The sequence below is a fragment of the Prevotella sp. khp1 genome, from assembly GCF_900102205.1.
GTDB lineage: Bacteria > Bacteroidota > Bacteroidia > Bacteroidales > Bacteroidaceae > Prevotella > Prevotella ruminicola.
Map to the genome: position 1 here is coordinate 1 of NZ_FNJZ01000005.1, position 57,671 is coordinate 57,671.

The 57,671-nt window shown below is 46.2% G+C and carries 54 protein-coding genes (1 of these 54 running past the window's edge); 14 read left to right on the forward strand and 40 right to left on the reverse strand.

What is annotated here, in order from left to right; translation table 11 throughout:
* Positions 1–291 precede the first annotated feature (291 nt).
* Positions 292–1,011 carry a Bax inhibitor-1/YccA family protein gene (locus tag BLR73_RS12405; protein ID WP_013063460.1) on the reverse strand — a complete coding sequence of 240 codons (720 nt, stop codon included), beginning with the start codon at positions 1,009–1,011 and terminating at the stop codon, positions 292–294.
* A gap of 185 nt (positions 1,012–1,196) precedes the next feature.
* On the opposite strand from BLR73_RS12405, the gene BLR73_RS12410 reads away from it, so the two are divergent.
* Genes BLR73_RS12410 through BLR73_RS12420 form a run of 3 tightly spaced genes read left to right on the forward strand, consistent with a single transcriptional unit; the run spans position 1,197 to position 3,969 of the window.
* Entirely contained in the window at positions 1,197–1,934 is a 738-nt protein-coding gene (locus tag BLR73_RS12410) for a (Fe-S)-binding protein (protein ID WP_091862478.1), read from the forward strand.
* Positions 1,935–1,967: 33 nt separating this feature from the next.
* The gene (locus tag BLR73_RS12415) at positions 1,968–3,338 is read left to right on the forward strand and encodes a lactate utilization protein B (protein ID WP_091862481.1); all 1,371 of its coding nucleotides are present in this window, start codon (positions 1,968–1,970) and stop codon (positions 3,336–3,338) included.
* 37 nt (positions 3,339–3,375) lie between these two features.
* Positions 3,376–3,969, forward strand: a complete 594-nt coding sequence (locus tag BLR73_RS12420) for a LutC/YkgG family protein (protein WP_013064176.1) — start codon at positions 3,376–3,378, stop codon at positions 3,967–3,969.
* Positions 3,970–4,029: 60 nt separating this feature from the next.
* On the opposite strand, the gene BLR73_RS12425 is transcribed toward BLR73_RS12420, so the two are convergent.
* Genes BLR73_RS12425 through BLR73_RS12460 form a run of 8 tightly spaced genes read right to left on the reverse strand, consistent with a single transcriptional unit; the run spans position 4,030 to position 10,501 of the window.
* Positions 4,030–4,965: a GNAT family N-acetyltransferase gene (locus tag BLR73_RS12425; RefSeq protein ID WP_091862484.1), complete on the reverse strand. Its 936-nt coding sequence runs from the start codon at positions 4,963–4,965 to the stop codon at positions 4,030–4,032.
* Entirely contained in the window at positions 4,953–5,366 is a 414-nt protein-coding gene (locus tag BLR73_RS12430; RefSeq protein WP_091862487.1) for a sugar 3,4-ketoisomerase, read from the reverse strand. The genes BLR73_RS12425 and BLR73_RS12430 overlap by 13 nt, the downstream gene beginning before the upstream one ends.
* Positions 5,367–5,383: 17 nt before the next feature.
* Entirely contained in the window at positions 5,384–6,589 is a 1,206-nt protein-coding gene (gene purT, locus BLR73_RS12435) for a formate-dependent phosphoribosylglycinamide formyltransferase (protein WP_033149412.1), read from the reverse strand.
* Complete coding sequence (locus BLR73_RS12440) at positions 6,586–6,891, reverse strand: sigma factor-like helix-turn-helix DNA-binding protein (protein WP_013064158.1); 306 nt, start codon at positions 6,889–6,891, stop codon at positions 6,586–6,588. The genes purT and BLR73_RS12440 overlap by 4 nt, the downstream gene beginning before the upstream one ends.
* Positions 6,878–8,014 carry a dTDP-glucose 4,6-dehydratase gene (locus tag BLR73_RS12445; RefSeq protein WP_033149413.1) on the reverse strand — a complete coding sequence of 379 codons (1,137 nt, stop codon included), beginning with the start codon at positions 8,012–8,014 and terminating at the stop codon, positions 6,878–6,880. The genes BLR73_RS12440 and BLR73_RS12445 overlap by 14 nt, the downstream gene beginning before the upstream one ends.
* A gap of 13 nt (positions 8,015–8,027) precedes the next feature.
* Positions 8,028–8,519 carry a metallophosphoesterase family protein gene (locus tag BLR73_RS12450; RefSeq protein ID WP_013063538.1) on the reverse strand — a complete coding sequence of 164 codons (492 nt, stop codon included), beginning with the start codon at positions 8,517–8,519 and terminating at the stop codon, positions 8,028–8,030.
* Positions 8,516–9,133, reverse strand: coding sequence for a cytidylate kinase-like family protein (locus BLR73_RS12455; RefSeq protein ID WP_013064578.1), 618 nt, complete (start codon positions 9,131–9,133; stop codon positions 8,516–8,518). Before BLR73_RS12455 ends, BLR73_RS12450 begins: the two co-directional genes overlap by 4 nt.
* Before the next feature lie 6 nt (positions 9,134–9,139).
* Complete coding sequence (locus tag BLR73_RS12460; RefSeq protein WP_074833858.1) at positions 9,140–10,501, reverse strand: MATE family efflux transporter; 1,362 nt, start codon at positions 10,499–10,501, stop codon at positions 9,140–9,142.
* 229 nt (positions 10,502–10,730) lie between these two features.
* Here BLR73_RS12460 and BLR73_RS12465 point away from each other — a divergent pair, with 229 nt between their 5' ends.
* The 4 genes from BLR73_RS12465 (at position 10,731) to BLR73_RS12480 (ending at position 14,605) form a co-directional block, all read left to right on the forward strand.
* Positions 10,731–12,050: a S8 family peptidase gene (locus BLR73_RS12465; protein ID WP_091862850.1), complete on the forward strand. Its 1,320-nt coding sequence runs from the start codon at positions 10,731–10,733 to the stop codon at positions 12,048–12,050.
* 18 nt (positions 12,051–12,068) lie between these two features.
* Positions 12,069–13,304 (forward strand): exodeoxyribonuclease VII large subunit, encoded by a 1,236-nt coding sequence (gene xseA, locus BLR73_RS12470; RefSeq protein WP_091862490.1) that lies wholly within the window; start codon positions 12,069–12,071, stop codon positions 13,302–13,304.
* 6 nt (positions 13,305–13,310) lie between these two features.
* Positions 13,311–13,499 carry an exodeoxyribonuclease VII small subunit gene (gene xseB, locus BLR73_RS12475; protein ID WP_013065600.1) on the forward strand — a complete coding sequence of 63 codons (189 nt, stop codon included), beginning with the start codon at positions 13,311–13,313 and terminating at the stop codon, positions 13,497–13,499.
* A 74-nt stretch (positions 13,500–13,573) separates the two neighbouring features.
* Positions 13,574–14,605: a branched-chain amino acid aminotransferase gene (locus BLR73_RS12480; protein ID WP_255397381.1), complete on the forward strand. Its 1,032-nt coding sequence runs from the start codon at positions 13,574–13,576 to the stop codon at positions 14,603–14,605.
* 37 nt (positions 14,606–14,642) lie between these two features.
* On the opposite strand, the gene BLR73_RS12485 is transcribed toward BLR73_RS12480, so the two are convergent.
* From BLR73_RS12485 to BLR73_RS12515, 7 genes are all read right to left on the reverse strand, one after another.
* Positions 14,643–15,770, reverse strand: coding sequence for an Mrp/NBP35 family ATP-binding protein (locus BLR73_RS12485; RefSeq protein WP_028908157.1), 1,128 nt, complete (start codon positions 15,768–15,770; stop codon positions 14,643–14,645).
* The gene (trmB, locus tag BLR73_RS12490) at positions 15,770–16,540 is read right to left on the reverse strand and encodes a tRNA (guanosine(46)-N7)-methyltransferase TrmB (protein ID WP_091862496.1); all 771 of its coding nucleotides are present in this window, start codon (positions 16,538–16,540) and stop codon (positions 15,770–15,772) included. Before trmB ends, BLR73_RS12485 begins: the two co-directional genes overlap by 1 nt.
* 673 nt (positions 16,541–17,213) lie before the next feature.
* Positions 17,214–17,879 carry a B3/B4 domain-containing protein gene (locus BLR73_RS12495; RefSeq protein WP_073046758.1) on the reverse strand — a complete coding sequence of 222 codons (666 nt, stop codon included), beginning with the start codon at positions 17,877–17,879 and terminating at the stop codon, positions 17,214–17,216.
* Positions 17,879–18,754 carry a 4-hydroxy-3-methylbut-2-enyl diphosphate reductase gene (locus BLR73_RS12500; protein ID WP_013063493.1) on the reverse strand — a complete coding sequence of 292 codons (876 nt, stop codon included), beginning with the start codon at positions 18,752–18,754 and terminating at the stop codon, positions 17,879–17,881. Before BLR73_RS12500 ends, BLR73_RS12495 begins: the two co-directional genes overlap by 1 nt.
* Positions 18,755–18,809: 55 nt before the next feature.
* The gene (gene meaB, locus BLR73_RS12505; RefSeq protein ID WP_033149423.1) at positions 18,810–19,910 is read right to left on the reverse strand and encodes a methylmalonyl Co-A mutase-associated GTPase MeaB; all 1,101 of its coding nucleotides are present in this window, start codon (positions 19,908–19,910) and stop codon (positions 18,810–18,812) included.
* A 42-nt stretch (positions 19,911–19,952) separates the two neighbouring features.
* Complete coding sequence (locus BLR73_RS12510) at positions 19,953–21,023, reverse strand: DUF1573 domain-containing protein (protein ID WP_013065746.1); 1,071 nt, start codon at positions 21,021–21,023, stop codon at positions 19,953–19,955.
* A gap of 14 nt (positions 21,024–21,037) precedes the next feature.
* On the reverse strand, positions 21,038–26,308 hold the full coding sequence (locus tag BLR73_RS12515) for an alpha-2-macroglobulin family protein (protein WP_091862499.1): 5,271 nt from the start codon (positions 26,306–26,308) through the stop codon (positions 21,038–21,040).
* Positions 26,309–26,422: 114 nt separating this feature from the next.
* Between BLR73_RS12515 and BLR73_RS12520 the strand changes: the two genes are divergently transcribed.
* A complete protein-coding gene (locus BLR73_RS12520; protein WP_033149425.1) occupies positions 26,423–28,483 on the forward strand; it encodes an acetate--CoA ligase family protein in 2,061 nt (686 codons plus the stop codon).
* Positions 28,484–28,511: 28 nt separating this feature from the next.
* Positions 28,512–29,699: a BaiN/RdsA family NAD(P)/FAD-dependent oxidoreductase gene (locus BLR73_RS12525; protein WP_091862502.1), complete on the forward strand. Its 1,188-nt coding sequence runs from the start codon at positions 28,512–28,514 to the stop codon at positions 29,697–29,699.
* Here the strand turns inward: BLR73_RS12525 and BLR73_RS12530 are convergent.
* Together BLR73_RS12530 and BLR73_RS12535 are read right to left on the reverse strand one after the other, a co-directional pair.
* Positions 29,656–31,200 carry a RagB/SusD family nutrient uptake outer membrane protein gene (locus tag BLR73_RS12530; protein WP_091862853.1) on the reverse strand — a complete coding sequence of 515 codons (1,545 nt, stop codon included), beginning with the start codon at positions 31,198–31,200 and terminating at the stop codon, positions 29,656–29,658. The two genes, BLR73_RS12525 and BLR73_RS12530, sit on opposite strands and share 44 nt — an antisense overlap.
* Positions 31,201–31,235: 35 nt before the next feature.
* Positions 31,236–34,508 carry a SusC/RagA family TonB-linked outer membrane protein gene (locus BLR73_RS12535; RefSeq protein WP_091862505.1) on the reverse strand — a complete coding sequence of 1,091 codons (3,273 nt, stop codon included), beginning with the start codon at positions 34,506–34,508 and terminating at the stop codon, positions 31,236–31,238.
* 286 nt (positions 34,509–34,794) lie between these two features.
* Here BLR73_RS12535 and BLR73_RS12540 point away from each other — a divergent pair, with 286 nt between their 5' ends.
* On the forward strand, positions 34,795–37,236 hold the full coding sequence (locus BLR73_RS12540) for a glycoside hydrolase family 94 protein (RefSeq protein WP_091862507.1): 2,442 nt from the start codon (positions 34,795–34,797) through the stop codon (positions 37,234–37,236).
* A 61-nt stretch (positions 37,237–37,297) separates the two neighbouring features.
* Here BLR73_RS12540 and BLR73_RS12545 read toward each other — a convergent pair whose 3' ends face one another.
* The 8 genes from BLR73_RS12545 to BLR73_RS12580 form a co-directional block, all read right to left on the reverse strand.
* Positions 37,298–37,750, reverse strand: a complete 453-nt coding sequence (locus BLR73_RS12545) for a D-Ala-D-Ala carboxypeptidase family metallohydrolase (protein WP_091862510.1) — start codon at positions 37,748–37,750, stop codon at positions 37,298–37,300.
* Between the two features lie 34 nt (positions 37,751–37,784).
* A complete protein-coding gene (locus BLR73_RS12550; RefSeq protein WP_091862513.1) occupies positions 37,785–40,223 on the reverse strand; it encodes a BT4734/BF3469 family protein in 2,439 nt (812 codons plus the stop codon).
* 37 nt (positions 40,224–40,260) lie between these two features.
* A complete protein-coding gene (locus tag BLR73_RS12555) occupies positions 40,261–40,581 on the reverse strand; it encodes a hypothetical protein (protein WP_013063110.1) in 321 nt (106 codons plus the stop codon).
* Positions 40,582–40,682: 101 nt separating this feature from the next.
* Entirely contained in the window at positions 40,683–40,994 is a 312-nt protein-coding gene (locus BLR73_RS12560; RefSeq protein WP_091862516.1) for a hypothetical protein, read from the reverse strand.
* Positions 40,995–41,028: 34 nt separating this feature from the next.
* Positions 41,029–41,259 carry a hypothetical protein gene (locus BLR73_RS12565; protein ID WP_091862519.1) on the reverse strand — a complete coding sequence of 77 codons (231 nt, stop codon included), beginning with the start codon at positions 41,257–41,259 and terminating at the stop codon, positions 41,029–41,031.
* Between the two features lie 4 nt (positions 41,260–41,263).
* The gene (locus BLR73_RS12570) at positions 41,264–41,578 is read right to left on the reverse strand and encodes a hypothetical protein (RefSeq protein WP_091862522.1); all 315 of its coding nucleotides are present in this window, start codon (positions 41,576–41,578) and stop codon (positions 41,264–41,266) included.
* 191 nt (positions 41,579–41,769) lie between these two features.
* A complete protein-coding gene (locus BLR73_RS12575; protein WP_143010953.1) occupies positions 41,770–42,252 on the reverse strand; it encodes a hypothetical protein in 483 nt (160 codons plus the stop codon).
* Between the two features lie 192 nt (positions 42,253–42,444).
* Entirely contained in the window at positions 42,445–43,332 is an 888-nt protein-coding gene (locus BLR73_RS12580; protein ID WP_143010954.1) for a LexA family protein, read from the reverse strand.
* A 249-nt stretch (positions 43,333–43,581) separates the two neighbouring features.
* Between BLR73_RS12580 and BLR73_RS12585 the strand changes: the two genes are divergently transcribed.
* The 3 genes from BLR73_RS12585 (at position 43,582) to BLR73_RS14410 (ending at position 45,965) form a co-directional block, all read left to right on the forward strand.
* The gene (locus tag BLR73_RS12585; RefSeq protein WP_091862530.1) at positions 43,582–44,754 is read left to right on the forward strand and encodes an ATP-binding protein; all 1,173 of its coding nucleotides are present in this window, start codon (positions 43,582–43,584) and stop codon (positions 44,752–44,754) included.
* A 475-nt stretch (positions 44,755–45,229) separates the two neighbouring features.
* Complete coding sequence (locus tag BLR73_RS12590; RefSeq protein WP_091862533.1) at positions 45,230–45,775, forward strand: HU family DNA-binding protein; 546 nt, start codon at positions 45,230–45,232, stop codon at positions 45,773–45,775.
* Between the two features lie 88 nt (positions 45,776–45,863).
* Positions 45,864–45,965, forward strand: coding sequence for a smalltalk protein (locus tag BLR73_RS14410; RefSeq protein WP_013063239.1), 102 nt, complete (start codon positions 45,864–45,866; stop codon positions 45,963–45,965).
* Positions 45,966–46,317: 352 nt separating this feature from the next.
* On the opposite strand, the gene rhuM is transcribed toward BLR73_RS14410, so the two are convergent.
* The 14 genes from rhuM to BLR73_RS12660 form a co-directional block, all read right to left on the reverse strand.
* Entirely contained in the window at positions 46,318–47,295 is a 978-nt protein-coding gene (rhuM, locus tag BLR73_RS12595) for a RhuM family protein (RefSeq protein ID WP_091862536.1), read from the reverse strand.
* Positions 47,296–47,413: 118 nt separating this feature from the next.
* Positions 47,414–48,043: a hypothetical protein gene (locus BLR73_RS12600; RefSeq protein WP_091862855.1), complete on the reverse strand. Its 630-nt coding sequence runs from the start codon at positions 48,041–48,043 to the stop codon at positions 47,414–47,416.
* A gap of 11 nt (positions 48,044–48,054) precedes the next feature.
* A complete protein-coding gene (locus BLR73_RS12605; protein WP_091862540.1) occupies positions 48,055–48,369 on the reverse strand; it encodes a hypothetical protein in 315 nt (104 codons plus the stop codon).
* A gap of 15 nt (positions 48,370–48,384) precedes the next feature.
* Positions 48,385–48,708, reverse strand: a complete 324-nt coding sequence (locus BLR73_RS12610; protein ID WP_143010955.1) for a hypothetical protein — start codon at positions 48,706–48,708, stop codon at positions 48,385–48,387.
* 59 nt (positions 48,709–48,767) lie between these two features.
* Positions 48,768–50,051, reverse strand: a complete 1,284-nt coding sequence (locus BLR73_RS12615) for a hypothetical protein (protein ID WP_091862546.1) — start codon at positions 50,049–50,051, stop codon at positions 48,768–48,770.
* Complete coding sequence (locus BLR73_RS12620) at positions 50,026–51,081, reverse strand: DUF6557 family protein (RefSeq protein ID WP_143010956.1); 1,056 nt, start codon at positions 51,079–51,081, stop codon at positions 50,026–50,028. The genes BLR73_RS12615 and BLR73_RS12620 overlap by 26 nt, the downstream gene beginning before the upstream one ends.
* Positions 51,082–51,097: 16 nt before the next feature.
* Complete coding sequence (locus tag BLR73_RS12625) at positions 51,098–51,508, reverse strand: hypothetical protein (protein WP_091862553.1); 411 nt, start codon at positions 51,506–51,508, stop codon at positions 51,098–51,100.
* Between the two features lie 120 nt (positions 51,509–51,628).
* Positions 51,629–52,282, reverse strand: a complete 654-nt coding sequence (locus BLR73_RS12630) for an ATP-binding protein (protein WP_091862556.1) — start codon at positions 52,280–52,282, stop codon at positions 51,629–51,631.
* Between the two features lie 86 nt (positions 52,283–52,368).
* Positions 52,369–53,541: a hypothetical protein gene (locus tag BLR73_RS12635; RefSeq protein WP_091862559.1), complete on the reverse strand. Its 1,173-nt coding sequence runs from the start codon at positions 53,539–53,541 to the stop codon at positions 52,369–52,371.
* Positions 53,542–53,561: 20 nt separating this feature from the next.
* A complete protein-coding gene (locus tag BLR73_RS14470; protein ID WP_213605555.1) occupies positions 53,562–54,395 on the reverse strand; it encodes a hypothetical protein in 834 nt (277 codons plus the stop codon).
* Positions 54,396–54,468: 73 nt separating this feature from the next.
* The gene (locus tag BLR73_RS12645; protein ID WP_091862562.1) at positions 54,469–54,867 is read right to left on the reverse strand and encodes a hypothetical protein; all 399 of its coding nucleotides are present in this window, start codon (positions 54,865–54,867) and stop codon (positions 54,469–54,471) included.
* 16 nt (positions 54,868–54,883) lie between these two features.
* Entirely contained in the window at positions 54,884–55,318 is a 435-nt protein-coding gene (locus BLR73_RS12650) for a hypothetical protein (protein ID WP_091862565.1), read from the reverse strand.
* Between the two features lie 135 nt (positions 55,319–55,453).
* On the reverse strand, positions 55,454–55,945 hold the full coding sequence (locus BLR73_RS12655; RefSeq protein WP_091862568.1) for a 3'-5' exonuclease: 492 nt from the start codon (positions 55,943–55,945) through the stop codon (positions 55,454–55,456).
* Complete coding sequence (locus BLR73_RS12660; protein ID WP_233456466.1) at positions 55,942–56,820, reverse strand: helix-turn-helix transcriptional regulator; 879 nt, start codon at positions 56,818–56,820, stop codon at positions 55,942–55,944. Before BLR73_RS12660 ends, BLR73_RS12655 begins: the two co-directional genes overlap by 4 nt.
* 261 nt (positions 56,821–57,081) lie before the next feature.
* On the opposite strand from BLR73_RS12660, the gene BLR73_RS12665 reads away from it, so the two are divergent.
* Positions 57,082–57,671 carry the 5' portion of a hypothetical protein gene (locus tag BLR73_RS12665; RefSeq protein ID WP_091862574.1) on the forward strand. Its footprint extends 4 nt past the window's final position, so only the first 590 of its 594 coding nucleotides appear in the window; the start codon lies at positions 57,082–57,084; its stop codon lies off the right edge, out of view.

Consider the following 57,671-nt stretch of genomic DNA (forward strand, 5'->3'; position numbering starts at 1 on the left):
TATATCTGTCTCAGAACAACTATCCAAATTCAAGAAATTGAAACGGTTTGTTCATTTACCCAAGAGCATTTCTGCTCTTGCTTCTTGTACTACTTCTGTCTATGTAAATCTTTCAAAGAACTCTTTCTTAGTGTGCTATCGTTTTTAAGCGAAAGCGGGTGCAAAGGTACGACATTTTTTAATACCATCCAAATATTTTCGAAAAAAAATTCCCAAAAACATGAAAGTTTTCGGGAATATTTACATATTTGACATTTTTACCTCTTATTATATATAATGTACGCGAAAAGCCTATTCTCGACGTCCAAAAATACGCAGCAGATAAATAAAGAGGTTTATGAAGTCCAAATAGAGGGTCAAAGCACCCAAAAGTGCCATCTTCTGAGCAGCCTCTCCAGCATCGGGTGCCATCAAAAGCATATTTTTGATTTTCTGAGAGTCGTAAGCAGTAAGACCCACGAATATCAAAACGCCCAGATAGCTCACAATCATTTCAAGACCAGAACTCTTCAGGAAGATATTCACAACAGTAGCGATAATAATACCTATCAGCGCCATGAAGAGAATCTTTCCCATCGACGAAAGATCGGTCTTGGTTGTATAACCGATGAGTGCCATTACCGCAAATGTACCAGCAGTGATAAAGAATACGCTGGCGATACTCGACATTGTATAGACAATGAAGATAGACGAGAACAATGCACCATTAATAACCGAATACAGCACAAACAGCAACGTAGCTGTAGTGAGCGACAATCGGTTAATGGCAGCACTTACGCCAAACACGATGGCGAACTCGGCTATTACCAGTCCCCAAAGGAGCACACTGTTAGAGTACAAGGCGGTAAGAATACCAGGACTTGTAGCCACACCATACGCTGTAACACCTGTAAGCACAAGAGCCAGCGTCATCCATACATACACTTTCCGCATCAATGCGGGGAAAGCAGCCGACATAGAGAGCTCTCGCTCACGTGTCAGACCATCAAAGTTAAATTCGTTATAATTCATACTCATTATTTTATTTCGAGATTCATTAATGTTACCGCAAATTTAATGCCACAAAGGTAAGCATTTACTTTTAATAAAACATAAATAAGCAACAAAAATACCGATTTATTAGTATTTTTGGAAATTTTTCACTATATTTGCCCATGAATAACTAAAAAAACAAATATAATAATACACTAACGAAAATGAAGATCGGTTTATTTATTCCCTGCTATGTTGACGTGGTTTATCCTCAGGTAGGAATAGCCACTTACAAACTATTAAAGCATCTAGGGCTGGATGTGGACTACCCGCTAAACCAGACCTGCTGCGGACAACCGATGGCTAATGCCGGATTTGAGGGACAAGCTATCCCACTTGCCGAAAAGTTTGAAGAGAAATTCAAAGGTTTCGACTATGTGGTATCGCCCTCGGTTAGTTGTACTGCGTTTATAAAGTTAAACTATCCTCGCTTATTGAAAGGTAAAACGGAGTGCGAGACAGCCAAGAAAGCGATGGATGTTGTTGAATTCCTGCACGATGTGGTGAAGGTCAACCATCCATTAGGCACCTTCCCGCACAAGGTTAGTTTACACAACTCTTGTCACGGCGTGAGAGAATTGGGGCTGAGCTCGCCTAGCGAGGAGAATATCCCCAAGTTCAATAAAATCAAGGATTTGTTGAACCTTGTAGAGGGCATACAGGTATTAGAGCCTGAGCGCCCTGACGAATGTTGCGGTTTTGGCGGTATGTTCTCGGTTGAGGAAACAGCCATTAGCGAGCAGATGGGTATAGATAAAGTGCAGCGCCATATGAAAACCGGTGCACGATTCATAACCGGTCCCGACTGCTCGTGCCTGATGCACATGGCAGGTATTGCCAAGAAGCAAGGATTGGATGTGGAGTTCAAGCATGTGGTAGAGATCTTAGCAGCAGGACTTTAATAATTGAAAATTGAGAATTGAAAATTTAGAGTTATGAGTACAGCACATAGTAACGCAGCGAAGGAGTTCTTGAAGAACCAAACATACGCAAAATGGCACGACGCCACTTTCTGGGCAGTACGCACCAAACGTGACAATATGGCATACGGACTTGATGAATGGGAGCAACTACGCGAGAAGGCCAGCGCCATCAAGCGCCATACCATCACCCATTTGGACGAGTATCTTGACCAGTTTGCCACAAAGGCTGAAGAAAATGGTTGTATTGTGCATTGGGCCAAAGATGCGCACGAATTCAACGAAATCGTATATGGCATCCTGAAAAACCATAACGTCAAGAAACTCGTTAAATCAAAGTCGATGTTGACAGAGGAGTGCGAGATGAATCCGTACCTGGAGCAGCATGGCATTGAGGTGGTAGAGACCGACCTAGGTGAACGCATCATCCAGCTGAAAGGTCAGGCACCGAGCCATATCGTGATGCCAGCTATCCACCTGAACCACGACGATGTAGGCGAACTATTCGAGGAGAAACTTGGCAGCGAGAAGGGCAACCACGATCCCACGTACCTTACTTATGTAGCCCGATTGAGTCTGCGCAACGAGTTTCTTACCGCAGATGCTGGTATGACGGGCGCCAACTTTGGTATCGCAGAAACAGGCGATATCGTGGTTTGTACAAACGAGGGTAATGCCGACATGTCGACTTCATGTCCCAAACTGCACATTGCTGCTATCGGATTGGAGAAGATTATTCCTAATTACGATTGCTTAGCCGTGTTCCAGCGCATGCTTTGTAGAGCTGGAACGGGCCAGCCTACCACCACGTTCACCTCGCATTTCCGAAAGGCACGTCCTACTGCCAACCCCATGCACATTGTGCTGGTTGATAACGGACGCAGCGAGTGGATTGGTAACCCTGAGCATTGGGAAACACTTAAGTGTATTCGTTGCGGATCGTGTATGAACACCTGTCCTGTTTATCGTCGTAGTGGCGGCTATTCGTACAGCTACTTCATCCCAGGTCCCATCGGCATTAACCTTGGTATGCTTCGCGATCCACAAAAGCATTCCGGTAATGTTAGTGCCTGCACCCTGTGTAACTCATGTCAGACGCTCTGCCCAGCCAAGGTAAACTTAGGCGACCAGATTTACATGTGGCGCCAGCAGTTAGACGAGTTCGGTACTGCTAACCCGCAAAAGAAGATGATGTGTAAAGGCATGAGTATGGTATATGGCAACGAGGGCGTTTACAATCTTGGTACGGCTTTGGCTCATTGGGCCAACCTCATTCCATCGCCACTTATCAACTGCGGCATGAATCCATGGGCCGAGGGGCATAAGATGATGAAATTCCCTAAGGAAACATTCCACTCGCTATGGAAGAAAGGAAAAGTGAAATAACTTTGAACATTGAATATTGAACATTGAACATTAAGTTATGAGTAACAAAGACGATATTCTGAAGAGATACAGGGCGAATGTGAGAGAGAAATACGACATGCCCGATTTGAGTGATATCAAAGCAACCACCTACCCCAACCCACTGGTTCAGTTTGTGAAGATGACAGAGATGGTAGGCGGACAAGTGATAGAAGTTGATCCTGGCCGCGATATCAACGTGCTTATCAAGGAGTTGTTTCCTGACGCCAAGGAGATTGCCTCAAATCTGCCAGAGATAACCATCGCCACTAGAAACCCTGATACTGTTGGCAGAGCCCGCGATCTTAACGGCACAGATGTTGGCATTATCCGAGGTAAATTTGGTGTAGCAGAAAACGCGTGCATCTGGATTCCACAAACCATGAAGGAGAAAGCCGTTTGCTTCATCTCCGAGAATCTGATCATCCTGCTACCTAAGAGTCAGATTGTAAACAACATGCACGAGGCTTACAAGCGCATTGAGTTTGATAACGAATACGATGGATATGGTACGTTTATCAGCGGACCGTCGAAAACGGCTGATATTGCACAAGTACTGGTGATGGGTGCCCAAGCGGCCCGAAGCGCCACCGTATTACTACTGCCAGAATAAAGGTATAAGCATTAAACACATTCAGGAGGTCGATTATCAATCGACCTCTTTTTTGTGATATCAAAGTGACCATTTATACCAATCGTAGCAAATGCCACGCCCTCCAAAACCCTCTTTCTGATAAATCAATTGTTTATTCAAATATGTACCTTGATTTTCGGTTGAGATACCAAAATCAAAAAATCGATGATGACAAAAAGACAGACTGATTACCTGCTCAAACAATCCATCGAGTGCATGCAACTCTCTCCCCCTTGGGTTGGCTGCAATGTATTGCGAATGAACCACCTGATTAGTAAGATAAAGCACACAACCACCAATGGTTTCGCAATCTTCTTTTGCAACAAACAAACGTATTTGCTCAGGAAAACGCTCGTGCAACAACATTATTTCATCGAGTGTATGCACAGGTTTCAGGCTATATCGCTCTTGCAGATTAGCCGACAGAATTTTCCAGAAAGGCTGATAGTCCTCGGTTTCCTCGATCACCACACCTGCCTGCAGGGCCTTTTCTGCCCCACTTTTTCTGATACGATACCACGTATTTGGCTGCTCACGGGAGATGGTTGTAGATAAACTACGTGTAATACGCACATCGAAAACCTCAACGATAGCATAAAGATCTTCTTCCGAAGGTTGCTCGTGATATATCCAAGGCACAGGTTTATACACCACTTTCTTTAAACCCATTGAGCGCCATTTTTCTGCCAATAGTTTAAATATCTCAACAACATCGGCAGCTGTAGCCTTGCCGTTCATGAGCAGTCCGCCGTACGTTAAGCCCTGATGCGAATAAAACGTATCGCCATCCACATTACCGGGCAGCAACGCATAGAGTTTTCCTCGGCGATAAATCATCAGCGAGAAATCTGTGAATCGGTCAGCATGATAGTCCATATAGTTACGATCGAAGAGGAAAGTGCCGTTCTTCGATGTAGCCACGAACTGGTTCCATTCGGTGGCCAAGTCGGGTGTGTATCGTTTTATTTCGAACATCCGATGTATTTCAAGAATTCGCCGTAATCATAGATGTAATCATCCTCGTCGTAATGTTCCGAAGCCAGAACCAGACATACGCCGCCCGAAGAGAAATCATCAAGTGTTCGCCAGATATTGGTATCGATCAGCAAGCCTTGCCAAGGATGATTCAGTAACACAGTCTTGCGTTCGTAACCATTATCCAACGTTACATGAAACGAACCGCTTAGAGCAATCACAAACTGACGGAGCTTTTTATGCGCATGCCCTCCCCTGCTCTCACCACCAGGCACATCATATACCCAATAGGCGCGCTTGATATCGAAGGGAATCATAGCCTGCGCTTCAGCAAACGTCAGATTGCCACGCGGATCAGTGATCCTGGGCAAATCTATGATTTTAACCTCTAAGCGGTTCATTCTATAGTTACACTTGTTTAGTGTTCAAACTTAGTGTATGGATCGGTACCCAGTACGGTCTTAGCCAGACGCTTGGCTTTGTCGCGCAGCGCATTTACATCGTCGCCAACCTCACCGTAACAGAGTACTACACCCATACGACGACCCTTATGGGCCTCGGGTTTACCGAAGATACGGATACGTGTGCGATCCTCCTTCAGTGCCTCGTCGAAGTTGTAGTCGAGTAATGAGCGATCGACAGGTGTAGAAGCCTCCTTTGGTGAGAGAATTACAGCCGATGCACCAGCATGCTCAAGATGAATTGCGGGTATAGGCATTCCCATCACGGCACGGAAATGCAACTCAAACTCACTCAGGTTGGTGGTATGTCCGAGTGTTACCATACCAGTATCATGCGGACGTGGACTCAGCTCGCTAAAGATAACCTCGCCCTGCTTGGTCAGGAAGAACTCAACGCCCCAGATACCAGCACCAGTAAGGGCCTTAGTTACCTTATCGGCCATTATCTGTGCCTGCTTCAAAGCCTCATCGCTTATCTTATATGGCTGCCACGACTCACGGTAGTCGCCTGCCTTCTGTACGTGTCCGATTGGAGGACAGAACAGTGTGGGCCAACCATTCTTCTGTGTAACGGTGAGCAGGGTAAACTCCGAATCAAAGTCGATAAACTCCTCGATGATTACCTCTTTCACATCGCCACGACTACCTTCCATAGCCTCCTTAAAGGCCTGCTCCAGCTCGTCGTCGTTGTGTACATAGCTCTGACCGTGACCAGATGACGACATCAATGGCTTAACAACACATGGGAATCCAATCTCATCGGCTGCAGCCTTGAACTCATCAAAGGTCTTGGCATAGAAATATTTTGCTGTGCGCAGTCCCAGTTCCTTCGATGCCAGATCGCGGATAGCACGACGGTTCATTGTAAAGTTTACGGCGCGGGCAGATGGAACCACCTGGATACCCTGCTCCTCGAACTTAAACAGTCGTTCGGTACGTATAGCCTCAATCTCAGGCACGATGATATCGGGCTTGTGCTTGTTTACCACAGCCTCAAGAGCATCGCCATCGAGCATTGAGAATACTTCGCGCTCATCAGCCACCTGCATGGCTGGCGCATTGTCGTAACGATCGCAGGCAATCACATACTGGCCTGCACGCATGGCGGCTATCACGAACTCCTTACCGAGTTCTCCTGAGCCTAAAAGCAGAATCTTTTTCATTTTTCTATTGTTTGTTTCAACATTTGCCACTCGGGCGTTACAGCCAACTTGCGTACGCACTGGTCGATACGCGCCATAGCATCTTCCTGACTCATCTTCAGCTCCTTGGCTATCTCCTGCAACGATTTGCGTTCGCAGCCAAACAGTCCATAGTAATGCGTCACAGCCTCCTCTTCCTCAGGTGGCAACAAGTAGAGCAGATGCTCCAGATAGTGCTCCATCTGGGGAGTAACGCTGGTGGGATTGATACCAATACGCACCAGATACGAGTGGAGTTCTTTAGTTAAGTTATCTGTTGGCATACATATTATCGTAATACTTCTGATAATCGCCGCTGGTTACATTATCCAGCCACTCCTGATTGTCGAGATACCAGCGAACGGTTTTCTCGATACCCTCTTCGAACTGCAGAGAAGGCTCCCAACCCAGTTCCTTCTGGAGTTTTGAGCTGTCGATAGCATAACGCAAATCGTGTCCGGCACGGTCGGTAACGAAGGTAATCAGGTCCATATCCTCGCCTTCCTTACGACCCAGCAAGCGATCGACGGTCTTAATAACCACCTTGATGATATCAATGTTCTTCCACTCGTTAAAGCCACCGATATTATAGGTATCAGCAATCTTACCCTCGTGGAAAATCACGTCGATAGCACGAGCGTGGTCCTCAACATACAGCCAGTCGCGTACGTTCTCGCCCTTACCATAAACAGGCAGAGGCTTGCGATGACGGATATTGTTGATGAACAAAGGAATCAGCTTTTCGGGGAACTGGTAAGGACCGTAGTTGTTCGAGCAGTTGGTTACTACTACAGGCATGCCATAGGTATCGTGGAATGCACGAACAAAGTGGTCGCTAGAAGCCTTCGAAGCCGAATATGGTGAATGAGGATTGTACTTGGTTGTCTCCAGGAAGAACTTATCGCCGTAAGCCAGATGGTGCTCTGAGCTTGATGCGGTAGTTGTGAATGGAGGCTCGATACCCTCGGGGTGTGTCAGCTCCAATGCGCCATACACCTCATCGGTACTGATGTGATAGAAGCGCTTACCCTCGTACTTCTCGGGCAGACTCTCCCAATACAACTTGGCAGCCTGCAACAGGCTCAAGGTTCCCATCACGTTGGTCTTGGCGAATGTAAATGGATCCTTAATCGAACGGTCAACATGGCTCTCAGCAGCCAGATGGATGATACCGTCAACCTTCTTATCCTGCATCAGTTTGTAGAAGGCATCAAAGTCACAGATATCCATCTTCACAAACTCGTAGTTGGGTTTGTTCTCGATATCTTTCAGGTTAGCCAAGTTACCAGCATAAGTCAACTTGTCGAGGTTGATAATGTGATAATCGGGATACTTGTTAACAAACAGGCGGACTACATGTGAGCCGATAAAGCCTGCACCTCCAGTAATAACGATAGTTCTTTTCATATCTATATATTTTTTAATCTCCTAATGTTATAACTTCTAAATCTTTAAATTCTTTTCCGTCGATGGTAAGGCGGACCAGGGTTCTGTCTTTATGCCATCCCTGTATTCCAGCGGCACCTGGGTTTATGTGCAGCAGATTCAGGGTTTTGTCATATTTCACTTTCAGTATATGCGAGTGTCCTGCCACAAACAACTGTGGCGGCATGGCATAGAGCGTAGAGCGAACACTGGGATCGTAGTTGCCAGGATAACCGCCAATATGCTTAATCAGCACATCTACATCCTCGCACTTAAATCGGTTCAGCTCGCGATACATCAGTCTCAAGTCGCCCCCATCACAGTTACCGCAGACAGCGCGGAAGGGACGGAATGCAGCCAACTTCTCGGCCACCTCTACACTACCGATATCGCCAGCATGCCAAATTTCGTCGCAGGGTTCAAAGTAGTGCAGATACTTATCGTCCCAATAGCTGTGAGTATCGCTCAGTATGCCTATTCTCTTCATAATCCAAAACGCTTGCGAATAAAATCGGCAATCAGTTTCTCGGTTTCTTCAAGTCCCAGCAAACTGGCATCCACGCACAGGTCGTAGCTTTCAGCAGCGCCCCACTTCTTACCAGTATAGTAATTATAGTATTGCGCACGACGGGCCTCAACATGCTCAATCAGTTTACGGGCTTGCTCAGCATCCAACTGCTTAACTTTCGATACGATATCTACGCGGAAGTCCATCGAGGCGGTGATAAACACGTTCACCACATTCTCGAAATCTCGCAGAATGTAGTCGGCACAACGGCCCATAAACACACAACTGCCCTCGCTGGCTGCCTTTTGGATGGCATCGCTCTGAAACTTAAAAAGGCTCTCCTGCGAGAAGTTCGAACCGTACAAGTTGCCACCCATAAAATGTGGTGTTTGCACATTCAGCAATCCACGCAAAAAGCCTTTCTTCTCATCGTTCTGTTTAAAGAACTTCTCTGAGAATCCACTCTCTTTAGCAGCCAGATTCAGCAACTCGCGATCGTAATACTTCGCTTCAAAGTCCTTGGCCAGCATGCGTCCTATTTCCTGTCCGCCAGCACCAACCTGTCTGCCTACGTTAATAATAATATGTTTCATTATTCTTTAGTTATTCGCATTCGCTGCTTTAAATTTCTTCATATACCACATCAGCAAGGGTATTGTCATCGCAAACGACAGGAAGTCGCTAGCTGGCATCGAATACCACACACCGTCGAGCCCCCATATCAGCGGGAACACATACGCCATCGGTAGCAGCAAGAAGAGCTGTCGCGACAGCGAGAGGAATATCGAAACCTTTACTTTCCCGATGCTCTGGAAGAAATGTGTGATGGTAGCCTGCGCACCTACCACGAAGAATACCAGCATATCCAGTTTGATACCCGTGGCCGACAGTTCTATAAGTGTTTCGTCGGTGGTAAAGATGCGAGCAATCTCGCGGGGGAAGAGCATCGACAGTATCCAACCTACCAGCAGGATAGTTGTAGCACATCCGATGGCCATAAACAGGCATCGCAACATGCGGTCGTACTTCTCGGCACCGTAATTATAGCCCACGATAGGCTGCATACCTTGGCACACACCCATTACAAACATAAAGAACATCATCACCACCGAGTTGGCTATCGAGTAGGCACCCACAGCCATATCGCCACCATAGCGAACAAACTGGTTGTTCATAAAAATCACGATTACACACGATGTAACGTTCATCAGGAATGGCGATATACCGATAGCAATGATATTGCTTACCAATCGTTTCTTCAGTTTATAGATGCCGCGTTTCAGGTGCAGTATCTCGTTCTTGTTCGAGAATAGCCACAACTGCCAGCACATAGCAATCGTTTGCGATGTTACGGTAGCCAAAGCTGCACCACGGATGCCCCAACGGAACCACCATACAAACGCCAGCACCAGCAATATGTTCATGCCCACTGTAAACAGCACCGAGTACATGGCATGTTTGGGTTTGCCTGCTGCACGCAGCACAGCGTTCATACCAAAATACATGTGGGTCATTACGTTACCCAGCAGGATAACGGTCATAAACTCGCGTGCATAAGGCAGTGTTACTTCGCTGGCACCGAAGAAATACAGGATGGGATCCAGGAAAAGCAGACAGATAACCATGAACGAGAAACCAATAATCAGGTTCAGCGTCAGGGTATTACCTAACAGATTCTGCGCTGTAGGATAATCCTTCTGTCCCAGCTTTACGCTAATGCTGGCACTCGATCCCACACCTACTGCTGCACCAAAGGCTGCACTCAGGTTCATAAAGGGGAAGGTAATGCCCAAGCCTGCAATAGCCTCGGGGCCTACTATCTGACCAATCATAGCACGGTCGATGATATTATAGAGACTCGAAGCCGACATGGCCACGATTGCAGGCAGGGCATACTGCCACAGCAATTGCCCTACGGGTTTCGTTCCTAATGCCAAAGCGGCTTGTTTGTTATCACTCATTCGCGTACATATTTATTAAAACGCTGCAAAGGTACGAATATTTTCCGAGATAAGATGCACTTTTTAAAATAATCTTTGTATCTTTGCACTCGTAAAATCAAATTGAATGACCAATTTACGTTTGATAAACCTACTGATTGCCGCACTTTTCTGCGCCATAACAGCCAGTGCAGCCACACTTCCCAAGAGGAAATATCCTGGGGGCAAATGCTATATTTGGCGTTATACTTTGCAGGATAAACGCGAATCAAGTTATACGCTCGACCGCCCTCAGCGCTGGCTCTCGCACAAAAGTATTGAGCGCCGCCGCAAGCAGGGATTACCCTTGGATTCTACCGACCTGCCCGTAAGCAGCGGCTACTTGAAAGCCATCGATCGCATGATCAACGATGCCAATCGCAACGTTAAACGCTCACAAACCGAATCGATGGTTATCGGTACCAGCCGATGGAACAACACCGTATTGGTTCGTTCGGCCGACACCACTTTTTTGCGTCGTTTGGGCGAGCAAGCTTACGTAAAGAACTGCGAGATGGTGTGGGAAGCCCCCGATAGCATCGAGCGTCAAATCAAGATAAAGGCCAACGCAGGATTCAACTCATGGGACAGTCTGAAAGGATCTTTCTATGGTCATGGTCGCGAACAGATCGAGATGCTAAACGGTCATCGTTTGCATAATATCGGTTGTCGTGGAAAAGGCATCACCATCGCCGTGCTCGATGGCGGATTCCAGAACTGCAACGTTCTACCCACCTTTCAGCACGCTATCATATCAGGCGTAAAAGACTTTGTTTACCCCAATAGTCCCAACTTTTATCAGGAAACCGATCATGGCACCAAAGTTCTGTCGACTATGGCCGCCAACGAGCCTGAGGTGCTGATAGGTACAGCCCCCGATGCCCATTACTGGCTGCTGCGATGCGAGGATCAGGAAACCGAGCAGCCTGTCGAGGAGGATTATTGGGCGATGGCTGCCGAGTTTGCCGACTCGTTAGGCGCCGACATCATCACATCGAGCTTAGGCTACACCGAATACGATAACCGTCATGGCTATTACCACCAGCACGATCTGGATGGTCGCACAGCCCTCATATCGCGCACAGCGTCGATGGTGGCACAAAAGGGCATGGTACTGGTAAACTCAGCTGGAAATAGCGGCATGGGCCCTTGGAAGAAAATCACTTTCCCTGCCGATGCCGATAACTGCCTGACGGTGGGCGCACTGAATCATCAACGTGTAAACGCCCCCTTTAGCGGCGTTGGACCTACACAGGATATGCGTATCAAACCCGACGTGATGGCCCTGGGCAGTCCTGCCAACCTTATTTCAGGGCGTGGCGGTATTGTTCGCGATATGGGAACCTCGTTCTCAACCCCCATCGTAGCCGGGCTGGTTGCTTGCTTGTGGCAGGCCTTACCCGAGAAAACAGCTCTCGAAATCATTAATCTGGTACGCCAGAACAGCGATAGTTATCAGAAGCCCGATAATATTTACGGCTACGGTACCCCTAATTTCTGGCGGGCGTACATGATTGGAAAGATAGAGTAAAACCGAAGAATTAAAAAGTTGAATACAGAGCGCCATATCACATTATTCGAGCTTAACCGCTTGGTACGCGAGGCTATCGAGGATGCTTTGCCCATGGAATACTGGGTAGAAGCCGAACTCAGCGAGTGCCGCGAATCACGTGGTCATTGTTATATGGAGCTTATTCAGAAGGATGAACAAACCGCCACACCTATCGCCAAAGCCTCAGCCAAATGCTGGGCCAACAAGTGGCTCACCATCCGTCCTTACTTCGAGCGCACTACCGGTCAACAACTGCATGCCGGCATGAAAGTGCTGCTACAGGTTTACCCGCAGTTTCACGAGGCTTACGGTTTCTCGTGGATCGTGACCGACATCGACCCCACCTACACCTTAGGTGATATGGCCCGCAAGCGTCAGGAAATCATCCAGAAGCTTAAGGCCGAGGGCGTGTTCGACCTGCAAAAGGAACTACAGTTACCCGTTTTCTGCCAGCGTATTGCCGTTATCTCATCGCAAACAGCCGCTGGCTACGGCGATTTCTGCAACCAACTGGCTGATAACCCTTACGGCTTTAAATTCGAGACACAGCTCTTTCCTGCTATCATGCAGGGCGAGGGCGTTGAACAGAGCATCATCAGTGCTCTGGAGCAGATTTACGATATGCCATTTGATTGCGTAGTGATTATCCGTGGTGGTGGTGCTACCAGCGATATGAGCGGTTTCGACACCTTGGCTTTGGCCGAAAATGTGGCCAACTTCCCAACACCTATCATAACAGGTATCGGCCATGAGCGCGACGAGAGCATTCTCGATATGATCTCGCACACCCGCGTAAAAACACCCACAGCTGCAGCCGCCTTGCTCATCGACCACCTGAAGGGCGTACTCGAAACCATCGAAGGAGCCCAGAGCATGATTACGCACTACGTTCAGCAAAAATTATCAATTGCCAATTCTCAATTGTCAATTATATCCGAGGCTATCCCCCGATTGTTCTCGATTGTAAAAACCCGACAGGAGGCTAAGATTGATGCCCTCTATACCCGCCTGCCAATGTTGATAGAGCGCCGATTAACATCAGAGAGACATCGTCTGCAACTGATGGACGAGAAACTCAAAGCCCTCGACCCAACCCTGTTGCTGGCTCGCGGCTACAGCATCACTATGCATAACGGCCGGGCCGTAAAAGACGCATCGCAGTTGCCCCCCGGCGCCGAAATCGAGACCCGCCTAGCCAAGGGTACCATTCACTCAGTAATTAAATCCGTATAAAATACAATGGAAAAAGAACTGAAATACGAGGCTGCTATAGCCGAATTACAGTCCATCGTACACAAGATGGAGAACGACGAACTCGACATCGACCAGATGGCCGAGCAGCTTAAACGTGCCCAGCAGTTAATCAAGCTCTGCAAGGACAAACTTACCAAAACCGACGCCGAAATCAAGAAAATACTTACAGAATAAAAGATTTTAGGCCAAAAGTTTTGTTAATTTGATATTAATTATATACTTTTGCATGCAAATTTGAAATTTCAAACATAGAAAAAAGTAATATGAAGAATTTGGATTGGGGTAGTCTGTCATTCGGCTACATGAAGACCGACTACAACGTACGTTGCTATTATCGCGATGGAAAGTGGGGCGAAATCGAGGTTTGCTCCGATGAGTATTTAAATCTGCACATGGCAGCCACCTGCCTGCACTATGGTCAGGAGGCTTTCGAGGGCCTGAAGGCTTACCGTTGCCCCGATGGCAAGGTTCGTGTGTTCCGTGTTGACGAGAATGCCAAGCGCCTGCAGAGCACCTGTCGCGGCATTTTGATGCCAGAGGTTTCAACCGAGTTGTTTACCGAGATGGTTAAGAAGGTGGTTCGCCTGAATCAGGAGTGGATCCCTACTTACGAGAGTGGCGCAACACTCTATATCCGCCCACTGCTTATTGGTACCAGCGCTCAGGTAGGTGTTCACCCCTCTAAGGAGTACTGCTTCCTTATCTTCGTTACACCAGTAGGCCCATACTTCAAGGGTGGTTTCTCAAGCAATCCTTATGTGATTGTTCGCGATTACGACCGTTCAGCCCCTCTCGGCACAGGTAAGTATAAGGTAGGTGGTAACTACGCTGCCAGCCTGTTTGCCAACAACCTGGCTCACGAAAAGGGCTATGCTTGCGAGTTCTATCTCGACGCAAAGGAGAAGAAGTACATCGACGAGTGCGGTGCAGCCAACTTCTTTGGTATCAAGAACAACACCTATATCACACCAGAGTCAACCTCTATCCTGCCCTCTATCACCAACAAGAGCTTGATGCAGGTTGCTGAGGATCTGGGCATGAAGGTTGAGCGCCGCCCTATCCCCGAGGAGGAGCTCGAGACCTTTGAGGAGGCTGGCGCTTGCGGAACAGCCGCTGTTATCAGCCCTATTTCTTATATCGACGACCTCGATACCGGCAAGCGCTACTCATTCGGCGACAAGCCAGGTCCACAGTCAAAGAAGCTCTTCGATACACTCCGTGGTATTCAGTACGGCGAACTCGAAGACAAGCACGGTTGGACAACTGTTGTGATTGAATAAAAAAAAAAGCCTCGCTCGAAATGAGCGAGGCTTTTTTTTATTTGTGCATACCTACAATCTTCGTTGCGGGTTTTTCCTTGTTTCTACGATTCACAACCGTTACTACCGATTGCGCCAGATTGATAAATGCCAATCCTGTAGATGTGTCGCTGCTCAATGCAGCTGGGGTTCCAGCATCACCATTGTCGCAGATGCTCTGTACCAGTGGTATCTGTGCCAGCAAAGGTACCTGCATCTCCTCGGCCAACTGCTTGCAACCCTCCTTACCAAATATATAATACTTGTTCTCGGGCAGCTCTGCGGGTGTAAACCAGGCCATATTCTCAATCAAACCGAGAATGGGCACGTTCACCTTCTCGTTGCGGTACATATCGATACCCTTACGTGCATCAGCCAAAGCCACCTGCTGTGGGGTTGACACAATCACCGCGCCTGTAATAGGCAGTGTTTGCAGCAATGTAAGATGGATATCGCTGGTGCCTGGAGGTGTATCCAGGATAAAATAGTCGAGTTCGCCCCAATCGGCATCAGCAATCAGCTGCTTCAACGCACTTGTAGCCATACCGCCACGCCACAGAGTAGCAGTGTTTGGCGATACAAAGAAACCAATCGACAGCAGTTTAACACCGTACTTCTCGATGGGACAAATCAAATCGCGACCGTCTTTCTTTACAGCGTAAGGCTGTTCATCCTCAACATTAAACATCTTAGGCATTGACGGACCGAAGATATCGGTATCAAGCAATCCCACCTTGTAACCCAAACGGGCCAAAGCGATAGCCAGGTTAGCCGATACGGTGCTTTTACCTACACCACCCTTACCCGAGCTAACGGCAATAATATTCTTGACGCCAGGCAGCATCTCGCCCACCTCTGGACGTGGTTTCGACTTGAATTCTGTTTCAATCTCTACCTCAACCTCCTTGCCGCAGTGGTATTTGATAGCCGCCTCGGCAGCTTTTACAGTTGATTTCAGGAAAGGATCAGTATCGCGTGGGAACTCCAGCACCACCTTTACTTTCCAGTTCTCACCATCCTTCTGTGGAGCAGCCACAGCAGGTGTATCAGCCACCATACCACTCTCCACCACATTCTTCTTGGTGCCTGCATACGTTACCGTAGCCAAGGCATCCATCACCATCTTGGGGTATATTACGTTTTCCATTATTTCGCCTTATCTAATGAACTTCTTTTTGATCTGTGATACGAGCGATAGTCGTCCAGTTCAATCTCCACCTCGGGTTCAACCAGCTCGCCGTTGCGAGGCAGATTCCACTTCATATATTTAATATTCAGTCCGCGGGCAATCCACATGCCCTCATAATAAGTCTGAATAGCCAGAATCTTCTTCGTCCCCTCGTCGATACGCTCATCGTGATACAAATCCTCTGTACGGAAAATTACGGGCAGCGCATTCTTCTCTACCATATAGGTACTATAAGTAAAGAGGAAGTTCGAATCCGTCTTCAGGTGTATCACGCCGCCATCCACCAGAAATTTACGATAGCGATTCATAAAATAGGTGGATGTCAATCGCTTACGAGGATTCTTCATCTGCGGATCGCTGAATGTGAGCCAGATTTCCTGCACCTCGTCCTCAGCAAAAAAACGTTCAATTATTTCAATATTCGTACGCAGAAAAGCCACATTCTTCAGTCCCTCGTTCAGGGCCTGTGTAGCACCAGTCCACATACGTGCACCTTTGATATCCACGCCAATAAAGTTCATGTCGGGATACAGTTTGGCCAGTTCCACTGTGTATTCTCCCTTACCGCAACCAAGTTCCAGCACTATCGGGTTATTATTGTGGAAGTACTGCTCGTGCCAGTGCCCCTTCATCTCGAATGGCACATTCTCAATCACCGAAAACGGATACTGGAATACGTTCTCGTACATTTCCATGTCCGCAAATTTAGCTAACTTTCCTTTTCCCATAATTAAAATTGTGCTGCAAAGGTACGAATAAGTAAGCGAAAAAACAAATTTTTTCGTTTTTTTATTAGCAACACCATACCACCAACTTATCTAAACTGAGCGAGAAAATTCAGAATTCAGTAATTCTGTTTTTTAGGAAGCTATATATCCACTGATAAAGAGGCATCAATGGATACAGAATACAGAATACAGTTTATTTGGAGAGGGATAATCTGTGTGTGACTCAGATATCAGATATCAGTTTTCTTGTGAGCTAATACAACTATCGATTCACTCTCTAATTATCAATCTTATAAATATTATATATTATTATATATATTATAATATATATAATAATATATAATATCCTAATAGAGTATATTTAAAGTTACAAATGCTTAGCCAAATAAACTGAATTCTGAATTACTGAATTTTTGGATTGACAATGCTCACAACAAAACTGTATTCTGTATTTCTGTATCCGCACAAATACAAAGGTAGTTCATAATATTTTACATTATTCGTTACACAAATCGTATACAGTATAACCTTTACAAGCATAAAAAAGTGCGCTCTCGTGTGGAAAAAATATTTCCCACGTGTGGGAGCAAAAATGCCAAGAAATATGCTAATGCCATATTTTTATGAAAAAATTTGGTAATTTCGGCAAGAAATAAAACCACCTGAACTTAAATTATCTATACAGCGTAATAGTTCCGCCATCGCTCTGGGCGTAATCGATAAGGAGTTTCTGAATGTATTCGGCATTGGCACGAACACGTTCTTCGTTACCATCGTAGCCGTTGATGAGCACAACGAGATGGGTAGTTCCAAGCGTCATTTTGGTGCGCTCATGGTCGCTGGTAGGCGTACCTACACCACCTTGGGCATCTCGATAAACGGGCAGTCCGGCAATGTTTAACGGACCGCGACCGATACCCTCGTAGGGCTCACCCTCTTTACCAACACCTAGCACCAGTTCGGGCCCCACAAACTTATCGGCATCAAATCCACCAATGCTGTAACCATAGGCAATCGAAGCCAGGTTTACCAGATCTACCAACGTATCAATCTGGTAAAGCTCCTTTCCCTGCAGCATTCGACGGATAAGCTGCTCAGAGGCAGGACGATAGCGTGAGGGATCCTTGCCACATAACTTATATACCGCACGTGTGGCGGCGATAGATGGCAACGACTTTACGCTTTCGGTAGTAAGCTCTTGGCGCAAACGTGCCTCAACCTCGTGGATAGCCTGCCACAAACGGTCGCTATAAGGCGTATTTACCACCTGAGCCTCAACGCATGCCCCCACAAAATTGGGGCACACGCTGGATATTTCGGAAGACACACTTACCTGTATCATTGCTGCATATTCTGAATAGCGTCGCGGCACTGCTCCATCAACCAACGGGGCGTGCTGGTGGCACCACAAATACCTACACTCTCGATACCCTTCAACCACTCGGGCTCAATCTCCTGTGGGTCCTCAATCAGGTGGGTATTGGGGTTTACACGCAGGCACTCGTTGTAAAGCACCTTGCCGTTTGAACTCTTTCGGCCACACACAAAGAGTACCAGATCGTGCTTGGTGGCAAACTGCGAGATATTGGGCATGCGGTTGGCTACCGAACGACAGATGGTATCGAAACTCTTAAACGTGGCGTTGGGCGAGATATGCGTCTGGATATAATCGATGATGCGACGGAACTCGTCGAGCGATTTCGTGGTCTGCGAATACAGGTAGATATCGCGGGTAAAATCAAGCTTAGTCACCTCGTCGCTACTCTCAATCACAATCGCACTACTATGAGTCTGACCCACCAGACCAAGCACTTCGGCATGACCTTTCTTACCAAAAATCACAATCTGCGCCTCCTCACCTTCGGGAAGATTGGGCGAGGTTTCGTACTGCTCCTTGATACGCTTCTGCAGTTTCAGCACCACAGGGCAGGTAGCATCGATAATCTCAATATTGTTTTTGCGGGCCAGTTCGTAGGTTTCGGGAGGCTCGCCATGGGCACGCAGCAACACTTTAGCGTTGTGCAGTTCGCGCATCTGGTCGTGATTAATGGTAATGAGTCCCATCTCGCGCAGGCGTTCGCACTCCATACCGTTGTGTACAATATCACCTAAACAATAGAGTGTTTCGCCCTGAGCGAGCTCTTCTTCGGCTTTCTTGATAGCGGTGGTAACTCCAAAGCAGAAACCACTGCCGTTATCTATTTCGATAATCATGAATGATTAAATATTAAACATTAAAGATTAAACATTAAAGATTAAAGATTAAACATTATTTTTTGAGCAAAGAGAAATATTCGTCGAGGAGATCCTGAGCAGCTACGAACGATGTTTTCTGACCAGCGAGAACAGCAGTTTCGGCGGTGCCCAACTGAGCCTGTATGGCGGGATTGTTGTAGAAGTTGAGTCGCAGATGCTCGTTGATGCTCTCGTACATCCAGTATTTAGCCTGCTCATTGCGACGATAGGCAAAATAGCCGTTGGCCTTTACAAAATCCATATACTCGTAAATCATGTCGAATATCTCTTTTACGCCTGTACCGTAGAATCCACTGTAGCAAAGCACCTTTGGACTCCAACCGCTATCTGGCATTGGGAAGAAGTGGAGGGCATTACGGAAATTGGTAGCCGCCATCTGGCAACGATCCACATTATCGCCATCGCACTTGTTAATCACGATGCCATCGCTTATCTCCATAATTCCACGCTTAATACCCTGCAGTTCATCGCCTGTACCAGCCACTTGAATGAGCAGGAAGAAATCTACCATCGAGTGGCAGGCTGTTTCGCTCTGACCAACACCCACGGTCTCAACAAATATCTTATCGAAACCAGCGGCTTCGCACAGAATAATCGTCTCGCGAGTCTTGCGGGCCACACCTCCCAACGAGCCAGCTGATGGGCTAGGACGTATGAACGACGACGGATGTTGTGCCAACTTTTCCATACGTGTTTTATCGCCCAGAATCGAGCCCTTGGTGCGCTCACTACTAGGGTCGATGGCCAGCACTGCCAGCTTTCCACCCTTCTCCTTGAGTACGTGCATACCGAACTCGTCGATCGAGGTACTTTTACCTGCGCCTGGTACACCACTGATACCAATGCGGATGGAATTGCCACTATAAGGCAAGCACTTGTTGATCACCTCCTGAGCACGGGCCTGATGGTCGGGATTCACACTCTCAATCAGCGTAACAGCCTGCGAGAGGATGGTGACATCGCCCTTGAGGATGCCTTCTACCATCTCGCCAACAGAGAGTTCGTGACGACGGAAACGACCACGCTTGAGGTAGGGGTTAACGATAGAGGGTTGCTCTACCCCACTGTTTACCTGCAAGCCTGCATATTCTGAGCTATTTTCGGGATGTTCCATGATTCAAATTGAAAATTGACAATTGATAATTGAAAATTAAGATTACTGCAACTTGATGTTGACCACCACTTTGGCGTGGTCGGGATCGTTGGTAATCATCAGGATACGGGGACGTGTACGAAGCTTCTGGAGCTCTTCGGCAATACCCGTAATCTTTAAGTTAGCACTCTGACCTGGGGCAATCTCACTCTTCGAGAGGGTAACCTTCAAGCCAGCCGTAAAGAGCTGGAGCGAGGTAATCTTCAAGGGCGAAACACCTGTATTCTGCAACGTAACAGTAGCCGTTTTCTTGGTTTTGCCGCCAAAGTCGGTAAAATCCACATCGGTAGCCGACATCTGCAACTGTGGTGCCAGTTCCTTATTCTCTTTCTCGAACTGCTTCATATCGGGCAACAATACGGTTGCCACATCGATGGCGAAATCCTGACGAACCTTATCGCCTGGGTTATGAGCCATATAAAGAGTGGTCTTGGTCAAGCCATAATCACGCAGTTTCTCTGAGAGCAACTTCACGCTGATGGTAGCCGCACGACCAGGCAACAGATGATCGGGACTGGTAATAGCGGTGAGATAAGGAGGCAGGTGCATCAGGTTAGGACGCATGGCCTTCTTTCCGTTATTCAGGATGTGAATCTCCTGCTCAGGCACATCGCCTTTGTTCACATCATCGAACTCAAGCACGGCCTTATCCAACAGCAGGTCGCCCATCTCGATAGGATACTCACCCGAATAATCTCTGAAATCACTCTTAACCACACCCGTCATGGTAAGGTAGAACGGCTTTTTTGAAGCATTGCTCTTTACCAGACACATCTTCTGGAAGTGACCTAACATACGGGCATCGTAAGTCATCTTAATAGTGAATCGCTCGCCAATACCCACCTCTTTGGGATATTCTATTTTGGTGCAACCACAATCGGGTTTCACACTCTGAATAACCAATCGGCGCAAACCCTTGTTACGCATCTCGAAGGTGGCTGTAACAGGCTGTTCGTAGCCCGTAGCACCCACATCGATGGTGGTTGTTTTTACGGTAAGACGCTGTGCATTCACCTGGAGAGGCGAAAGCTGAGAAGCGAGAATTGAGAGTAGTATTACTGTTAATTTCTTCATCAATATTATAATATTTAATGTTTAATCTTTAATGTTTCCGAGTGAGTAACGGCGCGGAACTCGGGTGCATAGGCACACTCTACGGTGGCGGTACCTGTTTCGTAGGTTCCGGCTCGATCGATATAATACTCGGTTTCGATCACATGGGTACCCTTCGACAGCATGCCGAAGAAGTAGCATGTGGCATTATCGCGAGGTGTGATATAAGCACCCGCATGATAACCACTCAACGGCTTAACGGGCTCCATGCAAGCCGCACGCTTATCAACCACCTGCACAAAATCGTAATCGCGATCGGCAGTGATGGTAAGGCGGACGCGGATACGGTCTCCGACCGTGAATTGATAATTGACAGTTGACAATTGACAATTATTTTTCAAGATCTCGCGCTTGATGGTGAGACCACTGCCGCTATTCTCAACCTGCTTGGCGGGCTGGAAATACTGGGCATAAACGGACCCCCATGAGGTTCCATCGGTAGTTTTACGGATGGTGAGTTGCTTACCCTTTGGCAATTCGGTCTTTACATAGCCGATAGCTGCTGTTGCCTTGGGCAGCGCAACGGTGCGGGCATCGATACGGACAGCAGGCATGTTTGAGCTTTGTGCCAAACGGCTCTCCTGACCTTTCAGGAAGGCATAAACGGCATTCACGCTGTTGATAGGTGTATCCCAAGCCTGGGTGCGCTTTTGCTGCAGCAACCAGCGCTGCATCTCATCGATAGTCTGCACATCATCAGGAGTTAACTGCTGCAGGGCCTCGATGGCGATACTCTGGGTTGGAATCTTATAATCAAACCAAGAGTAACCTGCACGTGGCGTATCGTAGTAGCGTCCCATATCCTCGCGGTAAACGGTGTACTCCTTGAGCGACTGGGCATATTCCTGAGCACGCTTGGCGTCAACCTTGGCAAAGATGACTGCTGCAAGAGCCTTATCATAAATGCTCTGACGCTTGATATCTTTTTTAAGTAGCTCGATGAGATAGCTGTTGGCCTGCTGAACATCGGCTGGCAACTGGCGATCATCAAGAGTTACCAGATACAACCACTGCAGGGCCTTATAACTTGGGAAGTAAACCTCGCCCTTCTTCTCGGCTTTCTTGAGTTCCTTTACCAGGTCTTTTATCTCGTTGCCCATATAGCCAAAGGCCTTGTTCAGCATGGTGCTGGTAGCACTCTGCTTTTCAGTGAGGGCATTCAGGCGTACCAGCATTTCGCTTACAGCTACAGTGGTATAGAACGAGCTTGGCATGCCCGGGAACCAGGTCCACGCACCCTCAGCGTTCTGCAGTTTCTGCAATTTCTCGATGGTGGTAGAGAGACGGTTATTCATCAGGTTCTCGTCGAAGAAGTCAACCAAGCGATGCTTCTGCTCAGTCTCGTTGTCGGCATCCAGCACCCAAGGAGTTTCGTTCAGAACAAGATTCTTCAAATCCTCATTCTTTTCCAGTTGAGAGGTGAGCGAGGCCTCGTTAGGCTCCTGCTTCCAGAGCTCGAACACGTTCTTGATCTGTGGATTCTGATTGATGATATATCGTCCCAGTCCGTTGGCATAGAACGAGGCGGCCAATGAGATGGCATTATCGTCGCTGGGCGAGCCTACTGCTGGCAGAGCCTGCACCATGAGCCAAACGGGATTGTTGGTATATTCGAGTGTAAGTTTGGTATTCTTGGCATCAGCAGGAACCAACTTGTTCAAATCGATGGTAGCAGTACCTGGCTGGTGCTGAGTGATAGGCATCGAAACAGTAACTCGCTCGGTAGCTGGGAGTACTGGCAGATAGTGCTGCTCGCCGTCGCTGAAGCCTTTACCGCTGATCGTCATTTTGACGATCAACATGGACCATGGACCATTGACCATTGACCATTCAAACTCGACGGGGGTTGTAGAACCTGCGGCGAGCGATACTTGCTGTGACTTTTCGTAGACGATGGCGTTGGTCTCGGCATTGAAGAGCTGCAGGGTTACCTTGCCTTGTGCCTGTTTCTCGCTAAAGATACGGGCAGAGATGGTGGCCTTATCGCCCTCGCGGATAAAGCGAGGCACGTTAGGCTGTATCATCACATCCTTCTTAGCCACAGCCTCACCCGCAATGTTACCATAATGTAAATCGCGCGTGTGCGCAAAGCCTAACATCTGCCAGGTAGTTAAACTCTCTGGCAAAGTAAACTTGATAGCCACGCGACCATTGGCATCGGTAGTAAGCTGGGGATAGAAGAAAGCGGTTTCGTTAAGATTTTCTCGTACCTGCACATCTGATGCTGCAGTCTGCTCTTCATTAGCAGCCACTTCGGCACCATTAGCGGCATAAGCGATCCCCGAATCGGTGCTCTGCTTCATCATCTTCATATCGGCAGCCATAGGAGCGGCTTCGGCCACTTCTAATATCATATCATCACCCACATGGCCACGACTCAAAGTCTTAACACCGCGGAACGAGTGGCGATAGAATGCCTGGGGATAAACATTGTGATCAAACAAGCTGAAGCCTATCCCAGCATAGCTAAAGTCCTCACAATCAAGCGAGGCAAATCGGCCAAAGCTACGGGGCGAAACATACTGCCAATTTACATGGGGCAATGCTATCCACTGATAAGGTGTAAAATTCCACTGGTGCTTAACCAACTGGTCCAGACTCTGATCATAGAGTGTGGCCATCAAGTTAGCGTCAACAGGGTTGCCTTTGGCGTCCTTAATGGTCAGTGTCCACTCTTCCTTCTGTCCTGGTGTCAGACGATCGCGGAAGGTAGCCCACTCTAAGGTGAGCTTCTTATCAGGCATAGGGCGCTGTATCTGAGCGGTATGGGTATAACACTTGCCATTCTTTACCCAAGCAAAGGTAAGCAGCAAGCCGTTTTCGTACTCATCCTGATAGGTAAACTTGCGGTTTATCAGCTCGTTACTCTTATCCACACTACCCTGCTCTATCAGCTTAAAGCCCGAGAAGATACTATAGAAGATATGCACATTCTGATCCGAGCTACCCACCTGGATGGTAACAGGCGTGCCATCGTTAGGGAACTGGGTGGCCGACTGGTAGAACCAATCATCTGTATCAGTAGCAGGTTTCTCATCATCGAGCGAGAATACCACGAAGGTTCGATCGATGGTCTGATCCTCATACGCAGCCTCTACACGATGCTTACCAGAAGCCAACTTAGCCAATGCTATCTGCTGATTTGTTCTGGCCATCTGCCACTCGCCTCCATCAATGCGATAACGTACTTCGGCATCGATATCCTTACCTGCGGCATTGCACAGATGGAATGTGGCTTGGGGGTTATCTTCAACCAGCACTTTTTCGTCGAGATCGATGCTGAGTGCGGTTGGACGATTGCCCAAAGGCAACGTAAACTGTCCCTGGTGCGTTTCGCCAGCCATATCAGTTACATCGGCCTGCAACACAAAGTTGTAGAACATAGTGTACTTGGTTTCGGGCATCTCCAGTGGCATTTTTATCACAAAGTTACCATCGGCATCGGTGGTAGCTTCGCCCGAACAAATCTCGGTACCGTGATTGCTGTAGCCCAGAGCACCCTCGTCGTAATAGCGATTGTACGACCACCACCAAAGGGCGGTACGGCGCAATACCTTATACGCTACCTTGGCATCCTGAACAGGCACACCCGCATAGCTGAGTGCTGTACCTTTGATATCAAGCACATCGCCAGCCTTATAGGCATCCTTATATTCTGCAAAGTCCACATGGAACGTGGGACGCTTGTATTCCTCAACACGAATGCTCTGCGAGCTATTCTCCACCTGGATGGTAAACAAGCCTGTAAGTCCCTTGGCGGGCAGGGTAAAATCTACTGCACCCACACCATAGGCATCGCTCTCGGTCTGCTTCTCGGCCACCACCTTATGGTTGGCATCGCGCAGCACAAATTTTAAAGTCTGATGGGCACGAACGGTTTGTTTGATGCCCTTCTCCACCTGATACACCAATGCCGAAGCATGTACCGTCTGACCTGGACGATAAATGCTGCGATCGGTAAAAATAGCGGTCTGATTCACCGTACGATCAGCCCCGTAGAATTCGTAACGACCATTACCATACAGCACTGCACCCGCCTTGTCGGTATCGGTATAGGCAAATACCGAATATGGACGTTCCTTGATACGCAGATGGGCATCGGCGATAGGCTGACCAGTCGTAGCATTCACCACCTCGTAACGTATTTTGCCATCGGGCTGAGCCTCGGCAATCGTAAAGACGTTGGTAACATGATACAACGTACGGATTACCTCGGTAGTGGGATTGCTTTTAAACTCCACCAGGTACATGCCTATAGGCAAGCCCTTCAGCGTCATACTATCTTCGAAAATCTCGTAATCGGGGCGAGCGGCAAAATGTTTCGTTTCTGTAACCACAGGGGCTCCTAACAACGGGCGGATCTTAGTCCAGCCCTTTTCGCTTGATGGCGAATGTTCGATATCACCTTCGCAACGTACGGGATACACCGTCATAGTGAGTTGCGACAGATGGCGTAAATCATTCAGCATCACCTGCTGGGCCTGCATGGGACGAACCACAGAGAGGGAATACGACAGGTGGAACTGGGGATTGGTGAGTTCTTTTTTGGCATTACGCAGATAGTTAATCTCAGGCCATCTACCCCACTTGGCAATGGCATCGTCGATAAAAGCGATACGATCCACAGCGGGGGTGTTATAAGGCAGTGCATTATATCTGTCGATAGCCAGATGGGCATCGATAATGCTCACGGCCTTCTGGTTGCCTGTCTTCTGATAGTAATCGTGCAACTGCTGATACTCACCCAACTCGGCACCTATCACACTCAGCATATCGTTGCCAAACACCGAAGCATCGGCACCCATCACCACAAAAGGCTGATACGAGCGCTCCTTGGTTGCGGCCAACAACTGGCAAAGTTCGGGGGTAAGCTGGGGCTTCTTGAAGCCTAAATCAATGCTATAGTTCTCGTTATCAATCTGCCAAAGCACCGTTTGGTAAACCAAACGCTGCACCTTATCGGTAGTTTTCTGATAGCGTGCCACAATGCGGTCCACTTCGGGCTTCAGCGAATCAGGGGCGATATCCACCATGGTTTGGGCGGCATAGAGTTCGGCCTTGAGCAGCTGTCCGTATTGGTGCTCCTTCTCGGCTTTCTTCACAATCTTCTGCAGCACCTCGTACTGAGTTTTGGGTAGATCTTTCTCTTCAGCCTCTGAAACCTGTTTCCAGAGTGCCGAATAGGATTGTCCGAATAGGAACATTGGCATGATCAAAGCTATAGTTATGATGAGAAATTTCTTCATAAAGCCCACTTTAATTGGTTTAACTATGCAAAGGTAGCTATTTATTTCCCAAATACAAAGAAAAATAACGTTTTTTATTTTGTATTTTGTTCGATTTGCACTATCTTTGCACCTATGATTAACCAACAATTATTGAATCCCAAGAGCATCGTCGTTATCGGCGGCTCTAACAACGTGCATAAGCCCGGTGGCGCTATAGTACGTAACATTAAGAATGGTGGTTTCGATGGTCCGCTGCACATCGTAAACCCCAAGGAAGACGAAGTGCAGGGAATCAAAGCCTATCATGATGTAAAGGAAATCCCCGAAACGGATTTGGCCGTGCTCGTGGTGGCCGCCAAGTTCTGTCCCGATTATGTGGACTATCTTTGTGCCGAGAAAGGGGTGCGCGCCTTTGTGATTATCTCAGCCGGATTTGGCGAGGAGACCAAGGCAGGTGCCGAACTGGAACAGCGCATCCTGGATACGTGCAAAAAGTTCGGAGCAGCACTCATTGGTCCTAACTGTATCGGACTGCTGAACCGCAACCACCATAGTGTGTTTACGCTGCCCATCCCCAACCTGAATCCACAGGGTGTTGATTTCGTATCGGGATCGGGTGCCACAGCGGTATTTATTCTTGAGAGTGCGGTTATCAAGGGCTTGCAGTTTAACAGCGTATGGAGCATTGGTAACGGCAAGCAGATTGGTATCGAGGATGTGCTGCAGTATATGGACGAGCGCTTTAATCCCGAGACTGATTCGAAGGTAAAACTGCTTTATATCGAGAATATCTCCAACCCCGATAAGTTGTTGTATCATGCCAGCAACCTGATTCGTAAGGGTTGTAGGATTGCAGCTATCAAGGCTGGTTCGAGCGAGAGTGGCAGTCGTGCTGCCTCATCGCATACAGGTGCCATTGCTTCGAGCGATTCGGCTGTAGAGGCGCTGTTCCGTAAGGCCGGTATCGTGCGCTGTTTCTCACGCGAGGAGCTCACCACCGTGGGTTGCATTTTTACATTGCCCGAACTGAAGGGTAAGAACTTTGCGATTGTAACCCATGCAGGCGGTCCTGGCGTGATGCTGACCGATGCCCTGTCGAAAGGCGGACTGAACGTGCCCAAGATCGAAGGTCCTGAGGCCGACGAACTGAAAGCACAGCTCTTCCCAGGTTCATCAGTAGCCAACCCTATCGATTTCTTAGCCACAGGTACCGCCGAGCAGTTGGGTACCGTGATTGATTATTGCGAAAACAAGTTTGATCATATCGATGCCATCGCTGTAATCTACGGCACCCCTGGCCTCACCCATCTGTACGAGGCCTACGATGTGCTCGACAAGAAAATCAAGGAGTGCAAAAAGCCTATCTTCCCCATCCTGCCCAGTCTGCACACAGCAGGTCCCGAGGTTGAGGAATTCCTGAAGCGCGGTCATGTTAACTTCAGCGACGAGGTGACGCTGGCCACAGCACTCAGTCAGATTATGCGCACCCCACGCCCTGCACCACCCGAGGTGCAGCTTTATGGTATCGACCTTCCCCGCTTACACATTATTATTAAGGGTATCGAGAACAATGGATACGTATCGCCCGAGGTGGTACGCGACATCCTCTCGTGCGCAGGCATCCCCCAGGTTCCCGAGATGGTAAGCACCAGCAAGGAAGAGCTACGTGCCTTTGCCGAACGTGTGGGATTCCCCGTAGTGGCTAAGGTAGTTGGTCCTATCCACAAGAGCGATGTGGGTGGTGTAACGCTGAACATCCGCACCCCCGAGCACTTAGAGTTGGAGTTCGACCGCATGATGAAGATTAAGGATGCCACAGGCGTGATGGTACAGAAGATGATGAAGGGTACCGAGCTGTTTATCGGTGCCAAGTATGAGACGCGTTTCGGCCACGTTATCCTGTGCGGCTTGGGCGGCATCTTTGTCGAGGTGCTGAAGGATGTATCAAGCGGTTTGGCCCCATTGAGCTATGGCGAGGCCTACTCGATGATTCACTCGCTGAAGGGCTACAAGATATTAAAAGGTACACGCGGACAGAAGGGCATCAACGAGCAGAAGTTTGCCGAGATTATCGTGCGCCTATCTACCCTGTTGCGTTTCGCCACGGAGATTAAGGAGATGGACATTAACCCGCTCCTGGCCGACGAGAACGACGTAGTAGCCGTTGACGCTCGCATTCTCATTGAGAAATGAGAAAATGTAAAAATGTAAGAATGTAAAAATGAAGACTGCGATAGTAGGTGGAGGTGCGGCTGGATTCTTCCTGGCCGTTAACCTCAAGGAGATGTGCCCCGATATGGATATCACCATCTTTGAGAAATCGAAGAAGGTGCTGGCCAAGGTCGAGGTATCTGGTGGTGGCAGATGTAACTGCACCAACTCGTTCGAGGCTGTAAGCGATTTGCAACAGGTATATCCACGTGGGCACCGTTTGCTGAAACGACTGTTTAAAACCTTCGATTACCGCGATGCCTATGCGTGGTTCGAAAGTCATGGTGTAAAGCTCACCACCCAGGACGACAACTGCGTATTTCCCGCCTCACAGGATTCGCATACCATCATTAATCTCTTCTTGGCCGAAGCCCGCCGAAAGAACATCGAGATATGCACCCAGCATAAAATCGAGAGTCTCGACGAGCTGAACGACTTTGATTTCAAGGTCATCACCACAGGTGGTGGTACTGCATCGATGGCTGGCGTACCCACCATCGAACCCGTTCCGTCATTGTTCACCTTCAGCATTGCCGACGAGGCCTTGCGTGCCTTGATGGGCACGGTGGTAGAAGATGCCACCGCCTCGATCCCAGGCACCAAGTTCCGCAGTAACGGTCCGTTGCTCATCACCCACTGGGGCATGAGCGGACCAGCCATTCTGAAGCTCAGTAGTCATGCCGCTCGCGATTTGCACGAGCATAACTACCAGATGCCCTTAGCCGTGAACTGGACCTCGCTCAAGGAGCCCGACATCCAGCAGGAGTTGCGCACCATCATCGCCCAGCATCCGCAAAAGCAGATAGCCACCATCCGTCCCTTTGGATTGCCCAGTCGTTTGTGGGATTACCTCGTAGCCAAGACCCTTGGCGAACGTGCCCAGAACCGTTGGCAGAATCTGAACCAGAAGGAGCTGAACCGTCTGACCAATGCCCTGTGCAACGATCAGTACCAGATAGCAGGTCGTTCGGCCTTTAAGGACGAGTTTGTGACCTGTGGCGGCATCGACTTGGCGAGTGTGAATCCCAACACCTTAGAAAGCAAAAACCTCCCCAGCGTTTATTTCGCTGGAGAGGTTCTCGATATCGATGGTGTCACAGGCGGCTTTAATTTCCAAGCCGCTTGGACCACCGCTTATACCGTAGCTTGCGCCATTAGTCAACAAGCCCGTTGTAGTCAGTCTCCTTCTGAGGGATAACCCATGTCCATGCATTGGTCTCCTCAGGCTGGATGGTGATGTCGAACACACCCTCGTAGAAGCTACCACCCTGCTTGCGGTTCTTACGAACGATGGGCTGTCCCCAACGCTTGTAGTCGAACCAGTCGTTACCCTCGGCAAAGAGGTCGAAACGACGATACAACTTAATCTCAGTCATCAGGTCGTCGCCAGTCTTGGTGCTCTTGGTGTAATCGGCATCATACTGCTTCACAGCGTCGAACAACAGCTGCTGTGCCTCAGTCTCCTTACCCAGGTGCATATCAGCCTCAGCCTCGGTGTAGAGCATTTCGGCTGCACGGATGATGGGGAACGAACCACCACCAGGATAGAAGTCAACCAAGAACTTAAACTGCATATAAGCATAGACGAGCGAGGTGAGCTTACCACTCTGGTCGAAATACAAACGATCCTTGTACTCAGCCTTTGCGCGGTTGTAGAGCATACCAGTGCTACGACCAGCTGCATTACACTCGGCATACTCCTCTTCGGTTGGTACCAGATAGAGCGAGCGGCGCACGTCGCTGGCAGGAATCTGATCGATGAGCTCCTTGCTGATGGCTACAGGATAAGTGCGGCAGTTGCTGGCACTTGAGTTGGCACCGATGTAAGCAAAGAAGCTATAGTAAGAGATGTTCTGCTGTTCATCCTCATACACACCCCATATCCACTCGTTGTTAGGTGTGTGGAAACCGTCCTGATACTGCTCAACCGTCATCAGCTTGTGGCCCTCGCGAGCCAGAGCTGCATACTTGGCAGCATTCTGCCAATCCTCGCGGTTGAGAGCTGCCTTGGCATAAACGGCATAGGCCACATCGAGACCGGGCTGGAAGAACTCCTCGCGCTTGCGATCGCTCTGCTGATAGAGGGCAATGGCCTCGTCGAGGTCGTTGTAAATCTGCTGATAGGTCTCGGCCTGAGTAGCGATGGCCTGCTCGCCCAGACTCTCGTCGACACGCAGCACGATACCATCGGTATTACCCTGATGATCGCTCCAACGGTTGGTGTAGAGCTGAGCCAGACGGAAGAACGAGTAAGCACGGAAAGTAAGGGCCTGAGCCTTGATAAACTTCTTATCGTTCTCCTCACCCTCGGCAGCATCGATATTGTTGATGATGGCATTGGCATTGCTCACCAACTTGTAATAATAGAACCAAGGATAAACGGTATAATCAGAAGTTGGACGCAGGTGGTAGGTTGAGTTCCACACACCCTGCCAACCAGAGTTATTGCTCTTCTGAGCATCGTTACCTGTAAAGGTGCCATACCAGTTCAGGATGGTGCCCTCGCCATTACAGCCCTGCTTGCTCATATACTGAGTAGTCATGGCCTTGCAGATACCATTGAGTGCCATCTCGGCATTCTGGGTGTTGCTGAGCACGGTGGGAGTACCCATCTCCGACTCGGGAGCGGTATCCAGGAAATCCTTGCTACAAGCGCTGAGTGCCAGCGTTGCGATACCTATATATATATACTTTTTCATAAAACTATTCACTATTAACTATTAACTATTCACTCTTAAAACTTGATGTTCACCCCTGCAGAGAAGATGCGTGGTGTGACGAAGGTAGCACTCTGAGTGCCAGCAAAGTTCTGCTGTGGGTTCATACCCTTGCGTGCAGTCAGTGTGAAGAGGTTTTCGCAGGTCAGTGTGAGCATCACGTTCTCGATACCAGCCTTGCGCACCAGTTCCTTAGGCAGCTGGTAGCTAAGGTTGATGTTCTTCAGAATGAGATAGCTGGCACTGGTGAGCCAACGTGAAGAGGTAGAGTTGAGGTCGGCCTCAAGACCACTCACGATGACAGGAACGTCGCTCAGCATAGGCACACCGTTGCGGTCGATAGCATCGGTAGCAGTAGCCTGTTCGGCGGTCCAGCCCTTCAGCACGTCCTTATGCAGGGCGGTTGGGGTGCTCTGTGAGTTCATCAGCAGCTGATAGTTGCTGTCCATCACCTTACCACCCAGCTGATAGGTGAACAGGGTGTAGAGCGAGAAGGCCTTGTAGCTCACGCTGAAGTTGAAGCTACCATAGGCGGTAGGCATGGCCGAACCGTGGAACTCGCGCTTGCCATAGGTGGTGAGATAGCTGTAAGGTGTGCCATCAATCACAACCACAGCGTTCTTCTGCGAACCGGTAATCTCTGCACCGGCAGGGTTACCGTAGGTAGTGCCGCCATCGGTAAAGAAGTACTCATCGCCGTTGAACTTATAGAGCGAGAGTCCGTTCTTGGTGTTCACGCCCTCCCAGGTGTAGGTATAGAACTGATAGCGGTCCATACCCTCAACAATCTTCTTGGTACCATCGATGATACCATCGCGGTTCTGCTCGGGCAGCTTCACCACCTTGTTCTTCTCGAAGGTGATGCTAGCACCTACGTTCACGCTCCAGTTCTTCGACTTGTAAACGTCCATATCGCCAGAAATCTCGACACCGTGGTTTGAGATGGTACCCAGATTCATGGTGGTTACCGACTGAGGTGTGGTGGTATCAGTAGCACCCGCAGAGAGTGGGTTGTAGACGTTGAAGATAAGGTCCTTGTTGCGACGGTCGAAGTACTCGACATTGAAGTTGAGCTTGTTGAAGAGGCGACCCTCGATGGCAACACCCCATGACTGACCTGTCTCCCACTTCAAATCCTCGTTAGGCAGCTGAGAGATATAGTAAGCACCCTTGCCGGCATGAACATCCTGCTGATAGAGGGCCATATAGCCATAGAGACCAGAACCAGAGTCGTTACCTACCTCACCATAGTCGGCACGCAACTTCAGGTAGTTCACCCAGTCATACTGCTTCATAAACTTCTCGTTAGAGATGACCCAGCTGGCACCTGTGCTCCAGAAGTTACCCCAACGGGCATTCTTGGCAAAGCGCGACGAACCATCGCGACGGAACGAGAACTCGATGTTGTAACGGCTGTCGTAGCCATAGCGCACACGACCCAGGTATGACTCGAGGGCGTAGTTGTCGTTGTAGTCGTAGAGCTGAGCAAACTGAGTGAAGTTGAGCAGATTGGTGAGATTGGGCACAATCTCTGAATCCTTACCCGAAGCCATGTAGTTGCGGGTGAGCTTGTAGCTCTCGTGACCCAGCAGAGCGTCGACAGAATGTACGCCAAACTCCTGGCGCCAATGCAGCTGCTGCTGGAAGGTGTAGTTCTTCTGGCGAACATCGGTACGGCGCAAACGGCCGTTGTTGGCCTTACCGTCGCCAATCACAGCCGAGTAGTACTTGTTCTCTGAGTCGTTGCTCAGGTTCAGACTACCCTTCAGCGAGAGTGTGAAGTTGTAAGGCAGAATGATATTGGCGTAGGCAATACTGTTAACGGTATTGCGGATAATCTTATCGGTGTTCAACTGGTTCTCCCAGATGATGTGACGATCGGGATACTGATTGCGGGTGTTAACCACCTGACCATCGGGATCGATATATGAACCGCCATCGTACATCAGGTTGCCCATACCGTCGAGATAGTACTCACCTGTAGTCAGGTTGTGGGCATGAACAGGATAAATGGGCGAAATCTTGCGACAGAAGTTGAATGGGTTGGTATTGGCGTTACCAGTACCATAGCCGGCATTGAAGTTCTGGTGGGTAGCGTTAAGACTAACACCCACCTTGAGCCACTCAGCTGGCTGGATGTTAGCCGAGAGACGAGCCGACAGACGGTCGAAACCAGAGGTCTTCAGGTAGCCCTGCTCGTCGAGATAGCCTAATGAAACCAGATAGTCTGACTTCTCGGTAGCGCCGTTGGCGTTGAAGTTGTACTCCTGACGATAGCCGTGACCAATGGCCTGCTTATACCAGTCCAGATCCTCGCCATAGGTACCCTTTATGCGGGCGTCGCTCACCAGCTTGCCGTCGGCAGTAAAGAGTGCCTCGTCGGCCTTGTCGAAGATATTCAGCTGAAGTCGGTCGGCAATCAGGTGCTTCGAGGCGTATGCACCAGCTGTAGCAGCATCGTCGCCAGCAGCCATGCGGTTGTTCTTCATGTTGAGCCACTGAGCCTCCATCCACTCGCGGGCGCCCAGACGGTCGTACTCGGCAATACCGCGTGAATAGGTACCCTGCTTCACATCGAAGGTGATGTTCATCTTACCCTGCTTACCCTTCTTGGTGGTAATCAGGATGACACCGTTAGAGGCACGGTTACCGTACAAAGCAGCCGAAGCAGCATCCTTCAGTACCGACATCGACTCGATGTCCTGTGGGTTCAGGTCGCTGATGCTACCGCTATAAGGCACGCCATCAAGAATATAGAGTGGTGACGAAGAACCATTCACGGTTCCCACGCCACGAATACGGATCTGTGGATCCTCACCAGGAGCACCAACAGTGCTGTTCACCTGAACACCAGTTACCGAACCTTCGAGAGCCGATGCTACCGAAGTGGTAGGACGCATCTCGATGGCGTCGCTCTTTACCTCCTGAATAGATCCGGTAAGCGATGTCTTCTTCTGTGTACCGTAGGCCACAACCACCACCTCGTCCAGGGTGTGTACATCATTTCTTAACTGAATCTTTAAAGTTTTTGTGCTTACTGCCACCTCAAGTGGTTCCATGCCCACATAGGTAATACGCAGTGTTTTCATACCCTCTGGTACTTCGAGTGTGAAGTTACCATCATAATCGGTAATGGTACCAATGCCAGAATTGCCAACCACCTGAATGGTGGCACCAATAATAGGCTCGTTATCCTCATAACTTACCACTGTACCAGTAACCGTTGTTTGCGCCAGCGCCATCCCCACACTTAGGAACAGCCCAGCCAACATCATACTGAGTCTTTTCATTTAATTTAAAAGTATAAAAAATATATTAGTAATTACTATTCAACTTAACAAACCAAAATTATCAACCTAATCTTCTTCTTTTTTCTAAAATTTTATCAATATAACTGGAATGAGGGTGCAAAGTTAAGAATTTTTTTTATTACTCACAAGTTTTTTTCAAAATATATGGTATTTTTATGCTCAATTCTTGCGCTAAGTTGCTCCAACTATTGTACGTTTGTGCAAATTTCGTAACTTTGCATCCGCAATTATTGATTACTATCGTTAATAAAATATTTTTCGCATCATGGAACAACAGAAACGCTACGGTCACTTCGACGACCAGCACCGCGAGTACGTGATTACCGACCCGCAGACTCCTTGGCCCTGGATTAACTATCTGGGCAACGAGGATTTTTTCTCTTTAATTTCTAATACCGCCGGTGGTTACTCATTCTACAAGGATGCCAAGTTCCGCCGTATCACTCGTTATCGTTACAATAATGTACCAATGGACAATGGTGGCCGATACTTTTATATCAAGGACGGCGACACCGTTTGGAACCCAGGTTGGAAGCCCTGCAAAACGCCACTCGATTTCTACGAGTGCCGTCATGGTATGAGCTACACCCGCGTCACTGGTCGTAAAAACGGCGTCGAGGCCAGCGTGCTGTTCTTCGTTCCCCTCAAAAAATGGGCCGAGGTACAGAAGCTCACACTCACCAACCAGAGCAACGAGGTTAAGAACCTCAAATTGTTCTCGTTCGAGGAGTGGTGCCTGTGGAATGCTGCTACCGATATGGAGAATTTCCAGCGCAACTTCTCTACCGGTGAGGTCGAGATAGAGGGATCCACCATCTATCACAAGACCGAGTACCGTGAGCGTCGCAACCATTATGCGTTCTACCATGTAAACACCCCTATCCAGGGCTTCGATACCGATCGCGAAACCTTCGTAGGCCTCTATAACGAGTTTGCCGATCCCCAGGTAGTAATCGAGGGCAAGCCCCGCAACAGCCACGCCCATGGTTGGAGCCCCATCGCCTCGCATTACATCGAGGTAACCCTGCAGCCAGGCGAAAGCAAGGACTTTGTGTTCCTGCTGGGTTACATCGAGAACGAACAGGACAAGAAGTTCTCTGCCCCTCAGGTCATCAATAAGGACAAGGCACACGCCCTCATTGCCGAGCTCGACACCACACAGAAGGTCGATCAGGCCTTTGCCGAACTCTGTCAGTACTGGGATGCCCTCCTTAATATATATAATGTACGCACGGGTAACGATAAGCTCGACCGCATGGTTAACATCTGGAACCAGTACCAGTGCATGGTAACCTTCAACTTCTCTCGTTCGGCTTCGTTCTTCGAGAGTGGTATCGGCCGTGGCATGGGCTTCCGCGACAGTAACCAGGACCTCGTAGGCTTTGTACACCAGATTCCATCACGCGCCCGTCAGCGCATCATCGATATCGCCTCAACCCAGTTCCCCGATGGCGGCTGCTATCACCAGTATCAGCCCCTCACCAAGCGCGGTAACAACGATATCGGCGGTGGATTCAACGACGATCCCTGCTGGCTCATCTTCGGTACCGTGGCTTACATCAAGGAAACAGGCAACTTCTCTATCCTCGACGAGATGGTACCATTCGACAATCAGCCAGGCTCTGAGGTAACACTCTTCGAGCACCTCAAGATTTCGATGGATCACGTTATCAACAACCTCGGTCCTCACATGCTGCCACTCATCGGCCGTGCCGACTGGAACGACTGCTTGAACCTCAACTGCTTCTCATGGGATCCAAACGAGAGCTTCCAGACCACCGAGAACGTATCCGAGGGTACCAAGGCCGAGAGCCTCATGATTGCCGGTCTGTTCGTAGTAACAGGTAAGGATTACGTTGCCCTGTGCCAGAAACTGGGTAAGACCCAGGAGGCCGAGCGCATGCAGAAGGCTATCGACGCTATGATCGAGGCTGTGAAGAAGCACGGCTGGGATGGCGAGTGGTATCTCCGCGCTTACGATTTCTATGGCAATAAGATTGGTAGCAACGAGTGCGACGAGGCTAAGATCTTCATCGAGAGCCAGGGCTGGTGCACCATGGCCGAGATTGGTGCCCAGGAAGGTATGGTTGCCAAGAGTCTCGACTCTTGTAAGAAATACCTCGAGTGCGAGCACGGTATGGTACTCAACAATCCCGCCTTCACCAAGTATATCTACGAGTACGGCGAAATCTCATCATACCCCGAGGGCTACAAGGAGAATGCAGGTATCTTCTGCCACAACAATCCTTGGGTCATCATCGGCGAGTGCTTGGCGGGCCGCGGTAACGATGCCTGGAGCCACTACGCTAAGATTCTCCCCTCATACGTCGAGGAGAAATACCAGACCCTGCACAAGGTTGAGCCATACGTAAACTGCCAGATGGTAGCCGGTAAGGACGCCTTTAAGCCAGGCGAGGGTAAGAACTCATGGCTCACAGGTACTGCAGCTTGGATGTGGTACACCGTATCAGAGTTTATCCTTGGTATCAAGCCCGACTATGATGGTATCCGCATCGATCCCTGTCTGCCACAGACAGCTACCGACTACACCGTACAGCGCAAGTTCCGCGATGCCGAGTACGAGATTACCATCCATCCAAACGGCGCCCAGAAGGGTGTTAAAGCCATCACCCTCGATGGCCAGCCTGTTGATGGCACCGTTATCCCCTACTCTGCAGGTAAGCACGTAGTCGAGGTTACGATGTAATCAGGATTACATACATCTATACAAACAAATCCCCGCCCATCACTGAGCGGGGATTATTGTTTTAACCAATAATAAATGCAACCTTACGTCGATTATCTTTCGGCCTCACTGCAAAGTGCAACCACACGGCACCATAGCGATTCTTTTCTATTAGCAGCTCATCATAGTCCTGTGCTGATTCATTGGCGTAGGCTATGAGGATGGCTGCATAACAGATGGCCTGCTCCATACCATTGGTGCGGATATCCGCCGCACAGCCCGTTAAGTGATTGCTAGTGGGTGCTCCACCAACCTTACGATTTAACTGCGGTGATCGATAACCCGAGTTGATGATAATAGGTTGTGAGGCTTTCTCCCTTAATACTTCCAGCCACTCACACAATCGCTTAAGATTTGCAATCGCCTCATGACTAGGAATGTTATACACTTCAGGAGATTTGCTCCTGGTAAACTCCCCCAGCGTGAAGTGCTGGGAGAGGTTTGCTTTACTGTTTAACTGTACTATCTTTTCCATTTTCGTAATGTTAGTTTGTTAGGATGTTAGGACGTTAGATCATGAGCAGACCGGTTTTACGATAGCGCACCTTGGCGCAACCATCTTCAACATAGTCTTCGGCCTTTTCTATCAGTCGGTCCTTGGTTAGTCGGCTGATACGCATATAGGCTGTAGCAGCACTCTTTAGCTGGAAGCAACGCACCACATCATCGGTTGTAAACACATCGGGCAAGCGTTCGAAACCTTCGTAGGTTTTCTGACGACGCTGAACGTTTACGCTGGCATCCTTCAGTTTGTTGTCGAAGTAGGCTTCGGCCATCGCACCAAAGTAGTAACGCTGGCAGGCGTACTGTATGTTTACTATCAGTTCAGCCAGTCGCCAATCTATTTCGTCCGTTTCGAATGTACCACACCAGTAGTTGCCTTCCTGATGCAGATCGCCCCAGTGGCGCATCACGATAAACGGAGCCGAGAAGTTCAATCCATGGTAGGCACAACGCTTTAGCAGCATCTCGTCGGCTTTGCTGTCGTTCTCTTCAGCATCGGCCATTCGACGGGCAGTCCAGTCGTAGAGTTCATCCACCAACTTTTGTACTGAGAGTTCGCCCTTGGTACGATCCAGCTTCTTAGCCCATTCCTTTAAGCGGTTGTCGCTGTCGTAATCCACATTGCTTTCGCGCGTCATCATCTTAAAGTTGGTGGCTGGCAGGGGCACGCAGGTTAAGCGGGTGGCCAGTCCTGAGCCAAAGTTCTGCGCGTTCACCTTCTTTTTCAGCGCGATGGGCGTACCTGTGTAGATGTAGTTCCAGGTCACGAAGAAATCCTGCAGGATAGAGTCGTTGTTCGAGTAAGCCTGTCCGTCCTCCTCGTTGTGAAAAGCCTTCAGCTCCATGCTCATCTTGTCGATCCACGAGCCGCCCTTCTGTACACAGATGGTGTTATCCAACTCGGTATCAAACGTCAGCATGTGCAGCTGCATGGGCTCGCCATCCACCTCCTCCACACTGTTCACCATGTCCTGAATAAACTGGGCATTCGAGGTTCGTGCTGGGTGCACACGCACAATCACCTTGGGTTTCTTTGGTTTCTCCTTGTTGGCGCCCTTGGTGCGCATCTGTTCACGATAGGCATTAATAGCCTCCTTACCTACTTTATCAGCCTCGATGATAGGTGCTGCCAACAGCTTAAACAAGCGGGTGGCAAAGCTCTTACCGCTGGCAGGATCGCCAATAATCAGCGTTGAGTTGTTCAATCGTCGCAACTCCTCAGGACGATGGTAAAAGCGGTACGTGCATCGTGTCATCAGCGTCATCAACAGGCCGCCTGCTACAAACAGGGCCGCTGGGTACTGGTTGTGCTTCAAGCCCTTGCACACATCCTTCAGGGCTGGATAGTACTCACTCAGGGCCTCAATCTCTTCACCCCATTCCCACAGCATCTGTGCCATGGTATCATCCTTCAGCACCGCCGCCGTTGACGCTTTCGTGCCCTTCGCAATCTCCTGGTACGTCTTACCCGTAACCTCCTGGATAGCCTCAAGCATGGGCTTACTGGGTAGCTGATTAAGGAATTTCTTCTCCTTATCGCGTTTGTGCTCAACGGCACTCGATATGGTATTCTCCACCCTTTCGCCCTCGCTGATGAGTTCCTGTACCCACGTCTGCTTTTCGAGCACTCGCTGCACATCAACCCTATCGCCGTCGAGTAGTGTGAGCAGATCAGAGGCCAACTTGAGGCTTTCGTTATGTCGGTTTCTATCCTCTCGGCATGGCAGCTTATCGCCATAGCGCTTATCAATAATACACTGTACATCATATCCACGCCACATTACAGGTTCGTTACTATGCTCGATGGGAGTTGATGTTTCTGAAAGATTCGCACTCTCGCTCTGTGAGCGACCGTCTCGATATAGAGCAGTATATCGCTCAGCATACTCTTGGTTCTCATAACTAAACAGTTCTTTATCAATAAATAAAATATCGGTATATTTGCAAATGTAACTCATTCTCGACGAGTCCTTGCAGGCCTCATCCACTACCACCTCGTCGCCCAGCAGTTTGGCCATAGCGTGCTGATTATCAATCAGGTTGCCCCAATCCAGTCGGGCCTTGAACACAATCTTCAATCCCTTTCCACTGGGTGTGATATACACGAGCACAATGCCCAATGCCTTCAGGTCGAGGCCCTTATCTATCCAGCCCTGATACAGGGTTAACGGGTTCTCGATATGGTCGAGATCCATCACCACCAGGCCCGTTAAGCGGGTGGCTGCCTGTTTGCGCCAGGCACCTAATCTACCTTTGGCCGATGTAGTTTCGTCGAAAGTAGCCTGGAAGATGAATGCAGGCAGTTTGCGTTTCAACGCCGCATCGCCCGTTTCACGATACTTATCGATATTCTCGTTCCACTTGGTGGCCTTAACAAGAGCCCAGAACTGAGTCTCATCTACCGGCAAGGTGGGGTTACTAAAGTTTTTCTGATAGCAAAACATAATCTTAAATTTTCAATTATCAATTTTGAATTAAGCCTTAGCAGAATTCAATCAGTTCACGTTCTATCATCGCATTCTTGGCGTCGCGATGGTGATCGTCCATCAGCCCCATCACTGCTGCAGCACCCAATTCTTTGGGGAAACTGCCATACACCTTGATACGCTGTATACTCTCCTTAACCCACCCCCATGGCAACTTTTTTACCAGGCGGTCGTTCGCGCAATTACGCGACTTACGCTTATAGGCATTAAATGTTATCACACCCGTAAACTTGTCACGATGTAGTGAACCCTCTACACGCTTTCCTTCAACGAGGCGCACAAGAACCTCTTCGTCAATAGCAATATATTTTTTCATAACTTGTCGAATTGATGAGTGAAGGTTGTGTTAGAATTTGGCCATTTTCACTACGTAGACTTCCTCCACCACACTTCGACTCGGTTATTTACTTACCTTTTTTAGATGTTGCCTTTCGCTATTTCCCTTGCAGCCTGTTTCTTGTATTCCTTCAAGGCATCATAATAGTTATCACGTATAGCCTTCTCCAAGTTCACGCCATCAAACTTGGCGTTAACCGTTACACATGCCAGCATGTTGGTCAGAATAGCTACCAGCACAGCCTGATCCCAAGGGTTACGGATGTCGAGCTTATCGGCTACAGCAGTAAACTCATCACCCCAAGCATGCACATCGTTGGCAAACTGCTCTTCAATCTCCTTAGTGCCGCTAAACATGCGCACCATCTTTTCATTTTTTGTCATTTTCTTCATAACTCTTTAATGTTTAATCTTTAATGTTTAATGTTTAACGTATTACTATTTCTGTAGTTCCTTTCAGGCGAACCACGGCTCCCTTGTGCAAGCCTGCATTGCGCAGACCGTCGTTCATTTCCCACTCAGGGCATACCGATTTCGCCTCTACTATCTGCCCCGTCTTAGTGCACTGCCTTGTACCATCATTCTGGCTTTCCTTATGCTTGCACGATGCGCAGCATTTGTTTACCTTAATGTGATAGGCATTAACTATCTGTTCCATCACGCTACACCTCCCTCTCTTCCTCTATCCATGCGTAACACGTTTCCAATACGTAATCAGCCGATGGGCATCCCGTCATTCGTATCACGTCGTCGCACACATAGTCAACCATATCCATTGCCAGTTCTTGCTGCATCTGACTGCTGAACCCTAACAGCTGTTGGTTAAGCATAAACAGCAACGGTTGACTTAATTTGTTCTCCAGTTGGCACATCACGCTCTCAGCATCATGTTCCAAACACTGTACTCTCATCAGGTCTTCATCTTCGAAGATGAACTGACCGCCTTTTCTCTTTTCAAAAATACTTTGTCTTACCATAACTTTTAATTTTAAATTTGCGTCGTTATTTCCTTTCGACAGTGCAAGGACAGTGCAAACCGAATGCAATCGAGCTCGCTCGAATTGCTGAGGTGCAGCCTGTTCTCGCTGATTTCATCGGCAAAGTTCGCAATAAAAATTCACCCCACGATGGCTTTATTTTCTATTGTCCGACGTATCGTCCGACACCTTTAAGCTTCGTCCGACCAACCGTCCAACTTATTGCTTTGAGCCCTCATAAAGGCACTCAAAAATCGCTTCACCAAGTTCTTTCTGCGCAGTGCCTCGCTGGCTTTGGGGCTATCGGTAAACGTCCAGTCGGGGTACTTGCCTTTTACCTTAGCTATGGTATCGTAGATGGTGGTGCGACCAGGCAGATTATCAAAATCCGATTGGTGCATATAGTCGATAAAATCTTTTGGGGTATAGAAAAAGGGTAATCCTTTTACCACGCTCTCGTTCATGGCCACCATCAGGTAAGCATAGTCGCAGGGATTTTTAAAGGCCAGGGCCTGGCGCATTTCGCGAATGGCCGATGCCACATAGGTATCAATGGTAAGTTTCTTGTCGCCAGTGCCACAAACATTCAGCACCTCTACCATCGGACATAGATCTACCATACCCATAAACTTCTCAAAAGCTGCGTCGTCGATACGCAATACTACTTGTTTCATCTTTTTCCAAGTGTTTTGTGAGAAGAGCATGATTGCTGCAGCTTTTCACCTCAGAGGACTCCCACCCCACTCGGATTAAACATTAATTACTACCATACAAGGCAAAACGCCTCTCAGGTTTACTCGGCGAAATTACAAACAAAAAATGGGCTACGGAAAATATCCGCAGCCCAATGGGAGTATGTGGGAACTTTAATGTGAACTTGAGTTGATGTGGGAACTTTGTGGGAGTTTTTGCGAGCATTTAGTGAGTTTTTCGAGTATCGCCTCGCCAGCCCGATGATAGTTCTTGTAGTATTCGCCATGAACAGGAGCTTTCGCATCAGTCCACGTATCAAACGGTTTGGCAAAACAGTCAACCGCCATTCGTCCCACTTCATTTTTATTTGGCAGATGCTGATGGTGGGGCAACACATAGGCCACCAAATTACAGAACGTTTGGTAGTCGCCCTCCTTAATAAAGCCACAATCCATCAGCACACGGCAGGCCCCTAACCAATATCGCCTGCCAGTAACCTTTTCGTCAGCATAAACAAGTGCAGCCTCTACCTCCTCCTGTGTTGGTACTCGCGGAGTTTCAGGGTTGGGAGCCGACTCCTTTTGCAGGTACTGCTGGATGCGGTTCATAATATTTTCGCGATTCTCGAGGTGCAAAGTAAGGTTATATTTCACCTTGCCACCTATCCGTATATCCATATCCTCGGTAAGCAACATGGGATTATATTTAGGATTCGAAGGCACCAGCCAGTGGCGGCCATAATCGTCCATATAGTAGGTTTTGATTAACCACTCGCCATCTACCGATACATATATAATATCCTTATTGTGTACCTGACAAATCTTCTCAATCAGCAGCACATCGCCACTGAATATACCCACGCCCTCCATCGAGTCGCCTTTAACAGAAATGGTGTATGTGTTCAGTCCGTCGAAGTCGCCACCAGGCACTTTGATCATTTCGGGAGGTATGTCGCCTTGTTCTGTAGGTAGGCCGCAACTGGCATATACGTCGTAGAAGGGCACCAGCATTTCGCATGCCGAGCCATATAAATAGTCGATTTTATGATGGTTGATAAACATCTTTTTACCTGTATTCAAGTTTTGTTAGCGTAATCGAGCACAAAAATAATAAATATCCAGCACCTAACAAAAAATGCTGGATAGATATTAAGACTATTTAGCAGAAGGCTTGCCAATCAAGAAAATTCATTTCTATAGTGTTTTTCCGCAAAAAATCGTTAAATTGCACTACTTTAGTGCGTTTTTCTTTCATTTTATGCACTGTTATAGTGCATTTTTATTATATTTGCAGCAAAATATATAAGGATTATGGATATTTCGCTTATTGAATTTATGGAGAGTCAGTTGAAGTTAACCACTTCAACATTCCATCGGTATATGTACGATCAGGTGAGTTGGGAGTCGAGAATGTTCGGACTTGTTGGCCCACGTGGTGTGGGAAAGTCAACAATGATCCTGCAATACATCAAGGAGAACAGAGACAAGCGACACATGCTGTATGTAGCCGCCGACCATCTGTATTTCTCAACCCACACACTTATCGCCACTGTAGATGAGTTTGTAAAAGACGGTGGTGAGCAGATATTCATCGACGAGATTCATAAATACGAGAACTGGTCGCGAGAATTAAAACTCATCTACGACTCTCATCCAGACTTGAAGGTTGGATTCACAGGCTCATCCATACTTGATATCACAAAAGGGGCATCCGACCTTAGCCGACGTACGCTGATATATACCATGCAGGGACTTTCTTTCCGAGAATATCTGGCATTGTTTCATAACATAACCGCCCCGGTATATACCATCAACGATATTCTGGAGCATAAAGCGAAACTTGATGCCGTTAACCACCCACTGCCCCTATTCAGGGATTATCTAAAAAACGGCTACTATCCATTTGCAAACGAGGGTGGCTACGAGATGCGTATGCGCCAGGTTATCAACCAAACAATGGAGGTAGACATCCCCCAATATGCGAATATGAACGCATCAACAGGCCGAAAACTAAAGAAGCTACTGGCCGTTATAGCACAGAGTGTACCCTTTAAACCTGTCATGGAGTCGTTGGCCACAGTTATAGGTGTAAGTCGCAACGTGCTACCCGACTACTTCCTCTACATGGAACAGGCTGGTATGATAGGACAACTACGCGACGACACTGGCGGCATACGTGGTTTAGGAAAGGTAGAGAAAGTATATCTTGACAACACGAACCTGGCCTATGTACTTGGACATGAGAGTACTGACATTGGCAACATCCGCGAGACTTTCTTCTACAATCAGATGCGTGTAACTACTGATGTCATCAGTTCACGAATAAGCGATTTCGAAATAGACGGCAAGACCTTTGAGGTGGGCGGAAAGAGCAAGAAGCAGAAGCAGATACAAAATGTAGCCCAAGGCTACGTAGTGAAAGACGACATCGAAACAGGCCATGCCAACATCATCCCCCTCTGGCAATTTGGACTAACGTATTAGCAATCCACCTAACCATCTAACCACCTAACAAACTAACATTTGGTATTTTGTTAGGTAGTAACTAACGTGCTTATTAGAATATATATTATTATATTATATATTATAATATATAATATAATAATATATATTTATAGTTAGTATTGGCGGATGATTGGATAATAGAGAAATCGTAATGATAGAACGTTAGGACGTTAGGTGCTCGGTAGTGGTAAATCTATGTAGAAATAAATTAAAAATAAAACGAATAAACGCTTGTATATGTGCTGAATTTTTCGTACCTTTGCATTGTCAAATTGAGAGAGTAAGAGCAGCGGCATTAAGGCTAAAAATTGCGAGAATTAAATCTAGAAATTGCGCGCATTAATAGTAACAATTGAAAGTACTAATAGCGGCTAAAACCTGCACTCCAAGGCGGCAAAACGAGATTATTGAAAATATTAAACATTAAACATTAACCATTAAAAATTTTAGAAGTATGGCGATTAAAGTAATTGCTCAGCGCCGAGAGCTTAAAATCGGCAACAAACCTGGTAAGCGATTCATTATGCGTCCTGAGCTGTATAGCCCTATCCAGGAGAAGAAAGTGTTCGCAGAGGCAGCCACCCACTCGGGTATCTCTGCAGGTGTAATTAAGGCAGCTTGGGATGCTGCAGGTGAAGTAATCCGTACGTGGGCCACCGAGGGTCACTCAGTACCACTGCCAGGCCTGGGTACCATGCGATTCGGAGTGCGCAGTAAGGCCGTTGAGAACCTGGAGGATGTAAAGACTGGATTGATCAGTGTTCGTCGCATTATCTTTACCCCTAACGTGGACGTTAAGGACGAGCTGAAGAATACCAGCATCCAGATTACCTGCCTGGACGAGGATGGCAAAGTGCTGAAGCGTGTGACCAGCGGTGATAGCGGCGATATCGAGGATCCCGACCAGCCATCGAACGGTGGTAATACCGGCGGAAACACTGGTGGCAATACCGGAGGCGGAAATAGCGGTGGTGGAAGCCACGAGCCTATCGGAGACTAAGGGTTGGGGGCGCAAGCCCCACCCTATCCATTGACCATTGACCATTGACCATTAAACATTGACCATTAAACATTAAACATTAAAAGCTATGACAAAGAAAGAGACATTAAAGTTCATCGTACAGATGATTGCCAGTATCGCAACTGCGATTGTAACTGCCCTTGGCGCCACGAGCTGCATGGGCCTATAATAGAATCAGGGAGTGTTTATGTACTCCCTGATTTGTTTTCATAAGCTCTATACGCTTTTTTAAATCATCCACCTCACATTCCGTTTCTGAAATTAGTGATAACAATTTGCTAGCGTCAGCAAAATGGTCCTCAGAATACCATGAGCTATCCCATAGCATCTAGGCATTGGTATCGTTTTCCTGACGTCAGGAAAATGGTCTAAAACACTATAGACGATTTTTCCATCTCATATTTCGGGACTGTGAAGCCCTGCGAACAGCCAAGGACCTGCACTTGCGCGGCCCGCCACGCATACTGCAGCAGGCTCTATCCTATCACCCTCAGGTTTCAACACGAAGCCTGAGGGTATTTTTATACGTTCTGCTGGTTAATCAGGTTCACTACAACCTTTACCATCACATCCTTCTCCTCAGTCTTACTCTCTGCAATCATCAGAGTAAGGGCTACAAGGGTGTTATCTGCCAATCGCTTCGAGCCATCCTCACGATACAGAATCCCATTGTTATTCAGGAACCACAGAAACAGTGTGGCTGCAATACGCTTGTTACCATCGCTAAACGAGTGGTTCTTCGTAACCAGATACAGCAACATGGCTGCTTTCTCCTCTACACTAGGATAGAGTTCATCGCCACCGAACGTCTGATAAATCTGACCGATACTACTTTTAAACGATTCGTCCTTCTCGTTACCAAATAAGGTAGATCCGCCGAACTTATCACGCAATCTGTTTATCTCCTCCATTGCATTATCGTATGTAGCGTGGAATCTCTCCTCCTTGGTTGTCTTGTCTATTGTGAGTCGCTCATAATCATAATTATCAAGCGTATCGAGAGCATAAGTGTAATCCACCACAACATTCAACAGATCCTGACTCTCAACAGTCTCTGGTACTTCCTGATTACTGATAGCACGACCAGCCACCTGCACCAACTGACGCAGTTCTGCAATCTGATCTTTACGGATTCTATCGTTGATGGCATAGCCTTTTACCAAATAGTCTTTTATAATCTTGCGAGCCCAGATACGGAAAGCAGTACCACGTTTGCTATGAACGCGATAACCAACGGAGATAATGACATCGAGACTATAAAACGGTACAGGCTTCTTCACGCCATTAACGTGTAAAAAATGCACGTTATTATTGTCTCGCTCCAATTCGCCCTCCTTGAAGGCATTCAGAACGTGACGTCTCACGTTTGACTCCTCTTTCATAAAGAGTGAGGCCATCTGCGCTACATTTAGCCACACTGTCTCATTCTCCAAACGAACATCTATCTGTGTTTGTCCGTCTTCGGTCTGGTAGATAACAATCTTCTGATCTTCTTTCATAATTGATTAATTCTATAACATTATGCAAAGATACAATTTTATTTTTATTCCTACTATCTTTAGTATAAAAAAAACAGAATTGTTACATCTTAGAGAAAAGTTTATTTGAATGTTATAGCTATTTTTTTATCTCTACATTTATTTCTGTTCTGAACTTTCTAACATAAATGAAATCAGTAATGGCAAACAGCATGTGCAGAAAAAGATTATGGAATTGACTAATGAGGTGTAAATCCTTAGTCAATTCAGGATCAAGTCCTTCATTCCAATTAGGTGGTGGACAGTCCATACCGACGAATGAATCAAATGTGCGACCTTCATCTCTTGGAAATGTTAGAGTCAGCACAGAGATGCCATCTGCATACAATGGATTTAAGTCTTCATCACAAAGTGCATACCACAAGTCCTGCCTATCTTCACCCTGTGTAGGATGCAAATTTGGATAATCAACATCAAGGAAGCACTTAGCAGTTAGTTCCATCTCTTCGCCATCACCCTCCTCTATTGTCTCTATCATTTTATTCCATATACGATGAGCTCGATTGTACATTTCTTGAAGAGCCTCACGCAATGCATCATTAAAGGCAACGATATCTGGCATTATTTCTTTCTGATTTGCCAAAACCCGTTTGTTAATGATGTCTTTCCTTAATGATAATAGTACATCATCATTTGAGCGATAGCAGCGATAATCGTTATATCTGCAAATAATCTCCCTCTCTATAACCTTAACACTATAGTCCATCATAGCATAATTTATTAATCCCATAAATTAAGAAAATACTTACGAAACAAATCCAAGCCCTCATAGATAGCTGGATAGTCATCACAATATACAACCTTATTAGGCTGTACCAATTCAAATGCATCTATCATCTTCTGAATAGCATTATTCCAAGCCGTTATATCCTTAAAGCCTGGTGCATGCCCATGCTTATCGAGAGCCTTAAACGCTTTCAATCGAGGCACAATATCCCTTGCAATATAGTGGTACGTCCCCCAAACTTCCTCTATTGGAAAGTCATTCTTGTAACTCCATTTTTCAGCGGAGTCATCTTTCTTCTTCCTTTTCATAAAGCATCAATATTTTTAATCCGATAAATCACGATAGTACTTGCAGAACAATTCCACTCCTTGTTCAACAGTCAGTATATCTTCTTCATAAGAAGGTGAATAATCCTTCACCAATTCAAAAGCATCGATCATCTTCTGAATAACCTTATTCCAATCCTCCTGGCTCTCGAAATCTTCTGGCCATCCATGTTTATCGAGTGCCTTGAATGCTTTCAATCGAGGAGAAATCTCTCGTGCCAAATAGTGATAAGTGCCCCAGACCTCACTTATTGGATAACTATTAATATAGTCATTATCTCTCTTTTTCCTTTTTCCCATATTACTTGTTTTAATGTTCACAATGCAAAGATACAAGAAACCTCTGCCGTTTTGGGGCAGAGGCCTTGATATTTAGTAAGTTAATCCTTTATTTCATTAAACTCTTCAGGAAACTGATGCTTTAGACCTGCAAGATAGACAGACAGGTATATTTGACCCGCATAATACGCCCTACTCCTAACAATTGGATTTTTAAACAGGGACTTCCAGATTCGATTTAACTCTGCTTTTTTGAACCCTCTATCCATCCCTTGTTGGAGGTAGAACTGTTTTAGGTCCTTTGCTTCCGGTTCATTATGTGAAAAAACAAGCTGCATTACCTTGGCTGATTGCCTCCATGAGAATCCGATCCAACCATTAAGAAACCATACAATATCATCGTCATACAAAAATCCATAAGGAAATAACCCTAAGAAAGAGAGTTGTTCATGCTTCTTCTTATATTCAGCTAACTTTTCTTTATCTTGTAGGTAATTCCCAACTCTAATAATGAAAAGTGCCTGAATATTGAGAAGTTCATCGAAGGCAGTAAATTTTCTTTTTGGCATAAGCATTCTAATGGCTTCCTGAATGGAATTACTTTCAAAATATGGAATCCCATCCAGATTCCCATTAATAAAAAGTTCATAATCTTCTTCCCAAAGGCGCTTTTCGTAAATTTTCGAATACTGTTTGCCGTTCTTCTCTATCAGTTTTAGAATTTTCTTAATCCTAATTAGCAAATCCGATTTAAGCACATTATATCTTAGGATGGATTGATTATCACACTCTTCAATAAATTCTTTTGCACATAAAATACGATTCCCAACCTCGTCAAGCACTTCATCAACAGCAAAATGATTTGATACTCCGTCCAAGCATATAAGCAAAGCACATGCATGTAAGTATACCTTCTCGCCATTGGACTTTACGCCTATCCACTCATGGTTATTTGGAATAAACGATGGGGATATCTTTATTGGCATTCTAGCCACATTCTCAAATCCAAACATTTCTATAGCCTGTTTATAGACAAAATTGTAAGAATCGTTATCTACTTCAATGTCTATTATTGGATTCTTGGTTGCGTCACCCCATAGCAAGACATGTTCTGCAAACACACATAGAGGGCTAATATTTGTTATACCTAATGCATAACAGACATGTGAGCTAATCATTCTGCCTCTTCCTGGACCAACCAGAATGTCCTCAGTTGTTTTTAATTGCGTCATCAACTTATGAGCAACAATGAAGTAATCCTCCAAACGACGATTCTCAATGTAAGTGAGCTCATTATGAACGGTCATCTTTTTTATACAATGACCAGTTTTATTGGAAATACCTTTTTCGACAAGTTTCCTAAGTTGTTGTATTTTTGAAGCCATAATCTTTATTTACTAATGGTTCTTTTGAATTAAATGTAGCATAGTCGATGCGGACTTGTCTGCCTAATGAGGGATCTGTGGCCACGAGGATGTCGCTGGATTTGCAATTGCCAATAAGGAGTTTGCACAGGTTTTGTTCATCCTCAGTCAGTTCTTTGTGATATTCGCCAGTGGTTAGAACCACTACCATTCTGTCTAAGCTGGTATTGATATCTTCCATCTCCAGCAACTCGCATAGGTACTTGACCCCATTGGTATTCTCATCCGCATACGATGTGATTGTTTCTGGATTGAACAAGTCAGACTGAAACAGGCCGCACAATTGATCCAAACTCATATTGTTTCTTTCGTCGCTCAAAGCCGGAATGGCCTGAACGATGAACCTGCTGATGGCTGCCATACGCTCATAGTAGTGTGCCATAAACTCTCTACGAAACATCTTCTTCCTTTTAATCCTGTTCATCGATGCGCTTATACACCAGAAATAATCTTTGGCCTTGTTGAACAATTCTTGTTTCTTTGATGGAGCCAACTCTTTGACGGATGGGATATAACCACCATTTCTGCGGATGACGGAGAAATACCTCTCTGCACGCACCTTATTATATACAAAGTCATCCCATCTATCTTTGTGGTATTTGTCGAGTTTGAAAAATCTGAATTCTTCCTCCTGATGTTCTCTCACAAAACCATAGAATGAGGTATGCCAAATACAACAAGCCGCAATCTCTGCATTGGTAGCCTTGACCTCAGGGTCAATGACGATTTCTTTTGTCAGTGAATGCTCCCAATAATCTCCTTCCATAGGGTGAGCATCGAGGTGTGGTTCACTGTCTTCGTCCCATTTATTCATTGAGATATGGCACACATCACTATTCGCATCGTCATGATGCTTGGGTGTCATCTGACGCAACATATCGAAATGAATCTTATACCATTTCAAATTACCCTCTGCATCTGGATGCATATGCAAAAGACAGGGAGCCACCTCCTCAAAAGTAACACTGTTCAATAATTCTTTGAAAGTCATAATCGTTCTTTTATTTTTATTCATTATATAATTCCTTGTAGATGTATTCAGGTAAGATCTTCTGGTCTTTAACCATATCACATAGTTTTCTTAAAAATTCCCAAAGCTTTTCTTTTTCTTTCTGCTTTTGCTTTGACTCAAAAAGCCGTTGGTCTCTGATTTGTTCCTCTAAAAACACCATTTGTGCTCTTACCCATTTCTCATGTTGTATACGCTGTGAGTATAATAACAGAGTCGTTATTATACCGGTAGCGGAAACACTTAACAATACTGCAACAAATAGTTGAAATAGCAAGCGTCCTTCAAGTACCCTCATTAATGAACCACATAAAACAATAGCGACGAGGGTAATATTAACGATTGTCAACACCATTATAAGACAATCTTTTCTTCTGGAATTTCTGTTCGAGTTCATACTATTTTTCATTTATGGTGCAAAGATAAAAGAAACCCCTGCCGTTTTGGGGCAGAGGTTGAGCTTTTCTGTATCGCGCTTTATATTGTATTGTAACTAAAACCTGTAAGCCTGTAAGTATTACTTTTTTTCTTATTTTATATTTTCTAATATGTTTTCTTTTTTTATTCCATTCTTAAACGTTATTAATTGTACTTGCTCAGTATTATTATCTTGTGGCTCATAATAACTAGGGCGATGTAAAACGACAAGTCTTTCCCTAACAAAATCCCTGTTTAAGTATTTCAGCACTTTATCGAAACAAGACTCTTCTGTTCCATCTATACGGCCTCGTTCCAACTGGGACAATCCTATTACACGAATGTTCTTTTCTTTTGCAATATGGTCAAGAAAATGCCAAATAGCATTTAGTTCTTCTTTCCTTTCCAAGCATTCTATACCTTTGACAAAATCCATCAATTCTATGTAGTCGAGAATAATGGTATCAAAAGTATATCTTCTCGACAACACAAACGATATATCCTCTATTGAAAGAAGAGGCATATCAAATATGCTACATTTCCATGCAAGAGTATCGTCATCCGAAGTGTCTACATTTATATGGTCAGACGCCATGTTGACATAAAGAACGCGTTCTCTGTGATAAGTTAACCACCTGGCAATTTTGCATGCAAATATTGTTTTGCCAACACCTGGACCAGATGCTAGGATTGAGACTTTTCCTTTTGGAAATAATTCATCTATCACTTTTATCTCACTTGAAAAACTTTTATTATCATTCTGCATAACTTTATTCTTTATATATTAATCACTGTGCAAAGATAACAGCACCCTACCGTTTTGGGGCAGAGGTTGGAAGAATTATTTGATTTTTATTTCGGGCAATCCGTTTCTCGATACTTTTTTATTTTGGCCAATAGCACATTAAAGAATTCGACTATTTTTACATCATCAGTTTCAATATCTGAGACGAAGCAATCCTTACTATCATTTTTAAACACCTTCAGCTCATCGCAGGTCTCTTGTACTTTCTTCAGTAAATCCTCTGGATGATTACCTTTGGTCATAACAGAGAAGCAACATTGCTTGTTTTGATAGAAAATACCTATAGAAACGGTACCATTTTCCTTAATAAATTCCTTAAAAGCATTGTTACAATAATATTCATATATGAGGTATCCGTTATTATCTATCCCTTTGTTACAACCTTTAGCTCTTATTTTCTTTTTTAGATAGTATAGGCTATTATCACTTGGAATCTGTATGGTCCTTTGTGCTTGTTCAAAACGTATTATGTCGTCTTTTAAACTTGATTCTACAATTGATTCACTATTAATAGTTTTATCCTGATGATCTAAAATGAATCCAATTGTTTTCCCGATAAGCTCCATCTCAATTGAAGAGTAATAATATGCAGTATGTTTAATTGCAAGTACGTGGCTTTTTCCAGACATGCAATGATACATAGAATTTGGCACCAACACTTCTAATTTGTTTTCAGAAACTCGATCAAACAATTTCCGACTTTGACTTCCTAACAATAATACAACTTTAGGTTGAAGTATAGATATAAGTTCTATTGTTTGTTTAGCACATTCTTCTCTTTTAATATTTGGTATTTGGTTTTCCTTTTCTGTTCCAAAGAAAATCATATTTGATAAGACAAATCTGTCGAGATTTCTTAATATTTTTTTATGATCTTCATTATTTGAAAATTTAAGCATGTTGTTCACCCTATGCCACAAAGCCCACCCTTTTCTATTCTTATTGTTATCTTTTTCTTCAGACATGTTTTTTATGATACGCTCACTATCCATGCCTTCAAAACAGGGATTACCTTTAAGCAATTCTGTTCCTGTATTCCTTCTTATACCACCTCCAGAGCCAGGGTTTATTCCCAAAATGAGTAAATCGGGTTTTTGTATATTATCCTTTAAAAAAATGGACAATGGAGTTTGTGTATAAAAACCGATCTCTGTAGACTGCTTCTTATATACTTCTACAGTCTCTTTTGCCCAATCGTTAAGTTTTTCTTTTATATTCATAATCGTGTACGTTTTAGTATTTATAATACATATACTATTGACAAAACTATTTCCGGAGCTTCCGTTGGGAGTTTTCTTGTTTGCCAAACTGCATTCAAACCATCCATGCAATCAGCTAGTTTTTCAAGTAAGTCTGAAGGATCTGACGAACCACATAACGTTACAACGACTTTCTTTGAGGAATGTAGTTGGGCCTGGTATTCACTTCTGATAGTATCAATAATGCTTTGAATTTGCTCTTCATCATTGGCGCCTTTTCCTTTGATGCGGGCTTCATATACACAATCTGCATCGTAGAGGTCTTTGATGTCGTGGTAATCTATAGAAACAATGCCATGTTGCTGCAATACCCCACAAACAACAGCATCGATGTTTTTCCACTGATATGGCCAAGGACCTTGGCAAGCATTATATTCTGCAATAGCCGCTTTACGCTTTTCGTCAAAGTCGCGTCCTGCCTTTTCAAAATCCTCATCAGAGATTCTTCCTACATCGTGAAGTTCGCTAAGTGCAGCATAGTTGTCATAAAGACTGGGCTTTCTGCAACTTTCAAGGTATGTTATCGACTTGCCTTTGTATTCTGCATAGGCGATTTCGCGTCTGGTGCTATCACCAATATAGCCACCTACATTGATAACAAAGATCTCGTCTGCCAAATCTATCTTTGCCAGATGCTGGCGATCCAGCATATCTTTTACACCCTCTGTCCATACCACATCATCACCTGAGTGGCCAAATAGGCCAACAGTAATAACAACGTTTCCTTCAAGAGTTAAACGCTTTTGCGCTTCCAAAAATTCATTCTTGAAGCGAGTGCTGCCACATAGGGTTATAACCTTAAATCCGTTTATCATTGGTAGTGTAATATTTTATTGTTTCAAGTTATCAAAGGCAAATATACAACTTTATTTTGAAACCTGCGGCAAATTAACAATCTTTTTTAGGTTTCAAGTAAGTCATTTCCCAGAAAAGACCAGCTGCCAGTTCTACTTCGCTAATTTCAACATAAACTCTAACTTTCACTTCCATACTCAAAACCTCAATCTTATCTTTGTGTTCTGCTGCAGAATACATAAGTCCTTTCTCGTCGTTGACAGAACAATTCCAGTCAATTAAAGAATTCGTCATTTCCCATCTGGAAGCCAACTCGATGTAAAGACAAGTGGGCTTTGGCTCACACTCGTTAGCCCAATGGTGATAAATACCACGGAATACCTCAATACTTGCATCAGAAAGATGATGCTTGCTGTTAACTACAAATAGATGATCAAGATGCGGAAGCACACTCTCGAAATCATACTTTTTATATAATTCTAATACTGTCATAACTTTACTATTTAAATTAATCCCACCAATTTCTCATACGATGTTCCAGATAGAGGAAGAAGACGTGCCAGGCTTTTTCTTGACGGAGAGAATATGGGTCATAATAATGACTAAAACGTTTCCTATTCCGTTCGTTAACAATCTTCTCCAAATTCTCATAATCATCAGTGTACGATCTTCCTTGGATAATGTTTATCAATCGCATTGCCACTTCAATCTGCTTGGCAACTTTTTTTGCACCAGCTATATGAGTATGCCTGCTCTTAAAGAAAGCCACCATGCGTTCGAACTTGTAGTACATCATGTCGAGCAAATAGCCATAATCATAATCAGTCATCTGAGCAATCTCTTCATCAGTGTAATCCTTTGGATGCTCCGATTGCTCAACCACACGCCGTTTCTGGCCTTTCACCTTAACAGCTTTCTGCTTAGCTTTTTCCTTGTACTTCATAATCAATCTGTTTGTTGATGCAAAGATACAAGAAAGGTGTGCCGCATTGGGGCACACCTTATGAGAATCTAAATATTATCTTTTTTTCTTTTCTTTCTTTATGAGGATGATAATGTAACGTGGATAAGTTGAAAACTATAGTATCTCCCTTGCTATCCAGGCACATGCTTCGGCATCAGCGAGAGCATGATGGTGATTTTCGAGAGTATAACCACATAGCTTAGAGATTGTGTGTAGCTGGTGGTTCTCGGCTTGTGGAAAAGCCTTACGAGAGGCCACACATGTACAATAGAACCGATAATCAGGATAGTCCATCTGATAACAACGAAACACTGCCTTTAGGCAACTCTCATCGAAAGCTTTGTTATGAGCTACCAAGGGCAAACCCTCAATCATTGGCTCAATCTGTTTCCAAACTTCCGGGAAAACCGGTGCCTCCTCTGTATCCTGACGTGTTAGTCCATGCACCTGACTACACCAATAATTATAGTAATTGGGCTCAGGCTGAATCAGCGAATAGAAGGTATCCACAATCTTGCCATCTCTCACAATCACAACTCCTACCGAACAAACACTGGTTCGCTCGTTATTAGCAGTCTCAAAATCTATTGCTGCAAAATCTTTCATTTGTCGTTCTTATATTTGTTCCACATTTGTTTAGAAATCTCTGCGACCTCGTCGCGAAACCATTTTGGTGCCAGCACCTCAACGTCGCTTCCTTGTGAGAGTATCTCCTGACGGAAATCGTAAGTAGGACGCAGCCGTACTGTAAAGATACTATACTCATTTGTTCGCTCAATTTCCTTCTGAGTCTGATGCAAGGTCAAACTACGTAAGTAATTTGCTTGTCCTACAGAGACTTTGAGTTTAACAGTCTCAATTTGAACCTTAGGGTCAGCAATGATTCCAAAACTATCTTCGAAGAATTCCTCTGGAATAAAGTCCTTTGGATACTTAAAGTTTTTTTCGGTTAATCCAAGCCATTTTACACGATCCAAAGAGTATATCATAATCTTATTATAATAAGGACTACGGGCTATCAAATACCAACGCTGCTTGAAGGCTTTCAGACAATAAGGTTCAACCTCAAAGGTGTTAGCCTCGTCACGCGAGTAGCTCTGATATGTCATACCAAGCACAAGGTTCTTTTTCAAGGCATCGAGAATAACAGGAAGGTATTGTTCGCCATCAGGTATTTCCTCAAACAGAACCTTATCTTTGATACTGGCACTCTCCATCATCAGATTGCTAACTGTAAGCGTATTAAACAGCCAGCTACGTAAGGAACCACTTTTCAACTCTTCGTCATTTTGGATATAATAGCGGTATTGTCCTCCTTGTTCGTTTTCGATAATGAGACCAAACATTTCTTCGATAGCGATACGCCATTTATGAAAGGTTCTGATAGAAAGAGGCTTACCCCCACTCATATCGTTATCCACCCAACAACGATTAATATCTTCGAACGAGATCTTCTTGGCTTTATGAATGGTCTCAGCCAACCAAACATAACAATTAACTGTATTTTTTGCCATACTTATAAAGATTAGACGCTGCAAATATACAAAAAAGGTGTGAACAATAAAGGCATAGGTTGAGAAAAAAAATAAAAATCCCAAACTCTATCTGCAATGGTACATTGGTACATTAGTACATTTACGAAACAAGAGTTAATGCAAGGTTTAAAAAGTAGTAAAAGCTTTGGTATTACAAAATATTGTTTTATTTTTGTACCGCAAAAAGAAAGAGCAAATTAAAAAACAATGAATCCCAAAAACAAAAAGATTATTGCATGCTGCCTTATTGGAGGCATTATAGCAGTGCTGGTGCTTATATTTGGTAAGCAGCATATGGATATAGGCAAGGAATATCTGGTGGAAGAAACGGGATATATACACTCGACGGACAACAAGGAAAAATGCCACTACATCCGGGATGCCAAAAATAAAGGTTATACAATAAGCAGGATTAGTAAGGAGGAAGCCGTAAAAGAAGAAAAACAAATTTGCAGAGAGTGCTACCCTGAAAATGAAATTTGGGATTATATTAAGCAACTGCAAGTAACAGTTACGAAAAACCAGACAATTAAAGATTGGATGGTTTGGGATATGATGGACACATTTAAGAATAACACACACTTTGAGTATTTGTATGTTTACATGGAATCAACAGGCAAACTGCATTTAAGAGGCGACTGTTTTAAAAAGGATATAGATACAGAAAGAACTAAGCTTAGCGATATTAAAAGCGTAGAAAGCATCTGCCCCATTTGCGTAAGCCGCAAATACCGCAATTTTATTGATAATTACATAAAAACAGGCAAATACGACATAACGCTAATAGACAAAGCTGA

Coding starts and splice junctions, on each gene's coding strand:
- BLR73_RS12405 (WP_013063460.1), bottom strand. CDS start 1,011: ATGAATTATAACGAATTTAACTTTGATGGTCTGACACGTGAGCGAGAG.
- BLR73_RS12410 (WP_091862478.1), top strand. CDS start 1,197: ATGAAGATCGGTTTATTTATTCCCTGCTATGTTGACGTGGTTTATCCT.
- BLR73_RS12415 (WP_091862481.1), top strand. CDS start 1,968: ATGAGTACAGCACATAGTAACGCAGCGAAGGAGTTCTTGAAGAACCAA.
- BLR73_RS12420 (WP_013064176.1), top strand. CDS start 3,376: ATGAGTAACAAAGACGATATTCTGAAGAGATACAGGGCGAATGTGAGA.
- BLR73_RS12425 (WP_091862484.1), bottom strand. CDS start 4,965: ATGTTCGAAATAAAACGATACACACCCGACTTGGCCACCGAATGGAAC.
- BLR73_RS12430 (WP_091862487.1), bottom strand. CDS start 5,366: ATGAACCGCTTAGAGGTTAAAATCATAGATTTGCCCAGGATCACTGAT.
- purT (WP_033149412.1), bottom strand. CDS start 6,589: ATGAAAAAGATTCTGCTTTTAGGCTCAGGAGAACTCGGTAAGGAGTTC.
- BLR73_RS12440 (WP_013064158.1), bottom strand. CDS start 6,891: ATGCCAACAGATAACTTAACTAAAGAACTCCACTCGTATCTGGTGCGT.
- BLR73_RS12445 (WP_033149413.1), bottom strand. CDS start 8,014: ATGAAAAGAACTATCGTTATTACTGGAGGTGCAGGCTTTATCGGCTCA.
- BLR73_RS12450 (WP_013063538.1), bottom strand. CDS start 8,519: ATGAAGAGAATAGGCATACTGAGCGATACTCACAGCTATTGGGACGAT.
- BLR73_RS12455 (WP_013064578.1), bottom strand. CDS start 9,133: ATGAAACATATTATTATTAACGTAGGCAGACAGGTTGGTGCTGGCGGA.
- BLR73_RS12460 (WP_074833858.1), bottom strand. CDS start 10,501: ATGAGTGATAACAAACAAGCCGCTTTGGCATTAGGAACGAAACCCGTA.
- xseB (WP_013065600.1), top strand. CDS start 13,311: ATGGAAAAAGAACTGAAATACGAGGCTGCTATAGCCGAATTACAGTCC.
- BLR73_RS12485 (WP_028908157.1), bottom strand. CDS start 15,770: ATGGAAAACGTAATATACCCCAAGATGGTGATGGATGCCTTGGCTACG.
- trmB (WP_091862496.1), bottom strand. CDS start 16,540: ATGGGAAAAGGAAAGTTAGCTAAATTTGCGGACATGGAAATGTACGAG.
- BLR73_RS12500 (WP_013063493.1), bottom strand. CDS start 18,754: ATGATTATCGAAATAGATAACGGCAGTGGTTTCTGCTTTGGAGTTACC.
- meaB (WP_033149423.1), bottom strand. CDS start 19,910: ATGGAACATCCCGAAAATAGCTCAGAATATGCAGGCTTGCAGGTAAAC.
- BLR73_RS12510 (WP_013065746.1), bottom strand. CDS start 21,023: ATGAAGAAATTAACAGTAATACTACTCTCAATTCTCGCTTCTCAGCTT.
- BLR73_RS12515 (WP_091862499.1), bottom strand. CDS start 26,308: ATGAAGAAATTTCTCATCATAACTATAGCTTTGATCATGCCAATGTTC.
- BLR73_RS12520 (WP_033149425.1), top strand. CDS start 26,423: ATGATTAACCAACAATTATTGAATCCCAAGAGCATCGTCGTTATCGGC.
- BLR73_RS12525 (WP_091862502.1), top strand. CDS start 28,512: ATGAAGACTGCGATAGTAGGTGGAGGTGCGGCTGGATTCTTCCTGGCC.
- BLR73_RS12530 (WP_091862853.1), bottom strand. CDS start 31,200: ATGAAAAAGTATATATATATAGGTATCGCAACGCTGGCACTCAGCGCT.
- BLR73_RS12535 (WP_091862505.1), bottom strand. CDS start 34,508: ATGAAAAGACTCAGTATGATGTTGGCTGGGCTGTTCCTAAGTGTGGGG.
- BLR73_RS12540 (WP_091862507.1), top strand. CDS start 34,795: ATGGAACAACAGAAACGCTACGGTCACTTCGACGACCAGCACCGCGAG.
- BLR73_RS12545 (WP_091862510.1), bottom strand. CDS start 37,750: ATGGAAAAGATAGTACAGTTAAACAGTAAAGCAAACCTCTCCCAGCAC.
- BLR73_RS12550 (WP_091862513.1), bottom strand. CDS start 40,223: ATGTTTTGCTATCAGAAAAACTTTAGTAACCCCACCTTGCCGGTAGAT.
- BLR73_RS12555 (WP_013063110.1), bottom strand. CDS start 40,581: ATGAAAAAATATATTGCTATTGACGAAGAGGTTCTTGTGCGCCTCGTT.
- BLR73_RS12560 (WP_091862516.1), bottom strand. CDS start 40,994: ATGAAGAAAATGACAAAAAATGAAAAGATGGTGCGCATGTTTAGCGGC.
- BLR73_RS12565 (WP_091862519.1), bottom strand. CDS start 41,259: ATGGAACAGATAGTTAATGCCTATCACATTAAGGTAAACAAATGCTGC.
- BLR73_RS12570 (WP_091862522.1), bottom strand. CDS start 41,578: ATGGTAAGACAAAGTATTTTTGAAAAGAGAAAAGGCGGTCAGTTCATC.
- BLR73_RS12575 (WP_143010953.1), bottom strand. CDS start 42,252: ATGAAACAAGTAGTATTGCGTATCGACGACGCAGCTTTTGAGAAGTTT.
- BLR73_RS12580 (WP_143010954.1), bottom strand. CDS start 43,332: ATGTTTATCAACCATCATAAAATCGACTATTTATATGGCTCGGCATGC.
- BLR73_RS12585 (WP_091862530.1), top strand. CDS start 43,582: ATGGATATTTCGCTTATTGAATTTATGGAGAGTCAGTTGAAGTTAACC.
- BLR73_RS12590 (WP_091862533.1), top strand. CDS start 45,230: ATGGCGATTAAAGTAATTGCTCAGCGCCGAGAGCTTAAAATCGGCAAC.
- BLR73_RS14410 (WP_013063239.1), top strand. CDS start 45,864: ATGACAAAGAAAGAGACATTAAAGTTCATCGTACAGATGATTGCCAGT.
- rhuM (WP_091862536.1), bottom strand. CDS start 47,295: ATGAAAGAAGATCAGAAGATTGTTATCTACCAGACCGAAGACGGACAA.
- BLR73_RS12600 (WP_091862855.1), bottom strand. CDS start 48,043: ATGATGGACTATAGTGTTAAGGTTATAGAGAGGGAGATTATTTGCAGA.
- BLR73_RS12605 (WP_091862540.1), bottom strand. CDS start 48,369: ATGAAAAGGAAGAAGAAAGATGACTCCGCTGAAAAATGGAGTTACAAG.
- BLR73_RS12615 (WP_091862546.1), bottom strand. CDS start 50,051: ATGGCTTCAAAAATACAACAACTTAGGAAACTTGTCGAAAAAGGTATT.
- BLR73_RS12620 (WP_143010956.1), bottom strand. CDS start 51,081: ATGACTTTCAAAGAATTATTGAACAGTGTTACTTTTGAGGAGGTGGCT.
- BLR73_RS12625 (WP_091862553.1), bottom strand. CDS start 51,508: ATGAAAAATAGTATGAACTCGAACAGAAATTCCAGAAGAAAAGATTGT.
- BLR73_RS12630 (WP_091862556.1), bottom strand. CDS start 52,282: ATGCAGAATGATAATAAAAGTTTTTCAAGTGAGATAAAAGTGATAGAT.
- BLR73_RS12635 (WP_091862559.1), bottom strand. CDS start 53,541: ATGAATATAAAAGAAAAACTTAACGATTGGGCAAAAGAGACTGTAGAA.
- BLR73_RS14470 (WP_213605555.1), bottom strand. CDS start 54,395: ATGATAAACGGATTTAAGGTTATAACCCTATGTGGCAGCACTCGCTTC.
- BLR73_RS12645 (WP_091862562.1), bottom strand. CDS start 54,867: ATGACAGTATTAGAATTATATAAAAAGTATGATTTCGAGAGTGTGCTT.
- BLR73_RS12650 (WP_091862565.1), bottom strand. CDS start 55,318: ATGAAGTACAAGGAAAAAGCTAAGCAGAAAGCTGTTAAGGTGAAAGGC.
- BLR73_RS12655 (WP_091862568.1), bottom strand. CDS start 55,945: ATGAAAGATTTTGCAGCAATAGATTTTGAGACTGCTAATAACGAGCGA.